A 55,799-nucleotide genomic window follows, 5' to 3' on the forward strand; every position below is an offset into this window, starting at 1 on the left:
GTCGGCGGCGATGCCGCCGGTGGCCAGGATGCCCCAGCGAATGGTGTCGGTCATGGGCCTATCCCACCTCGCTGACCTGCCACTCGTCCAGGGGCGGTGTCGCCGGACGGCGTGCCGTGGCGCGCGGAGCGGCGTTAGGCAGGGCATGTCCGATCATCGATGGTCCCCCATCGCCCGCCTGGTCCCGGCAGTGGGACTGCTGCTCGCGGCCTGTGCCGCGCAGCCGACCACCAGCGGCTCCCCGTCCGACCGCACCCCCGCGGTGGCACCGGCGGCCGTCCCGGCCGCGGAGTCGCCCGCCCCGGCCGACGGACCCACCATCAGCGCGGCAGGCCTGGCCGTGACGGCCGGAGGCTACTGGCTCGAATCGGTGGGCGAGCAGCCCACCGGCGCGGTCCGCTCGCTCGACTACCTCTTCCGGGTGCTGGCCCCCGACGGGAGCGCGGTCACCACCTTCCGCGGCGGTCCGGACACGGCCCGGGCCTACCTGGTCCGTTCGGACCTGACCGGGTTCCGCCGGGTCGTGCCGGCCGATCTCGGCGAAGGGGTGTGGAGCGCGCCGCTGGGCGAGGTGGACCCCGGCCGCTGGCGCGTATACCTGGCCTTCGCCCCGAGCAGCAGCCGGCTGCCCCCGGGCCGCTCCGCCGACCTGCTGCTGGGCCGTGCCCTGCAGGTGCCGGGCGCCTGGGAGACCAGCCCGCTCGACCCGCCGTCGGACACCGCCTCGGTCGACGGCTACACCCTCCGCCTCAGCGGCAGCCCGGCCGCGGGACGGCCGGTGGTGCTCCGGCTGGCCGTGGAAGCGCCGGCCGGCAGCGATCCGCTGCGGCCGCTGGACGGGGCTCCCGCGCAGCTGACCGCGGTCCACCCCGGCGACCTGGCGCTGGTCCCGTTCACGCCGCTGCCCGGACGGGGGATCGCCTTCCGCAGCACCTTCCCCGAGGCGGGCGACTGGCGCCTGTTCGTCCAGTTCCGGACGGCCCGTCAGGGCACCGCCGCTGCCGCCGCTGCCGGCACCGACGCCGCCGCCGGGTTCGACGACCACACCGCCGTCCTCACCGTGACGGTTCGGCCCTGACCAGTACCTCCACCGCGTGGGCGATCTGCTCCCGGGTCAGGTCCGCCCGGGCCGTCAGCCGCAGCCGCGACCAGCGGTCGGGGACGGACGGCGGCCGGAAGCAGCCGACCAGCACGCCCTGCTCGCGGCAGGCGGCGGCCCAGGCCAGCGCCTTCTCCGGAGCCGCGACCCGGACCGACACCACGGCGGCGTCGGGGACCGAGGCGTCCAGCCCGGCCGCCGTCAGCCGGTCGGACAGCTCGCGGCCCACCGCACGGGCCCGCTCGGCGCGTTCCGGCTGCTCCCGCAGCAGCCGCAGCGCGCCGAGCGCCGCGCCGACCGCCGCCGGCGCCAGGCCGGTGTCGAAGATGAAGGTCCGGGCCGACTGGACCAGGTGTTCGATCACCCGGCGCGGACCGAGCACCGCACCGCCCTGCGAGCCCAGCGACTTGGAGAGGGTGACCGTGGCGACCACGTCCGGGGCCCCGGCCAGACCGGCGGCGGCGAGCGCACCCGCGCCGCCCGGGCCGAGGACCCCCAGCCCGTGCGCGTCGTCCACCAGCAGCGCTGCGCCGTGGTCCCGGCAGGCGGCGGCATGGCCGGCCAGCGGGGCGGCGTCGCCGTCCACCGAGAAGACCGAGTCGCTGACGACCAGGGCCCGCGGCTCGGCCCTGGCCGCGAGTTCGGCCCGGACCGCGTCCGGCGAGCGGTGCGCGGCGCGGGCCACCCTGGCCCGGGACAGCCGGCAGCCGTCGATCAGCGAGGCGTGGTTCAGCGCGTCCGAGACGATGACGGTGTCGGCGTCGGTGAGCGCGGTGACCGCGGCGAGGTTGGCTGTGTAGCCGGAGGAGAACACCAGGGCCGCCTCGGCGCCGCAGAAGGCCGCGAGTTCGGCCTCCAACTCGGCGTGCAGCGCGGTGCTGCCGGTGACCAGGCGCGATCCGGTGGCGCCGCCGCCCCAGCGCAGTGCGGCGTCGGCGGCGGCCCGGGTGACCCGGGGGTGACGCACCAGGCCCAGGTAGTCGTTGCTGGCCAGGTCGAGCAGCGGCTCGTCGGCGGCGCGCGGCCGCAGCGTGCGAACCAGCCCGGCACTGCGGCGCCGGGCTGCGGCCTCGTCCAGCCAGTCGAAGGGGGCCGGGCGCTGTGGTTCCGGCGCCGACGGCAGGGCGTCCGGCAGCGTCTCCGGGCGGGGGGAGTCGACGGTCATCCGGAGCACGCCCCGCGCTGGGCCTGCTGCCACTCGCAGAGCGCGCACAGCGGAGCGCCGGGCGCGTCGGCCGGGTGCTCGCTGGGCTCGCCGCACAGCACGCAGTCGGCCACCGGCTGCCCGGCCGTCACCGCCACGAGGGCGGTGGGGGCGGCGGGCTCGCCGGTCGCGCAGTACCCGGCGGCGTCGCCGTCGGCGCGGGCATCGGGTTCGGTTTCACTGTCCACGGCGCCGATCCTACGCGGGGCCCTCGGACCGCCCAGGGGCGCTCGGGCCGCTCAGGGCGCCGTCGAACCCGAGCCGGTCTGGTCCGGCTCCCAGGCCAGCGCCTCGGCCAGGGCGTAGGAGAGGTACCAGGTGGGGGTCTGCAGGTCCGCGGTCAGCGGACTGCTGTCCTGGTAGGCGGTCTGGACGACGGTCACGGCCTGGCCGACGGCCGCGACATGGACCAGGGTGGCGCCGTTCGCCGGGTCCTGGGCCACCGGGGGCGCGGACGAGGCGGAGGCGGAGGCCGAGGGATGCGCCGACGCCGAGGCGGTGGCCGACTTGGAGTCGGGGGTCGACGACTGGCTCTGCGGCGCCTTGGAGGAGGACCCGGCACCCGCCGTCGGAGAGGCGCTGGGCTGCGCGACGGTCGCCGCCAGCCCCGCACCCGGCTGCCGGAACTGCAGCGCGGACTGCGCGGTCTGCCCGACCAGCAGGGCGCTCGCGGCCCGAGCGGCCGCCGCGCGGTCCGGGTAGTAGAGGACCGTCACCGAGGAGTACTCCACCGGCTTGCCGTCCCGTACGTAATCGGCCGTCAGATACCCGGTGCAGTGGGCGGTCGCGGCCGCCGGGGCGGATGCGGCGAAGGCCGGGCCGCAGGATCCCTTGGGCTGGTCGAGCACGGCGTAGCGGGTGCCCAGGTAGCCCTGCGGGCTGGTCGCCGTGGCCGGGTAGTCGACCTTCTTCGGCAGCAGGAAGTCGACCAGGTTGGCGTTGGCGTCGCTGCCCGAGGCGGCGGCCCCGCCCTGCTGCCCCGCGGAGTCCTGGGAGATCCCGTCGGCCGCCGCCTGCTGGTCCAGGTGCGAGGGACCCAGGTACTGCACCTCGGCCCAGGTGACCCCCGTCGCGGCCACCACCAGCACGCCGACCAGGGCCCACCGCCGGGGCTTGCGGCGCCGGTGCCGACGGGCCGACGACCGGGCCTGGGGCGTGCTCTGGTGTGCCCCCGGCTGCTCCCCCGTCGTGGTCATGCGGATGAGTGTATGGGGTCCCCCCGCGCGGTGATCAGGGGGTGCGGGGGACGGGTTGTTTTTCGCCCGCGACGCCGTGACTGTGTGGTTCTGTCACCTCGGGACCAATCCTCACGGCGATCTTCTGGCAGGTTCCGACGTGGCGGCGGGACCCTCCCGGGAGGCAGGATCACCACCATGGATCTGCTCGAAACCCTCGTCGCCAAGGGCCTGCGCCGCGAACTCCCGACCCGGGAGGAGGCCCTGGCCGTGCTCGCCACCCCGGACGAGGACCTGCTGGACGTGGTCGCCGCCGCCGGACGGGTGCGCCGCCAGTGGTTCGGCCGCCGGGTGAAGCTCAACTACCTGGTCAACCTGAAGAGCGGGCTGTGCCCGGAGGACTGCGGCTACTGCTCGCAACGGCTCGGGTCCAAGGCGGAGATCCTCAAGTACACCTGGCTGAAGCCGGACCAGGCCGCCGCGGCCGCCAAGGCCGGCCTGGCCGGCGGCGCCAAGCGGGTCTGCCTGGTCGCCAGCGGGCGCGGCCCGACCGACCGGGACGTGGAGCGGGTCGCCGACACCGTCTCGGCCATCAAGGCCGAGAACGACGAGGTCGAGATCTGCGCCTGTCTCGGCCTGCTCTCCGACGGCCAGGCCGAGCGGCTGCGCGACGCCGGGGTGCACGCCTACAACCACAACCTCAACACCTCCGAGGACACCTACACCGACATCTGCTCCACCCACACCTTCGCCGACCGGGTGGACACGGTGCAGCAGGCGCAGGCCGCCGGGCTGTCCGCCTGCTCGGGTCTGATCGCGGGCATGGGCGAGAGCGACGCCGACCTGGTGGACGTGGTGTTCGCGCTGCGCGAGCTGAGCCCCGACTCGGTACCGGTGAACTTCCTGATCCCGTTCGAGGGCACCCCGCTGGCGAAGGAGTGGAACCTCACCCCGCAGCGCTGCCTGCGGATCCTGGCCATGGTCCGCTTCGTCTGCCCGGACATCGAGGTCCGCCTCGCGGGCGGCCGCGAGGTGCACCTGCGCAGCCTGCAACCGCTGGCGCTGCACCTGGTCAACTCCATCTTCCTGGGCGACTACCTGACCAGCGAGGGGCAGGCCGGACAGACCGACCTGGACATGATCGCGGACGCCGGCTTCGTGGTGGAGGGCTCGGACGAGAAGACCCTGCTCCGCGACCGCGAGCCGGCCGCCGCCGAGCTCGCCGCCGACGGCGACCTGGTCGAGCAGCTCGCGGACCGCCGCCGGGACCTGGTCTCGGTGCGCCGCCGGGGCGCCGGCACCGACCTGCCCCCGAACGCGTGACCGGCTTCGACCCCGGCGACACCGAGCAGTTGCTCGCACTGGACCGCGCGCACGTCTGGCACCCCTACGGCGCGATGCCGGCCGCCGTCCCCCCGTTCGCGGTCGAGTCCGCACAGGGGGTGCGGCTGCGGATGGCGCAGCCGGTCGAGGGCCGGGACGAGTTGGTCGACGGCATGTCCTCGTGGTGGTCGGCGATCCACGGCTACCGGCACCCGGTGCTGGACCAGGCGGTCCGCGACCAGCTGGGCCGGATGAGCCATGTGATGTTCGGCGGCCTCACCCACGAGCCGGCGGTCCGGCTGGCCGCCCGGCTGGTGGAGATCACCCCGGAACCGCTGCGCCACGTCTTCCTGGCCGACTCCGGCTCGGTCGCGGTCGAGGTCGCCGCGAAGATGTGCCTGCAGTACTGGCGCTCGGTCGGCCGCCCGGCCAAGCAGCGGCTGCTGACCTGGCGCGGCGGCTACCACGGCGACACCTTCCACCCGATGTCGGTGTGCGACCCCGAGGGCGGGATGCACCAGCTCTGGACCGGGGTGCTGCCCCGTCAGATCTTCGCCGACGCACCCCCGGACGGCTTCGACGCCCCGCTGGACCCCGGTTACGCGGCCCGTCTCGACGAGCTGATCGGCCGGCACGCCGCCGAGACCGCCGCCGTGATCGTCGAGCCGGTGGTGCAGGGCGCGGGCGGGATGCGGTTCCACTCCCCCGCGCTGCTGCGGGAGTTGCGACGGCTCTGCGACCTGCACGGCGTGCTGCTGGTGTTCGACGAGATCGCGACCGGCTTCGGCCGCACCGGTGCGCTGTTCGCCGCCGACCACGCCGGGGTCTCCCCCGATGTGATGTGCGTGGGCAAGGCGCTGACCGGCGGCTATCTGACGCTGGCCGCGGCCCTGTGCACGACCGAGGTGGCCGCCGGCATCAGCGGCGGCGAGGTCCCGGTGCTCGCCCACGGCCCGACGTTCATGGGCAACCCGCTGGCCTGCGCGGTGGCGAACGCCTCGATCGAGCTGCTGCTGGGCCAGGACTGGGCGGTCGAGGTGAAGCGGATCGAGGCCGGTCTGCGGGCCGGTCTCGCCCCCGCCGCCGACCTCCCCGGCGTCAGCGACGTCCGGGTGCTGGGCGCCATCGGGGTGGTCCAGCTGGACCACGAGGTGGACGTGGCCGCGGCGACCCGCGCCGCCGCCCGCGAGGGCGTCTGGCTGCGCCCGTTCCGCGACCTCGTCTACACCATGCCGCCGTACGTGACCGGCGACGACGATCTGGCCGCGGTCTGCGCGGGGGTCGTCGCCGCCGCCGGGAAGGGCTGATCCGCGATGACCATCATGCTGGTGACCGGCACCGGGACCGAGATCGGCAAGACCGTGGTGACGGCGGCCGTCGCCTCGCTGGCGCTGGGTGCGGGCCGGCGGGTCGCGGTCCTCAAGCCCGCGCAGACCGGAGTGGCCCCGGACGAGTCCGGCGACGTCGACGAAGTCGTGCGCCTGGCGGGCGAACTGACCACCAGTGAGCTGGGCCGCTACCCGGAGCCGCTGGCCCCGGCCACCGCCGCCGCCCGCAGCGGTCTGCCGCCGGTGTCGCCGGAGCAGGTCGCCGAGGAGGCGGCCCGGCTGGCCCTGGACCACGACCTGGTCCTGGTCGAGGGGGCGGGCGGGCTGCTGGTCCGCTACGACGAGCAGGGCTCGACGCTGGCCGAGGTGCCGGCGGCACTGACCGCGCTGGGGCACGCCTGCTCGGTGCTGCTGGTGACCACGGCGGGTCTGGGCACGCTCAACACCACGGCGCTGACCGCGGAGGCGCTGCGGGCGCGTGGCGTCCCGCTGCTGGGACTGGTGATCGGCGCCTGGCCGGCCGAACCCGACCTGGCCGCCCGCTGCAATCTGGCCGACCTGCCGGTGGTGGCCGGCGCCCCGCTGCTGGGGGCGCTGCCGGCCGGATCGGCGGGCGACGGAGCGGACCGTGTCTCCCTCCGGACCACGGCCCGCTCCTGTCTCGCGCCCGCCCTCGGCGGGGTGTGGGAGGGGCCGTTGCCAGCCTCCCCCGTGCTCAGCCGGTGATCTTGTTGAAGATCTTCGAGTAGGCGTACTTGGTGGCCTTGTCGTAGCTGTCGACCTCCCAGAACGCCAGCTCCTGAACGCCCTTGGAGGCCGCGAAGGTCTCCAGGGTGGTCGCGTTGGCCTGGGTGAAGTTCTCGTTGTCGTCGTTCTGGCCGGCGATCGGGGTCAGGCCGATCTTGTTCCAGGTCGCCGACGCGCTGGTGCCGTAGAGCGAGGCCAACTGCTTCTCGGTGGCGGTGGCGCCCGACTCGGCGTCCTTGAGCGCGTTCTCGCCGTCGCCGAAGTCCATGGTCATGATGTTGACCAGGTTGACGTTGACGCCCTTGCTCTTGGCGTCCTTGAGCAGGGTGAGCGCGTTGGACTCCAGGCCGGTGGGGTCGACCGGGAGGGTGTAGTCCACCTGCACCGAGGGGTTGGACTTCTGCAGCGCGGCCAGGGCCTGGTCGCGGCGGGAGTTGGCCGCGGTGTTGTTCAGGTAGTCGCCCTCGATGTCGAAGTCCAGCCGGGTGATCCCGTAGGTGTTCACGACGTTGGCGTAGGCGGCGGTGAGGCTGCTGACGGAGGTGCAGGTCTGGGCTATCTCGCCGCCGGACGCACCGCCGAAGGAGACGATCACGTTGCCGCCGGACGACTTCAGCGAGTTGACCTGCGAGGTGAACGCGCCGAGCGAGGCGTCGCCGTCCTCCCACTTGGGCGTGCAGCCGGACTTGGGGATCAGGAAGGCCAGCGTGTAGTACTTGTCGCCGCTCGCCTTCAGGTCCGCCGCCATGTCCCCGGCGCTGCTGCTGGACAGCTCCAGGTACGGCGCGGAGTAGTGGGTGGGGAAGGAGCCCGAGGCGTGGGCCGGAAGGGCGCCGGCGAGCAGGGCCAGCACGGGGGCGAGGGCTGCGGTGGCGGCGAGGGCGACGGAGCGTGTGGGGGTCTTCGCCATGACGACCTTTCAGTTGCTTCAGTTGCTGGTCGGATTCTCGTTAGGAAGGTTTCCTAACTGCATGGGGAGGATCGTGGCCCTTTGCCAGGGCACTGTCAAGAGGTCGCGCCGAAGCGGCAGCTGACTGCGTGTAAGGGACACCTGTAGCCGACGGGTGTCCCGCAGGAGGATGCCGACTGTCAGTGGCCCCGCATAGGCTCCTCCCAGGCGCCGCACAACCGGCGGCGGACCGACTGGGGGTGGGTCAATGCCTGCGATCTCCGAGCCCGTGCCACCGGACCGGCAGCCGGAACCAGGGCCGCAACCGGGTCCGCTGCCGCCGGCCGCCCGGGCCGAGCAGCTGACCAAGGCCTACGGCGAGGGCGACACCCGGGTGGTGGCGCTGGACGCGGTGGACGTGGAGATCGGGCGCGGCCGCTTCACCGCCATCATGGGCCCCTCGGGTTCCGGCAAGTCCACGCTGATGCACTGCCTGGCCGGCCTGGACACGGTCAGCTCCGGCCGGATCTGGATCGGCGACACCGAGATCACCGCTCTCAACGAGAAGCAGCTGACCCGGCTGCGCCGCGACAACGTCGGCTTCGTCTTCCAGGCCTTCAACCTGCTGCCCACCCTGACCGCCGAGGAGAACATCACCCTGCCCGGCGACATCGCCGGGCGCCGAACCGACGGCGACTGGCTCAAACGCGTCATCGAGACCCTGGGCATCGGCGACCGGCTGCGGCACCGCCCGTCCGAACTGTCCGGCGGCCAGCAGCAGCGGGTCGCGGTGGCCCGCGCGCTGGCCTCCCGGCCGCAGATCATCTTCGCCGACGAGCCGACCGGCAACCTGGACTCGCGCAGCGGAGCCGAGGTCCTCGGCTTCCTGCGCGGCAGCGTGGACGAACTGGGCCAGACCGTGGTGATGGTCACCCACGACCCGGTCGCCGCCTCCTACGCCGACACCGTGCTGTTCCTGGCCGACGGCCGGATCGTCGAACAGCTGGTCGCGCCGACAGCGGACGCCGTGCTGGAGCGGATGGGCCGCCTGGACGACCGCGCCTCCGGGACCACCGAGAACCACCGACCGGGGGGACGGTGACCGCACCATGCTGAAGGCGACCCTGCGCGGCTTCCTGGCCCACAAGGGCCGGCTGGTCCTCTCGCTGCTGGCCGTCCTGCTCTCGGTGGCCTTCGTGGCCGGGACGCTGATGTTCACCGACACCATCAGCGGCACCTTCGACCGGTTGTTCCGCAGCACCTCCCCCGATGTCAGCGTCACCCCGCACAGCGAGGTGGGCAGCGGTCGGCAGGACCTCTCCGGCGCGGTGGCCACCGAGTCGGACGCGCTGGTGGCGAAGGTCGCCGCGGTCCCCGGGGTGGCCTCCGCCCGGCCAGGGGTCGGGGTGTCCAACATCGTTCTGGTGGACGCGGCCAACCACAACATCGGCTCGGTCGGCGGAGCGCCGACCATCGGCGTCAACTGGGTGCCCACGTCCCGCTCGGTGGTGGACCTGACCTCCGGCAGCGCCCCGGCCGGCGACGGCCAGGCCGTCATCGACGCCGACACGGCCCGCAAGCACCATCTGACGATCGGCCAGCAGCTGCGGGTGATCGCCGGCCCCGGCAGCTTCCCAATCCGGATCACCGGCATCGCGACCTTCAACACCACCAACCCCGGCGCCACCCTGGTCTTCCTGGACACCGCGACCGCCGAGCAGCGGCTGCTCGGCCGCACCGGGCTCGTCACCTCGGTGGACGTGACCGCGGCGAAGGGCGTCTCCGATGACGTGCTGAAGCAGCGGATCCTGCCGGTGGTCGGCGCCGGATACGACGTCAAGACCGCCGCCGAGACCGCCAAGGACTCGGCCCAGCAGCTGGGCACCTTCCTGTCGGTGATCAAGGACGCGCTGCTCGGCTTCGCCGGGATCGCGGTGCTGGTGGGCGTCTCGCTGATCCTCAACACCTTCTCGATGCTGGTGGCCCAGCGCACCAGGGAGCTCGGCCTGATGCGCGCGCTGGGGGCCAGCCGACGGCAGGTGAACCGCTCGGTGATGGTGGAGGCGGTGCTGCTCGGGGTGGTCGGCTCCACCCTGGGGCTGCTGGTCGGGGTGGGGCTGGCGCAGCTGCTGATCAAACTGATCGGCGGGGTCGGCATGGAGCTGAAGGGCAGTGAGATCGCCTTCCGCTGGCCCACCCCGGTGGCCGCCTACGCGGTGGGCGTGATCGTCACCGCGGTCTCCGCCTACCTCCCGGCCCGGCGCGCCGCCTCGGTGTCGCCGATGGCCGCGCTGCGCGAGGCCGACACCCCGGGCCGCGGCGCGCCGCTGCGGCGGCGGGCGCTGCTCGGCGGCACCGTGCTGTTCCTCGGCGCCCTGGCGCTGGCGGCAGCGGGCACCCTGCACGCGGCCGGGGCGGCGGCGGGCTACCTCGGCCTGGGCGTCCTGCTCAGCCTGATCGGCCTGATCATGACCGGCCCGCTGCTGGCCCGACCGGTGATCCGGGTACTGGGCGGCTGGTTCCCCCGCGCCTTCGGGTCCATCGGCTCGCTCAGCCAGCGCAACGCGCTCCGCAACCCGCGCCGGACCAGTGCCACCGCCTCGGCCCTGATGATCGGTCTGGCGCTGGTGGCGGCGCTGTCGGTGGTGGGCTCCTCGATGGGCGCCTCGTTCGACCAGCAGGTCGACAAGACCGTCGGCGCGGACCTCATCATCCAGAACGGCCAGGGCCAGCCCTTCCCGGCCGAGGTGGCCCGGTCCGTCCAAGCGGTCCCCGGGGTCGGCCTGCTGGTGCGCACCCAGGCCGTCCCGGTGACCGAGATCGCCGCCGACGGCAGCGCGACCAAGGTCTCCATGCTCGGCAGCACCGACGGGCTGGACCAGGTGGTCCACCTGTCGCTGCGCTCCGGCACCGTCGCCGCGGCCACCGCCCCGGGCGCGGTGATGATCGCCTCCAGCTACGCGGACGACCACCACCTCACCCTCGGCAGCACGCTGACGGTACTGTTCCCCGACGGCACCCGGGTCCCGCTCACCGTCGCGGCCATCGACAACGTCGACGACAGCCTCACCGGCATCGGCAAGAACCCGGTCACGGGCACCGCGACACTGCAGCGGTACGCCCCCGGGGTGCAGGACGACGGCGTGTTCGTCAATGTCGCCGCCGGCGCGAACAAGGCGCAGGTCAAGGCCGCGATCACGACGGCGATCGCCAAGGACCCGCAGGTCCAGGTCCGGGACCAGTCCGACTACAAGAAGCTGATCCGGCAGCAGATCGACATCCTGCTCAACCTGATCTACGGCCTGCTGGCGCTGGCGATCATCATCGCCGTGCTCGGCGTCGTCAACACCCTGGCCCTGTCCGTGGTCGAGCGGACCCGGGAGATCGGCCTGCTGCGCGCCATCGGCCTGTCCCGCCGTCAACTGCGCCGCATGGTGCGGCTGGAGTCGGTGGTCATCGCCCTGTTCGGCGCCGTCCTCGGCCTCGGCCTGGGCCTGGTCTGGGGGCTGGCGGCGCAGCACCTGCTCTCACTGAAGGGCATGCAGGCCCTCTCCATACCCTGGACCACGGTGATCGCCGTCGTCCTCGGCGCCGCCCTGGTCGGCCTGCTGGCCGCCCTTGGGCCGGCCCTGCGCGCCTCCCGGCTGAACGTCCTGGCCGCCATCGCCCACGAATGACGCCCACGAATGACCGAAGGGAGTACCGGGCTCAGAACTTCTTGACCCAGCGCCGCCACTGCGGCTCGGGCGCGTACCCGGCGGCCCGCCAGGCCCGCTGCCCGAGCTCGTTGCGCTCCAGCACCATCGCGTCACCGCGACGGCCGCCGAGCGCGGTGAAGCGCTGCTCGGCCGCCTCCAGCAGCGCGCCGCCGATCCCCTGACGGCGCGAACCGGGGTCCACCGCGAGCCGGTAGAGGTGGCAGCGCCAGCCGTCCCACCCGGCGATGACCGTCCCCACCATCCGGCCGTCCCGCTCGGCGATGATCACCGCCTCGGCGTCCCGGGCGATCAGACGGCCCACCCCGTCCTCGTCGTCGCTGATGCTCGTCCCCTCTGCGGCGGTCCTCCAGAACTCCAGCAGTGCGGTGACGTCGTCGGGGGTCGATGAACGGATGATCAGATCGGTCATGGCCAGAGACTCGCACACCGCACCGATCCCTCGCGAGCCGTTTCCCTGCCGCGTCAGCCCGCCCGACCTGGGAAGGTCAGCTTCAGCAGACTCAGGATCTGCTGACTGGAATCGGCGAGTGCGACCCCTTGCGGCCCACCCCTGACGCTCAGCAGGGTGCCCCCGCAGCCGCCCATCCGGTCGACCACCACGGCCGCCGGCGACGTGCCGTCGGTGTCGCCGTGCCCCTGGTAGAAGTCGAGGGTGAGCTCGGCTCCATCGTCGTTCGGGCAGTTGAACACCCCGACCGGCGCGGTGGGCAACGCGTTGACCAAAGCCACCGTCTTCGCCACCAGTGTGGGGTCGGTGACGGTCGCCAGGGTCCGCTGCCCGGGCAGCGCCTTGCTGGGGTTGGATCCCGGGGACGCGATCACCACGAGCCGGGTGACCTCGGCCGGGATCACGGCCGCAGCGGGATGCGCCGGACGCCAGGTGTCCTGGGCGTCGACCCGCAGCAATGTGCTCCCGTCGTGCACCGCCACCTGGACGTCCAACTCGCGCGACTGCAGCAGCGCGGTGGCCGGGCGGCCGAAGGTGACGAAAGGTATGGAATTCATCGTGCCCGTGCCGGTGCGGGTGGTACCCGGGGGAACATGGGACATGAACCAGCCGACGGCCTGGTCGAGCGTCCCCGAGTAGCTCCACCACCCGGTCGTGACCACATCGTTCTTGTCGCCGAAGGAGAACGGCGGGAGCAGGTTCGCGGATCCGGTGGGCGCGCCGGCCAACCGCCGTGCGCCGGGCGGTGCGACGAAGGCCTTGGCCATCGCCGACACGTCCGCCCGGGCCGTCTGCTGCGGCGACAGGGTGGCCGGTCGGGACGGGCCCACCGAGGTGGCGGGACGCGTGGACGGAGAGGCGGAGGCGGCGCCGGGGCCGGACTGTGAGGCGCACCCCGCGAGCAGTGCTGCGCCGGCTGCGAGGAGCGCCGTACGGATCACGGTTCGGACCATGACCATCACTGCACCTGACTCGGGAGGGTCAGCTTCAGCGCGGCCAGGATCTCCTGCTCCGACCCGACCAGGGCGACCTTCTGCGGCCCACCGCGCACACTCAACTCCGTGCTCCCGCATCCGGCGGCGCTGTCGACCGCCACGGCCACCGGTGTCGTGGCGGTCGCACCGCCACTGTCGCGGTAGAAACCGACGACGATCCCGCCGCTCGCGCCTCCCAGGCAGGGGATGCCCCACACCGGCGTGGGCAGGGCGTTGACCAGGGCCACCACCTTCGCCACCGGCCCGGGGTCGGTGACCGTCACCTGGGTCCACGACCCGGACGTGGCCGCGCTGTTCGCGGGCCCGGGAACACCGGCTGCCGCGCTCGACGACGCGGGGTCGGCGGTGACCACGATGCGGGTCACCCCGGACGGGATCACGGCCGCCGCCGGGTGCGCCGGCCGCCAGGTGTCCACGGCATCGATCCGCAGCAGCGTGCTCCCGTGGAAGGTGGCCAGATCGATCTCCAGCCGACGCTGGGACAGCAGCGCGGTCGCCCGCTGTCCGTAGAAGACCGAGTCGACCTGGGCGACGCCTCCGGCCGCTCCCTTGCGTCCCCTACCGCTGGACCCCGTCCCGACGGTGCCCCGGGGGACATGGGACGTCAACCAGTCGGCGGCCTGCTGCTGCGTCCCCGGATAGGTCCACCATCCGACGGCGGCCACCACCTTGCCCCCGACCGTCAACGCCGGGAACAGGCCCGCCGAGCCCGCCGGAGCACCCGCCAGCCGCCGCGCACCGGGCGGCGCCACGAAGGCGCCGAGCCGCGCGGCCACATCCGCCCGCGCGGTCTGCTGCGGCGACGCGACAGCCGCCCGGGACGGGGCCACCGAGAGCGACAGCCGCGAGGTATCGGAGGAAGTACCGGGAGCGCTCTGCGCGGCACACCCCAACAGCAGCGCTGCGCCGGCCGCAAGGAGCGCCATAAGGTTCGCAGTTCGAGTCATGGCCCTGTGACGCGGCAATCCCCTGTCCGGTTCCTCTTCCGCTTTCCGGCGGTTCCCACCCGGCTACCACGGCGCCGTGTCGGACCGGCTCGGTACGATGACCGGTGGGAGGTGCCAGGTGGCCGGAGTGCCGCTGCTCAGCGAGCTGATGCCGTGGTCGGTGGCCGGGCTGCGGGTGGGGCGGGGGTGGGTCAGGTCCGCGCATCCCGAGGTGCTGGCCGCGCGGTGGCGCAGGTTGGCCGAGGCCGATCCGGTGCAGCGGGCCGAGCTGTTCCGGCCGAGCCGGTCGCGGACGGTGGACAGTGCCGTCCCGCAGCTGCCCGGGCAGGCGACCTCGACCCGGCGGCTGTCCCAGGAGCCGGGCTCCGCGCCCGAGCCGGTACGGGTCCGGCACGGCGCGTTCGACCGGCAGTGGCTGCTGGCCGACCAGCGACTGCTGGACCAGCCCCGGCCCGAGCTGTGGCGGGTCGCGGACGGCCGGCAGCTCTTCGCCGCGGTCCAGCCCGTCCAGCCCGGCGACGTCGAGGACGGCCCCGCCGTCGCCTTCTCGTGCGAGCTGCCGGACGGCGCCCGGCCCAAGGGGGTCGGCCGGATCCATCCGCTCTACCGCCGCCCGGGCGGCCTGGAGCCGAACCTGACGCCTGGTCTGACCGCGCTGCTGAGACGGAAGTTGGGGGTCCAGGTCCGGCCCGAGGAGTTGCTCGCCTGGATCGCGGCGGTGACCGCGCACCCGCTCGGCCGCACCGGCGAGGACGTCCCTGTACCCCTCCCCGCCGACCCCGGCCTCTGGGCGGAGGGCCTGGACCTGGGCCGACGGGTGCTCTGGCTGCACACCTTCGGTGAACGCTCCACCGCAGGGCTCGGCCCGCTGCGGATGCCGGGCGGGCGCCGTCCCTTCGTCCGGGAGCGGGTGACCGGGCTGCCGGACGCCCTGGAGCACGACCCCGAGGACGAGTCCCTGCTGATCGGCACCGGTCGGCTCTCCCCGGTCGCCCGCAGCGCCTGGGGGTTCCGCGCCGCCGGCGAACCGGTGCTGACCCGCTGGTTCGCCGAACGCTGCGCCGACCCCGAGGCCCGGCCCGGCACCCTGGAGGCCCTGGCCCTGACCGGCTGGCCCCAGCAGTACACCGCCGACCTCGTCGACCTGGTCACCGTGCTGACCCTGCTGGCCGAACTGCGTCCGGCCCTGACCGACCTCACCGCCCGGGCCGCCGACGGCGGAGTCGGCACCGCCGACCTCACCGCCGCCGGAGTCCTCCCGGTCCGCGACCACTCCCGCCGCCCGGCCTCGGTCCTGCTCCACCACGAGGAAGGCCCGGACGGCCAGTTCGCCCTGCTGTGACTGCGGCTTGCACCTCCAGCGGCTGGAGGTCGCAGACTCTGGGGCATGGACGGCAGGCAGGGAGCAGCCGCGGTGCTGCTGACGATCGGTGAACTCGCCCGGCGCACCGGGCTTCCGGTGCGGACCATTCGGTACTGGTCCGAGGTCGGGGTGGTGCCCGAGGCGACGCGCAGTGCGGGTGGGCATCGGCTGTACGACGCGGCCGGGGTGGCCCGGCTGGAGTTGGTGGCCACGCTGCGCGAGCTCGGGTTCGGCCACGCCGAGGTGCGCCGGGTGCTGGACCGCGAGAGCACGGTGGCCGCAGTCGCGGCGACCCATGTCGCGGCGCTGGACACCCAGATCGCCACGCTGCGGCTGCGCCGCGCGGTGCTGTCCGCCATTGCCGCAGGAGATCGGGAGGAGCCAGGGAACATGGACCGCTTGAACCGTATGGCGCGGCTGTCGGCGCAGGAACGGCAGCAGATGATCGAGGACTTCGCCGCGCGGGCCTGCGCCGGCCTGGACGTCGGGCCGGAGCTCCGCGACCGGCTGCGCGGTGACGTCCACCGGCTGCCGGACGACCCGACGCAGGAGCAGCTGGAGGCCTGGCTGGAGCTGTCGGAGCTGGTGTCGGACCCGGGGTTCCAGCAGCTGACGCGTCGGGCCGTGCAGCAGAGTGCGACCACGAGGACCGAAGCTGAGCCGGGGGCACGGCGGGAGGCAGGGCCGCAGCCGGATCGGCACAGCCGGTTCGCGGAGAACCTGGAGCGGACCGTCGGCGCCGCGCTGCGGGAGGGCGTCGCGCCCGACTCGCCCCGGGCGGCTGCCGTCGTCGACCACCTGCTGGGGGCCGGCTCCGGACCCGAGCGCCGAGCGGCGGTACGGGCCCGGGTCGGGGGTGTCCTCGAAGCCGGCCTCGACGGGCGGCTGGAGCGCTACCGCCAGCTGCTGGCCGTGCTGCAGGACCAGCAGCCGCCCACCTCCCGCGCCGCCGTCTACACCTGGCTGGTCGAGGCGCTCGACTCCGCCGAGGCCGCGCCCCGGCGCTGACGCAGCCTCAGCCCGGCCGGACGGACCGGGTGGTGGGCGACGGGTGCGACGCCCGGACCCGCTCCACCTCCCGCGCCCGCTCCCGCGACCAGCCCGGCGACCACCCCGCCCGCCACCAGCAGGCTGCCCGCGAGCTGGCCGACCCCGGGGGTGCCCGTGCCGACCAGCGGCGCGGTCGCCGCGGCCGCCACCGGGATCACACCGGAGAAGAGACCGGCGCGTTCCGGGCCCAGCCGCTGGACGCCGGTGTACCAGGCCCAGAAGGCGAGGACGGTGACCGGCAGCGCCATCCAGGCCAGCGCCAGGGCCTGGGTCGCGGTCGGCAGCCGCAACACCGCCGGGCCCTGCAGCAGCAGTCCCAGCTGCAGGGCCTGGACCGAGCCCGCCGCGCAGGCGCAGCCGGACAGCAGCAGCGGGCCCAGCGGCGGGATCAGCGGTAGCGCGACCAGGCCGAAGGCGACCTCGCCCAGCAGGGCGAGCAGCGAGAAGCCCAGTCCGGCCGCGTCGGTGCGGCCGAAGCCCTGGACCACCGCCGCCCCGACGACGACCAGCAGTGCGGCCCCGGCGATCCGGGGCGAGGGACGGCGACGGTCCAGCAGCGGTGCCAGGACCGCGATCGCCAGCGGGGCGCAGCCGACCACCACCCCCGGCACGGCCGGCTCCGCGCTGCGCTCGGCGGTGAGGACGGCGAGGTTGAAGCCGACCATCCCGGTGGCGGCCAGCAGTGCCAGCCGCAGCCACAGCCGGAACGGAAGCGCCCTGGCCGGGGCGAGCCCGCGCGGTCCCCGGGCGGCGAGGGCGAGCAGGACCACGGCCGCGGCACCGTAGCGCAGGCCCTGGCCGCCGAGGCCCGGATAGCCGCCGAGCAGGCTCATCGCCACGAAGCTAGTGCCGACCAGGAAGGCGGCGCCACCGGCGAGCGCCGCACCGGACGCACCGGACGCGGCGGAGCGGGGGCGGGTACGGGGGCGGGTCGGTCGGTTCATACCGGCAGCTTCGTCCGCGCAGTGGTCCGAGTTAAGGTCCACTTCCATGCGGAGTTCCTGGACCACTTCGACCGGAGCCACCCCCACCGATCCGGCCACCGGCGAGCCCGCCGACTCCCCCGCCTGGGAGCTGCTGCTCCCGGCCGCCTCGGGCCCGCCGCGCGGTCGGGGGCGGGAGCTGGGCGCCGCGCTCCGGCAGTCGGTGCGCGAGGGACGGCTGGCGCCGGGGACCAGGCTGCCGTCCACCCGCGACCTGGCCCGGGACCTCGGGGTCTCCCGCGGCCTGGTCAGCGAGCTGTACGCACAGCTCACCGCCGAGGGCTATCTGACCAGCCGTCAGGGCTCGGGCACCTGGGTCGCCGCGCTCACCCGTACGCCCCCGTCGCCCGTCGCGCCGCGCCCAGGGCCGCCGACCACTCGGGTCACCGACTTCCGTCCCGGCCTGCCCGACCTCGCACTGTTCCCCCGGGCCGCCTGGTCCGCCGCGCACCGCAGCGCCCTGGCCGGACTGCCCGACGCGGCCCTGGACTACCCGCATCCGCAGGGCCTGCCGGAGCTGCGCGCCGCCCTGGCCGAGCTGCTGTCCCGCCGCCGCGGTGTGGTGGTCGCCCCCGAGGGGGTGCTGGTCTGTTCCGGGGTGGCCCAGGCGCTGACCCTGCTGGGACGGGTGCTGCGGGCCCGCGGCCACCGGGTGGTCGCCGTGGAGGACCCGGGCAGCCTGTCCCAGTACCCGCTGCTGTCCGCCGCCGGGCTGCGCCCGGTCCCGGTCCCGGTGGACGCGGAGGGGCTGGATCCGGGCGCGCTCGCCGCCAGCGGCGCCCGCGCGGCCGTCATCACCCCGGCGCACCACTTCCCCACCGGCGTGGTCCACTCCCCCGCGCGCCGGGCCGCGCTGCTCGACTGGGCGGCGGACCGCCGCGGCCTGCTGGTGGAGGACGACTACGACGGCGACTTCCGCTACGACCGGGCCCCGGTCGGCGCGCTCCAGGGCCTGGCACCGGACCTGGTGCTCTACACCGGCTCGGTGAGCAAGTCGCTGGCCCCGGGACTGCGGCTGGGCTGGATGGTGCCGCCGGCGGAGCTGCTGGACGAGCTGGTGGAGGCCAAGCGGGTCACCGACCTGGGCAACGCGGTGGCCGAACAGGCCGCCTTCGCCGCGTTCCTGCGCTCCGGGCGCTACGACCGGCAGCTGCGGCTGTGCCAGCGCCGCTACCGCGAACGCCGGGACGCCCTGATCGAGGCGCTGACCGCGGCCGTGCCCGGGGTCCGGATCAGCGGCGTCGCCGCCGGGCTGCACCTGATCGCCGAGTTCCCCTTCCCGGTCCCCGAGGCCGTCTGCGCCGCCGCCGGGGTCCGCCTGCGCCCGCTCAGCGACTACTGCGCCACCGCCCCGGCGGCCGACGCGGCGGACGCCGTCCCTTCGCCAGCCGCCGCCGCGCACGCCGCCCCCGCCCGCTTCGTCCTCGGTTACGCCCATCTGACGCCTTCCGAGATCCGGCGGGCGCTCGGCAGACTGGCCGAATCTTTTCGCAGTGTTGCCGTTTGATACCGAAGCCGTTCATGAGCTGCACAAATGCTCGCGGGCGCGCACACCGCCCGGATACGATCCGGCTACCCCCGGGCATCCAGGAGAGGGAAGGCGAAGAGTTGGCACAGCTCACCGGCGGCGACTCGTCGCTGCTGCGACGGATCAACTCCGCCGTGACCCTGCACGCCCTGCGCGGCGGCGACGCGCTGACCCTCACCCAGCTGGTGGGCGACACCGGCCTGTCCCGCCCCACCGTCGAGGGCGTCATCGAAGGCCTGATCGAGTCGGGACTGGTCGTCGAGGTGCACCCGGACCCGGACTCCCGCCGCGGTGACTCCACCCGCCAGCGCGGACGCCCGGCCCGCCACTTCCGCTTCCGTGCCGAGGCCGGGCACCTGCTCGGCATCGAGATCGGCACCCACGGCACCCGGGTCGCGCTCGCCGACCTCACCGGCCGGCTGATCGACTCCTACGCCCGCCCCATCGACGAGTCCACCGGCGCCACCGAACGCCTGGGCCTGGTCCGCGCCACCGTCGCCGAACTGCTGCGCCGCGCCAATGTCTCCCGGGACACCCTGTGGGCGGTCGGTGTCGGCACGCCCGGCGTGGTGGACGCCGAGGGCGTGGTGCGACTGGGCACCGCGCTGCCGGGCTGGACCGGTCTGGAGCTGGGCGCCCGGCTGCGCCGCTCGTTCCGCTGCCCGGTCCTGGTCGAGAACGACGCCAACCTCGCCGCCATCGGCGAGCACTGGAAGGGCGCGGCGGCCGGCATGGGCGACGTGGTCTTCGTGCTGGCCGGGCTCAGCCCCGGCGCCGGATCGCTGATCAACGGACGGCTGCACCGCGGCTTCGGCGGCGCGGCCGGCGAGATCGGCTCGCTGCACCTGCTGGGACGCGAGTCCAACCCGGCCCAGCTGCTCTCCGCGCCCAGCAAGCCGATCGACCCGCTGGACGAGGCCGCCGTGGCCCGCGTGCTGCGGCTGGCCGAACAGGGCGACCAGGTCGCCCTGGACGTCCGGGACCGCTTCCTGGCCCGGCTGGTGCGCGACGTGGCCGCGCTGGTGCTGGCCATCGACCCGGAGATCGTGGTCGTCGGCGGCTGGGCCGCCGGGCTCGACGGGGTGCTGGACCCGCTGCGCGAGCAGCTGACCCGGATGTGCCTGCGCCCGCCGGTGGTGCGGCTGTCGGCGCTCGGTGACGACGTGATCGCCACCGGCGCCCTGCGGCTGGCCCTCGAACACGCCGAGGAGCAGCTGTTCTCGGTGGATCAGGAGGCGGTGCGGACCTCGGCGGCCGGGGCGGCCGGGGTGACGTCGACGACGCCGGAGGCTCCGAAGGTCAGTCGGCACATGTCGGCGCGGTAGGTGGAGACGGCGACCGCCGCCGTACCGCCCTGCGCCTGGTAGCGGGTGGTCAGCACCAGTACCGGGGTGCCCGGCGGCCGCTCCAGCATCCTGGCCTGCTCCTCCTCGGCGACCCCCAGCTCGACCGAGCGCGACTCGCCGTCCAGCTCCAGCCGCTGGAGCTGGCGCAGCACCGAGCGGGCCCGGCTGGAGTCGGCGATGCTGGACTTCGCGAAGATGGCGGGGACGTGCGGCACCACGGCGTCGGGCACGTAGAGGGTCTCGGCGCCGATGGCCTGACCGTGCATCATCCGCAGCCGGCGGACGGCGTGCACCGGCTCGTCGGCCGGGATGCCCAGGGTGGTGGCGACGGCGGCCGGGGCCGGCGCGTACCCGGCGTCGACGATCCGCCAGCTGTCGCGCCCGGCGGTCTCGGCCACCGGGACGCCCATCCGCGGCGCGGCGACCAGCGTGCCGATGCCGCGGCGGCGCACCAGCCTGCCCTCCAGCTCCAGCTGGTCCAGCGCCTGGCGCAGGGTGGCCCTGGCCACGCCGAAACGCGCCGAGAGGTCCCGCTCGTTGGGCAGCACCTCGCCGGCCTGGAACTCCGAGTCGAGCGCCCGCACCAGGACGGTGCGCAGATGCCAGTACTTGGGTTCGGGCGCGTCGGCGACGGCAACCCCGTTCCCGCGCGCGGCCTGTGTGGTCCCCACCCTGTCCTCCGCCTGTGAGCCGGTGCCCGTATTTATGAGCCCTTATTTCTTAAAGGACCCTGCACTATGGCGACAGTAGGGGTTTCGCGGATCATTGGTCAAGACCAATGCAGAGGACGTCGCACACGGCAAGATACCGTGTCAAGCCGGTCATTCCGCTTCTCATCATCAGCGCGTGGTTGATCCTGAAGGCCGGCCGGCCGGGCAGCGCGAGCCGTCGCATCAGCGGCTTGCGGACCTCGACGTCCTCGTCGAACACGGCCACCGCCGCGCCGTCGCCCCTGCTGGTGACGGTCCAGCGGGTGCTTCCTTCCAGGTCCCCGGTGAGCCGCGCCTCCAGCACCCCGGCCGCCGGATCCTGCCGCGCCTCATGCGCGGTCACATGCAATTCATACGGGAGCAGCGACCGGAACCGCATCGCCCCGGTGTGCTCGTCGAGCTGCCGGACCTCGCGGATCTCCGGCCACCACACGGGATAGGTACGCGGATCGGACAGCACGTCGTACACCCGCCGCGGCGGCGCGGGCAGGTCCCAGACGGTGGTGAAGCGGTAGCGGTGCAGAGCGGGTCGAGAGGTCATGCACCGAAGTCTCGCGGCTGCGGGCGGCCCCGCGGAGGCGGCGTGCGGCGTCGGCGGTAGCGTGCAACCGAACCGTCTGCCGTCACCGTTCGTCGTCCGAACCTGATCCGTCCGGGAGCACCCCATGACCGAACCCGTAGCCCGACCGCTGATCGCCGCCGTCGCCGGACGCACCCCGGAGGTGGACGAGCAGGCGTTCGTCGCCCCGACCGGGACGGTGCTGGGCTCGGTGCGCCTGGCCGCCGGGTCCAGCGTCTGGTACGGGGCGGTGCTGCGCGGCGACTGCGAGACGATCACCCTCGGGGTGGACAGCAACATCCAGGACAACTGCTCGGTCCACGCCGACTTCGGCTTCCCGGCCACGGTCGGCGCCCGGGTCTCGGTGGGCCACAACGCCGTGCTGCACGGCTGCACCGTCGAGGACGACTGCCTGGTCGGCATGGGCGCCACCGTCCTCAACGGCGCGGTCGTCGGCGCGGGTTCGCTGGTCGCCGCGAACGCGCTGGTGCCGCAGGGGATGCGGATCCCGCCGGGCTCGCTGGTGGCCGGCGTCCCGGCGAAGGTCAGGCGCGAACTGACCGACGAGGAGCGCGCCCACATCCAGCTCAACGCCGAGTGGTACACCGCCCTCAGCGGTCAGCACCGCGAGGCGTTCGGCGGCTGAAGCCGAGCAGTGGACGGGGCGCGCCCGCGGTCAGGGCAGCAGCGCGGTGTCCTGGAGGGCCGGCAGCAGGTCGAGCACCAGGTACTCGAGGTAGTAGCGTCCCCACATCACGTGCCACAGCGAGAACCGTTCGCTGAACGGCTCGTGGCGGCGGTCGGCCAGCTTCTCCTCCAGGCTCCAGATCAGGCTGTCGAACTGCGCCTCGGTGAAGGGCAGCCCCAGCACGGCGGCGGCCTCCAGCACCTCCGCCTTGCTCAACGGCTGCAGCCGCTCCAGGAGTTCGGGCTGTTCCCCGAGCCGGCCGAGGAACTCGACGACGTTGTTCTCGCTCACTTCGCCTCCCCCGCACCCGGAGTCGCCAGTTGGGCGAGTTCCTCGGCCGTGTGTCGACTGATCAGGTGCCGCACCACGTAGTCCAGGTGCCGGCGTCCCCACATGGAGCGCCACAGGCTGCTGCTGCCGTCGAACGCCTCGTTGTCCTTCTTGATGATGACGTTCGCCTCCAACTGCCCGACCACGCTCTCGATGTCGGGCACGTTGAACGAGTAGCCCTCATTGCCGCTGTGGAAGATGAGCTGGGCGAGGCTGTAGCGGTCGTAGCGGGCCAGCCGCTGCGGGTCGTCCCCGACCTCCGAGAGGAACCGCAGGAAATCCGTTTGGGACATGGTGGCCTTCTCTCCTTCTTCTGCGTGTGCGCTTCTCTGGCACCCTCCAGCCAACGTCAGATGTCCGGCCGGCGGACCGACAGGCCGGTCGGGAACGGCACTTACCGGATTGAGCGGATGCATTGCGGCAAGTCGGCGGCGGATGGCCGGAGGCCCGGCGGGCCGGCGGGGACCCGCACCGGGCCGGACCGGACGCCGCGGCCGGCAGGACGTGCCGGAGCAAACGGAACGACCTGACGCAGTACCCGGCGATCCGGTTCCCCGCCCGCCCACCAGCTGCGCCGCGGCCGAGGATGGGGTGAAGTCTGCGGTGCCTCCTGCGCCGCGACCCGAGCCCCTGACCACCTGGCAGCCAGGCACGTCACGACGGTGCCGCGCGAACGGCTGGAAGGCGGCTGCCACCTGAGAACGGAGAGCCCCGATGGAGACTCATCCGCCGGAGACCGGCCACCGGGCCGGTGCCGTGCAGACCAGGCACCTGTCGCCGGGGCCCCCGCCCCCGGGAACGCGTACCTCGTGCGACCTCACCCCGGTGGTGTCCGGTCGCTGACGGCCGGTCACCACATTCACCGAAGGAGAGAGCATGTCCATCACCGAAGCACGCCCCCACCTCCGTACGGTCCGACCCGGTCAGCTCTTCATCGACGGCGCCTGGGCGGACGCGGCCGAGGGCCGCACCATCCCGAACCTCAATCCCGCCGACGGCACCGTGACCACCCAGGTGGCCGCGGCCGATCCGGCCGACATGCAGCGCGCGGTGCGAAGCGCCCGGCGCGCCTTCGACGAGGGACCCTGGCCGCGGATGTCCGCACACGAACGGGGTCGGGTGCTGCTGCGCGCCGCCGAGCTCATCGAACGCGACGCCCAGGAGATCGCCTTCCTGGAGACCATCGACATGGGCAAGCCGATCAGCGTCTCCTCCGGCATCGACCTGCCCTTCGTCACCCAGGCGTACCGGTACTTCGGCGGTCTCGCCGCCCATCTGGACGGGGCGACCCGGTCCACCGGCACCCCGACCTTCGCCTACACCCTGCACGAGCCGGTCGGTGTGGTCGGCGCGATCACGCCGTTCAACTTCCCGCTGATCCTCTCCACCAGCAAGCTCGCCCCCGCCCTGGCGGCCGGCAACACCGTGGTGCACAAGCCCGCCGAGCCGACGCCGCTGACCGCCCTGAAGATGGCCGCACTGCTGGCCGAGGCGGGCCTTCCCGAAGGCGTGCTGAACGTGGTGACCGGTCCCGGTCCCGAGCTGGGCCAGACCCTGGTGGACGACCCGGGCGTCGACAAGATCGCGTTCACCGGGTCGACCGCGGTCGGCCAGTCGATCATCCGCGCGGCGGCCGCGACCTTGAAGAAGGTCACCATGGAGCTGGGCGGCAAGTCCGCGAACATCCTCTTCGCCGACGCCGACCTGGACCGGGCCGTGGACGACGCCTTCTGGGCCGCCTTCTTCAACACCGGCCAGTACTGCATGGCCGGCACCCGACTGCTGGTGCAGCGTTCCGTCCTGGCCGAGGTGACCGAGCGCCTGGTCGCGCAGGCCGAGGCGGTCACCCCCGCCGACCCGCTGCTGGACACCACCTGGTTCGGGCCGATCGCCCACCAGGCCCAGTACGACAAGGTCGTCGAGTACGTCGGGATCGGCCAGGCCGAAGGCGCCCGCCTGGCCACCGGAGGCACCGCCTTCCACAACCCGGAGCAGCCCGACGGCCTCTACTGGCGGCCGACCATCTTCACCGACGCCACCCCCGACATGCGCATCTCCCAGGAGGAGATCTTCGGTCCGGTACTCACCGTCCTGCCGTTCGACACCGAGCAGGAGGCGGTCGCCCTGGCCAACAGCACCAAGTACGGTCTGGCCGCCGGTGTGCACACGCGCGACGCCAAGCGGGCCCACCGGGTCGCCGGGGCGCTGGCCGCGGGCACCTGCTGGGTCAACACCTACTCGCAGTTCGACCCCATGATGCCGATGGGCGGCTACAAGCACTCCGGCTACGGCCGCGAGTTCGGACCCGAGAGCATGCACAACTACACCCAGGTCAAGAGCGTCTGGATGGACTTGCGGGAGTAGCACGTGCGGATACCTTCCAACCCGCCGCCGCCCGCGCCGGTCTCCGAGAGGAGTCCGGCACGCGGTGCGGCCGAGCCCGCACCGCGCGGGCGCGCCGCGTTGCGGCCCATGGTGGCCCGCGACCCCGCCGAGGAGCACCGGGTCTCCACGCCGCTTGAATGCCTGTTCGATCTCTGCTTCGTCGTGGCCGTCTCCCAGGCGTCCACCCAGTGGCGCCACGCCCTGGCCGCCGGGCACCTGGGCACCGGACTGGCCGGCTACACCGCCGTGTTCTTCGCGATCTGGTGGGCCTGGATGCACTTCACCTGGTTCGCCTCCGTCTACGACAACGACGACCTGCTCTACCGGGCCACCACGCTGGTCCAGATCACCGGCAGCCTGATCCTGGCCGCCGGCATCCCGCTGGTGTTCGCGCACGGCGACTTCACCGTGCTGGCCGTCGGCTGGGGCATCCTGCGGCTGGGCCTGATCGCCCACTGGCTCCGGGCGGCCCGGGAGTACCCCGTGGGCCGCAGCATCGCGCTGCGCTACGCGGGCGGCCTGGCGCTGTGCTGGGCCGGTTGGATGCTGCTCCTGGTCGCCGGCAACCGGCTGTGGCCTGAGCTCGCACCGGTCATGGTGCTGGCCGAGCTGGCCGTCCCGCTGCTGGCCCGCCGCGCCGGGGCCAACCCCTGGCACCCCCGCCACATCGCCGAGCGCTTCGGCCTGTTCACGCTGATCGTGCTCGGCGAGTCGGTGCTCGCCTCCACGGGCGCGCTGCAGGCCGCGCTGGACGGCACCCGTTCCGGGGAGCTCGACGAGACGGCCGTCGGCGGACTGCTCACGCTGTTCTCCATGTGGTGGCTGTACTTCGCCCGTCCCGCACACCGCTTCCTGCACTCCAGCCGGATCGGGTTCGCCTGGGGGTACGGACACCTGCCCGTCTTCTCCGCGGCGGCGGCCGTGGGCGCCGGACTCGCTGCCAACGTCGACCGCACCACCGGGCACTCCGTGCTCAGCGCGCACCAGGCGGGTGCGGTCTTCACCGTCCCGGTCGCCCTGTTCGTCGCCGCCGTCTGGGTGCTGCAGCTCCGCCCGCACCACGCCGCCGCCGGCAGCCCGTTGTTCGCCCTCGCCGCCCCGGTCATCGCCGGGCTGGGGTTCACACCGCATCCCATCCTCGGCACGGGGATCGCGATGACCGCGCTGACGGGTCTGCTCGTAGTCACCACCGGGCCCGCCCCCGGGGCCGTCCTGATCGCGGAACCGGACGACGACGTGTCGGACTGACAGCCCCGGCGCCGGGGCGCCGGGGCCCGACCTGCCGAAGTACCCGCAGGAAATCCCGTGAATCGCGGTCGGCTCGTGCTCCGACCGGGCCCGGCCGTCCCCGCTGAACTAGACAGGAACTGACCCGCCATCACCCGTACCCAGTGAAAGGCACACCATGACCACCTTCGACTTCTTCGAACTGGGCGACTTCTCCCTCGCCGGCGGGGCGACCGTGCCCGACGCCAAGCTCGCCTACCGGACCCTGGGCACGCTGAACGCCGCCAAGGACAACGCCATCCTCTTCCCGACCTTCCTGGCCGCACCGCCGGAGGCACTGGACGTCTGGATCGGCGAGGGGCGCCCGCTGGACCCCACGAAGTACTTCATCATCCTCCCCGGCCACTTCGGGCTGTCCCCGAGCACCTCGCCGGAGAACACCGCGGCACCGTTCGAGCGCGGCGCCTTCCCCGCGGTGCACATCAGCGACGACGTGATCGCCCAGCACCGGCTGGTCACCGAGAAGTTCGGCATCAGTGAACTGCAGCTCATCCTGGGCTGGTCGGTCGGGTCCCTGCAGATCTGGGAGTGGGCCGTGCGCTTCGCGCCCATGGTCAAGCGGCTGGCCTCGATCGCGGGATCGCCGCGGCCCCGGCCCTGGACCAAGCTGTGGCTGCGCTACGCCGTCGAGGAGCAGATCACCAGCGACCCGGCCTGGCAGGGCGGGTTCTACCCGAGCATCGAGTCGGTCCAGGCCGGCCTGCGCCGGGTCGGCCGGGTCACCGCCATCACCGCACCGACCACGGGCTTCTACCGGGAGGGCGAGGAGCTGTGGCGGCCGCTCGGATTCAGCTCCGACGGCGACGTCGTCAGCCGTCTGTTCGAGGGCCTTTTCATCGGCCAGGACCCCAACGGCGTCATCGCCCAGGCGCGCAAGGCCGCGCTCGCCGACCCGGCCCACGGCGGGGAACTCGCCGACGCCCTGGGCGGCATCACCGCCAAGACCCTGGTCGCCGGCTTCACCGGCGACTTCCTCTTCCCCCCGGAGGAGAGCCGCCGCGCCGCCGCGCTGGTGCCCGGAGCGAAGTACCAGGAGATCCCCAGCTCCTACGGACACCTGGCCACCTTCGCGCTGTCCGAGCAGGACGTGAAGAACGTCGACCAGTTGCTGCGCGACCTCCTCTCCGACTGAGCGCCGTCCCCGTGCCCGCGCAGCAGACCCGAGGAGAGGAGACTCCACGATGACAGAACTGACCCGACGACACTTTCTGGGCACCTCCGCCGCAGGCGGAGCGCTGGCCCTGGCGGGCGCCGGCATCGCCAGCCCGGCGGCCGCGGCCGACTCCACCAGCACCACCGGCAGCGCCGTCGCGGTCCCGGGCGAGGTCACCGTGCAGCCGGGCGACCCCGGCTACGGCTACCTGACCACCCGTGGCCTGAACCGGCGCTTCACCGGCGCACCCGCCCGGATCAACCAGGTCTTCACCGCCGACCAGACCCGCCAGGCGGTCCAGCAGGCCGTCGACGCCGGGCAGCAGATCGCGGTCCGCAGCGGCGGCCACTGCCTGGACGCCCTGGTCGACAACCCCCAGGTGACGGCGCTCATCGACGTCTCCCAGCTGAACGCGATCGGCTACGACCCGGTCCACCAGGCGATATCGATCCAGGCCGGCGCCCAACTCGGCGTGGCGTACAAGCAGTTGTACCTCGCCTACGGGATGGTGGCCCCGACCGGCTCCTGCCCCACCGTCGGGGTGGCGGGATTCACCACGGGCGGCGGCTTCGGCCCGCTCTGCCGTGACCAGGGACTGGTCGTCGACCACCTCTACGGCGTCGAGGTGGTCACCGTCGACCGGAACGGACAGGCCCACCTGCAACTGGCCACCCGCAGCAGCACGGACCCCAACCGGGATCTGTGGTGGGCGCACACGGGCGGCGGCGGCGGAAGCTTCGGCGTCGTCACCCGCTTCCTGTTCCGCTCCCCGCAGGCCACCGGCGCCGGCCCGGCCGGCCTGCTGCCCACCCCGCCCAAGGCGGTGATCACCGCCACCGTGGTCTGGCCCTGGTCCGGCCTGACCGAGACGGCGTTCGAACGCCTGGTGGCCAACCACGGCGCCTGGCACGCCGCCAACAGCGCCCCGGGCACCCCCTACCGCACCCTCTACAGCGAGTTCGCGCTGACCTGCCGCAACGCCGGAGTCATCGCCCTGGTGGCTGAGATCGACGCCGGCGTGCCCGGCGCCCAGAACCTGATGAACTCCTATCTGGGCGCCGTCAGCCAGGGGGTGAGCGCCCCGAGCAGCACCTCGACGGCCACCATGAACTGGCTGACCGCCCGGATGGCCGGCCTCTACCCGGAGGCACCCGCCTCCGACAACCGCAGCAAGAGCAAGGGCTCCTACCTGCGCCGCCCCTTCACCGCCGACCAGGCGGGCACGCTCTACCAGTACCTGAGCGCTCCCCCTGCGAACGCCATCACCACCCTGGTGGTGTACGCCTACGGCGGCCAGGTCAACAGCGTCGCGCCCGCCGCCACGGCCGTGGCCCAGCGGGACTCGATCCTGAAGACCCTGCTGGTCACGGCGTGGGCCGACCCCGCGGACGACGACACCAACGTCGCCTGGACCCGGTCCTTCTACCAGGACCTGCACAGCGCCACCGGCGGGGTGCCGGTGCCCGCCACGGCGACGGACGGCTGCTACATCAACTTCCCCGACACCGACCTGGCCGATCCCGCACAGAACACCTCGGGGACGTCCTGGCAGACCCTCTACTTCAAGGACAACTACCCGCGCCTGCAGGCCGTCAAGGCCGGCTACGACCCGACCGACCAGTTCCACCACCCCCTCTCCGTCCGGCTGCCCAACGGGTAGCCGACGGCGGCAGCACGAACAGTGGCGCGAGCAGGACCCGATCACCGGGGTCCTGCTCGCGCCACTGTCGTCGTGCGTCAGGCGGATTCGGTCTGCGGCGACCGGCTGACGCGGGTGCCGTTCACCACGGTGTTGACCGTCTTGGCGAAGGCCCCCTCCTGGTCGTACACCTGCGACTTGCCCCGGCTGGCGAAGGTGTCCCCGTCCAGCTCCATGTGCTGGTCGATGAGGACGTGTCCGGGCAGGCCCGGACCCTCCTGGTACACCTCCTTCCCCACCCAGTGGACGCTGTTGCCCTCCGCACTCCAGGTGCCCGTCGCCCGGCTCACCGGCGTGGTGATGCCCAGCGTGCCGTCCGCGCTGAGGGACATCGTCGCGGTCGGGAACGACGTCCCGTCCACCGTCACCTCCGCCGACCAGGTCCCGACCGGCAGGTCCGTCGCCGTGCTCGTCTGATCCGACATACCCGTATCCCTTCTGGTGCTGCCAGCAACCGGGCCCGGGCCGCTGTCCAAGCCGGTCCGGGCCCGCCAACACCCTCACCGTAGGAGCATCGGTGGAGGCCACGGACCTGCCGTCCGATCCACCGCGGGACAATCCGGAAAGCCGGGCCACACAACGCCAACTCCGCGACCCGATCCGTCAATCGGCGCGATCCGCGCCTCAGGGGGACGCGGCGGTGACGAGGTGCGCGAAGACCACCACGTTGCCGAGGTAGCCGCTGGCCCGGGTGTAGCCGCCGCCGCAGGTGATCAGGCGCAGCTCGGGGTAGGGCGTGGGCCCGTAGACCTTGCGGTCCGGGAAGGACTTGCGCGAGTAGACGTCGATGCCGTCGACGCGGAAGGTCGCGGTGCGCCGGTCCCGGCGCAGGATGCTGACGGTGTCGCCGCGGTGCAGCGAGCCCAGGCCGTAGAAGACCGCGGGGCCGTGGGCGTTGTCGACGTGTCCGGCGATGATCGCGGCCCCGACCGTGCCCGGGGCGGCACCGCCGGTGTACCAGCCGGCCAGGTTGCGCTGCTCGTCGGGCGGTGGCAGCAGGTGGTGCTGCCGGTCCAGGTGCAACCCGGTCAGCGGGGCGTCCACCGAGATCGCCGGGATCCGGATCCGCAGCGGCGCCGAGGCCGGCAGCGGCGCCGCCGGCGGGGCGTCGGCCCAGTCGGGGTGGGCGGCGAGGGCCTCCGCCGAGGTGGGTTGCGGCGGGGCCCCGCCCAGCAGACCGTGGTAGATCAGCGCCACGCCGAGGAGCACCGCAGCGGCCAGTTTGGGGAACCCGGCCTTCCTCGCCCGTGGGGAGGCCGCCTCCGTGGAGGCAGCGGCCGGATCGTCAGGAGACCCCATCCGCGCCGCCGCGCCCGGCCCGCCGACGCCGCCACACCGCCGTCCCGCCGGCGCCGAGCACCAGCGCCGCGCCCGCGGCGATCTGGCCAGGGCTGGCCGAGTAGGTGCTGCCGCCGACCCCGGTCCGCACCGGACCGACGACGCCCTCGCGCTCCCGGCGCGGACGCTCGGTCTCGGTGCGGCCGACCGTCAGCGTGGTCACGAACCCCGAGGAGCGCGCATCGTCGGGCTGGCACGATCCGGCGACCGTGTAGCTGCCGGGCCGGACCGAGGTGCGGATGGTGGCGGCCGCGGAGAAGTGGCCCAGCGCACCGGCGACCGGGTGCAGCAGCACGGTGGAGCTGAAGGCCTGCGAGGAGACGCCCGAGGGCCGCGGGGTGTTGTAGGCGGTGCAGTCGACCTCGATCGACACGGTCTGCCCTGGCTCCAGCCGGGTCGGCGACAGGGTGATCGTCGCCGCGCTGCCGCCGCTGGAGGCGACCGCCATCGGGGCGCCCAGACCGACCGCGCAGACGACGGCCGCGCCTATGGCGGCCAACGGTTGCATTCGCATCATTTCGTACCTCCGCGCCGAGTGCGGACCACGGGCCCGAGGCCCGGGTGCGGGGGGACACACCAGGCGATCGACCGAGATCGTCACCGTGCGCGCACAGCGGCTAACCCACCGGTCACACTATTCACTCGTTCGGCAGCCGGGACGGCGGCCCCCCGTTACCGGCCCCGCTGCTAGAGCCAGCCCCGTTCACGGGCCAGCCGCACCGCGGTGTGGCGGTTGTCCGCGGACAGTTTGGCGGTGGCCGAGGAGAGGTAGTTGCGCACGGTGCCCGGGGAGAGCGAGGCCCGCCTGGCCACCTCGCCGATCGGGGCGCCGTCCGCGGCCAGCTCCAGCACCTCCGCCTCGCGCGCGGTCAGCGGCGAGTCGCCGGCGCTGATCGCATCGGCCGCCAGCTCCGGGTCCACATAGCGCCCGCCGGCGTGCACGCTGCGGATGATCACGGCCAGCCGCTGGGCCGACACCGTCTTCGGGACGAACCCGCGCACCCCGGCCGCCAGGGCCCGCTTGAGGTGTCCTGGCCTGCCGTGGCTGGTGACGATCATCGTCCGGCAGTCCGGCAGGACGGTGCGCAGTTCGGCGGCCACGGCCACCCCGTCCACCCCGCCGGGCATCTGCAGATCCAGCACCGCCACGTCCGGCCGGTGCGCCCGCGCCATCGCCAGTGCCTCGGCGCCGCTCGCCGCCTGCGCCACCACCAGCAGGTCGTCCTCGTAGGAGAGCAGCGCGGCGACCGCGCCCCGGATCAGGTGCTCGTCGTCGGCCAGCAGGATCCTGATCGGCCCGGTCATACGTCCGCTCCCCGCAGGGGGACCCGGGCGGTCAGCCGGAAGACGCCCGACCGCACCTCGGTCTCCAGGCTGCCGCCCAGCGCCGCCAGGCGTTCGGCCAGCCCCGCCAGGCCCGACCCGGATCCGGTACCGGTCGCGGCCTCCGTCCCGGGCACCCCGTCGTTGTCGACCGAGAGCACCGCCGCGGAACCGGCCGCCAGCCGGATGGTGCAGCTGCTCGCCTCGCTGTGGCGCAGCACATTGGTGACGGCCTCGCGCACCACCCAGCCCAGCGCGGCCTGGACCTGGACCGGCAGACCGCCCCCGGCGTCGCCGTGGGACCGCCCGTCGACACCGGCCGCGCGCAGCACCGACAGCGCTCCGGCCAGTTCGACCGCCAGGTCGGCGCCGCGGTAGCCGCGCACCACGTCGCGCACCTCGCGCTGGGACTCGCGGGCGATCCGCTGCACCTCGGTCATCTGTTCCACCGCCCCGGGATCGCCGTGCCGGGCCAGCTGTACCGCCAGCTCGCTCTTGAGCGCGATCACCGCCAGGTTCCGTCCCATCACATCGTGCAGATCGCGGCCGAACCGCAGGCGTTCCTCGGCGACGGCCAGCTGTGCCTGCGCCTCGCGGGCCGCGTCCAACTCCCACACCACACTGACCAGCCACAGTGAGCAGCCGCTGGTGAAGGCCCCGCAGGCGCCGACGACCAGTACCGCGAGAGCAAGCGTCACGCAGGCGGACGGCCCCAGGCCCAGCAGCACCGCGGCCAGGCCGGTACCGGCCACCGCGCCCAGCAGCCAGGACAGCATCGCTCGGAATCCCCGCACGCCCAGGACGGCCGCGCCCAGCCCGAAGCCGAGCAGCCCCACCGCGACAAGTGCCGTCTGGCTGCCGTCCGGCAGCGCCCCGGACCGGTGCACCAGCGCCACCGCCAGTGCCCCTCCCGCCGACAGCGCGACCACGACGGCGAGCAGCCGGACCGGACGCTCGCGCCGGGACAGGATCCAGTCGAGCCCGCGGCCCGACAGCAGCGCGCACAGCCCCGCGTGCACCAGCACCAGGGCGCTCAGTGCGCTCTTCACGCCGCCCGGCCCGTGCGCCTGGACCATCGGACCGAGCAGCGCGGACACCTCGATCAGCGCGAAGAGGTGGAACGAGGAGCGGGTGTAGAGCTCGATCCGCGCCGGATCGCTGCGCCGGTCCCACCAGCCCGTCAGCCGTGCCATCGACCCCTCCTCCCCGGTGGTCCGGACCCTAGCGGCGCGGTTCCCAGCGGAACCACCGGTGTACAGCAAACACGGCCAGCAGTGTCCAGGCCAGCGCCGCACCCAGGGCCAGGAGCGGTTCGGCCGGGTCCGCCGGGGTTCCGCCGAGCCAGCCGGTCCGCACCAGGTCCAGCACCGGGGTCAGCGGCAGCCAGCGGCACACCTCCCCGAGCGGGTGCGGCAACGACCGCAGCGGCAGCAGCAGCCCCGAGCCCAGGGCGGACACCGCCAGCAGCGGGGCGGTGGTGAGCTGGGCGAGCTCCACGCTGCGGGTGACCACGGTGGACGCGGCCGCCAGCGCGGCCATCAGCACCACGCCCAGCGCCACCCCGGCCAGCAGCAGTACCGGTCGGCGCGGCAGCGGCAGGTGCAGCAGCACCGTCCCGGCCGCCACCAGCGCCAGGCACTGGGCCACCGCCACGGCCGCGGCCGGCAGCGCGGTGCCGGCCAGGATCTCCGGATCGGTCGGCTCACCGGTGCGGAGCCGCTTCAGCACCAGGCTCTCCCGACGCGCCACGTAGGCGGCGACCAGGTTGTAGTAGACCGCGAACAGCAGGATGAAGCCGATGCCGCTGCTCACCAGCAGCCGGTCCGCGTCCACGCCCGCGCCCGATCCGTCGGCGGGGCCGCCCAGCGCCGGACTCCAGGCCGCGACCATCCCGGCCGGCAGCAGCAGGGCGGTGGCCAGCGCGGTGCGGTTGCGCAGCAGCAGCGTCGCCTCGGCCCGGCCCAGCGCTGCCAGCCTGTCCCGGGCCCGGGTCGCGGTCATCGTCCGGCTCCGTCAGCGGTGCCGGCGTCCGCGGTGCCGGCGATCGCCAGGAAGGCCTCCTCCAGCGACGCGGTCCGCGCCTCCAGGCGGTCCAGGGCGACCTTGCGTTCGTCCGCCCAGCGCAGCAGCACCGACAGCGAGTACTGGAGCCGGTCGGTGTGCAGCAGCACCCGGCCCCCGCGCTCCTCGTGGGCCAGCACCGCGAGTTCCGGCAGCGGCGGCAGGTCGCCCAGGTGCCAGCCGGTCGGCAGCCCGAAAACGATCCGGGCCGGGCGCGCACCGGTCACCTCCGCGGTGGTGCCGCAGGCCACCACTCGGCCCCGGTGCAGCACGGCCAGCCGATCGGCGAGCGCCTCGGCCTCCTCCAGGTAGTGCGTGGTCAGCAGCACGGTGGTGCCGGCGGCCCGCAACTGGCGCAGCAACTCCCAGGTGTCGTAACGCCCCTGGGTGTCCAGCCCGGTGGTCGGCTCGTCCAGGAACAGCGCCTCGGGGCGCCCCAGCAGCGCCAGTGCCAGGTCCAGCCGGCGCCGTTCACCTCCCGACAGCTGTCCGACCCGGACACCGCCGCGCCGCGCCAGCCCCAGCTGTTCCAGCACCTCGTGCCCGGGGCGGGCGCCGCTGACGCAGCCGGCCCACATCCGGACGGTCTGTGCCACCGTCAGGTCCGGCGCGAAGCCGCCCTCCTGGAGCATCACCCCGGTCCTGGGACGCACCCGGGCCCGCTCTCCGTGCGGATCGAGGCCGAGCACCCGCACCGCGCCTCCGCTGGGCCGGGCCAGGCCCTCCAGCAGCTCCATCACCGAGGTCTTCCCGGCCCCGTTGGTCCCCAGCAGCGCGAACAGCTCGCCCCGGGCCACCTCGAACGACACCCCGCGCACCGCCTCGAACCCGTCCCCGTAGCGGCGGCGCACCCCGACGGCCTCGATCACCTTCTCCGCACTGTCCATACGTCCAGCCTCGGGCCCCGCAGCCGCACCGGGGCGGGCGGACCGTCATCGGAACGGATGACAAACGTCACTGCCGGAAGACCGTCCGGGCGGCCGGGGACGACCGGAGCGGTGCGCGCCGGGTAGACGGGGGACCTTCGGCGCGCACCAGGTGTCCGGTCGGCGCGGGGCGGTCCTGGGCGGCCGCGAACCGCCTCTCGCCCGGCGCCGGCCCCGGCACCGCCTATGTGCGCGGGTGAGCCCCGGGACCGTGGACACCAACTACACAACTAGATATATTACTTCGTGTCAAGTGGTCAGTAATGAACGGCCCCGGCAGATCGGCCGGAGCCCCGGCGGAAGGGTCCCTGATGACAGGACTCGACAGCACCACGCGCCTGTTACTCGCACTGGCCGTCCTGCTGGGGCTGAGCCGGCTGTCCGGCCTGGCGGCGGCCCGGCTGGGTCAGCCCCCGGTGGTCGGGGAGATCCTGGCCGGGGTCGCCCTCGGCCCCTCGCTGCTGGGCCACGCGCTGCCCGCGCTGCACCATGCGCTCTTCGGCCCCGACGTCATGCCGTCGGTCAACGGCCTGTCGCAGGTGGGCCTGGCGCTCTACGCCTTCGAGATCGGCAACGAGCTGACCGCACCCAGCCGCGGCAGACCGGCCACCGCCCGCCCGCTGCTGTGGATCACCACCGCCTCGCTGCTCGCACCGGCCCTGGCCGCCCTGGCGCTGGGGCCGTACCTGTACGGCGACCACCTGGGCGGACCGCACGGCGGCAGCGCCGCCCTGACCGTCTTCCTGGCCTGCGCGCTGGGGGTGACCGCGGTGCCGGTGCTGGCCCGGCTGCTGCAGGACCGCGGCATGGCCGGCACCACCGTCGGACGGCTGAGCCTGGCCGCCGCATCCGTGGGCGACGGGGTCTGCTGGTGCCTGCTGGCGCTGGCCCTGCATCTGACCGGCCTGATCGGGACGGGGCGGACCGTCGCCGGGGTGGCCGGCGCCGTCGTCGCGGTGCTGGTGATCCACCGCCGCCACAGCCGTCCGGCCGGGCGGACGGAGGGCCGGAGGTGGGGGCTGGCCCCGATGCTGGCCCTGCTCTGCCTGGCGGCCGGCACCTCCTCGGCGCTGGGGCTGCACCCGCTGCTCGGCGGACTGCTGCTCGGCGCCGCCTGGCCCTCCACCGGACGGAGCGCGGAGATCCTGCGGCGGATCCGCCCGATGGCGGCCGCGCTGCTGCCCTGCTTCTTCCTGGGGATGGGCCAGCAGATCGACGTGACCTCCGCGTTCGGCGGAGCCGGCTTCGTCCCGCTGGTGCTGCTGCTGCTCGCCGCCGCGGTGGTCACCAAGCTGGCCGCCGTCACCGGTGCCGGGCTGGCCTTCCACTCGTCGCTGCGCGATGCGACCCGACTCGGCGTGCTGATGAACGCCAAGGGGCTCACCGAGATCGTCGTGCTGTCCATCGGCTACCAGGACGGCCTGATCGGCAGGACCCTGTTCGAGGCGCTGATCGTGGTCGCCCTGGTCACCACGGTGCTGACCGGCCCTGCACTCGCGCTGCTGGACCGGCCGGCGACCGACGGCCCGCGACCGCGCCCGGCTCGCGACCCGGCACCGGTCGGGTCCGAACGGACCGGCGGGGCTACTTTCTGACGGCGTAGTAGACCGGCATCCGGAAACTGTCCATCGCCACGTCCGAGACCGCCGCCGAGTAGCCCGCGGCGCTGTTCTCGTACCACAGCGGGATCACCGGCATGTCGGCCACCAGTTGCTTCTCGGCCTGCTGGTAGAGCCGGTCGGTGGCAGCGGTGCCGGACGCGGCGTTGGCCCGGTCGACCAGACTGTCGTAGCCGCTGTTGCGGTAGCCCGAGTCGTTGGACCCGCCGCCACTCGTGAAGGACGGCTGCAGGAAGTCCTGGGCGAGCGGGTAGTCCTCGTCCCAGGAGTCGCGGAAGGGCCCGGTCATCCTCCGGGCGGTCACCTGGTCCCGCAGCTCGGCGAAGGTCCCGACCGGCTTCCCCGTGCAGGCCCGGTCGTCGCCCAGCACGTTGTTGATGCTGTTGCAGACCGCGTCCACCCAGGGCTGGTTGCCGCCGTCGGCGTTGTAGCTGATGGTGATCGAGCCGCCGGGCAGGCCCCCGCCCGCCGCGATCAGCTGCCTGGCCCGGACCGGGTCGTAGGTGCAGTAGCTGCCGCACAGCCCCGGGTCGTAACCGCTCACGCCCGGCGCGGTCCAGTCGGTGGCGGGCGTCATCGTTCCGTGCAGGATCTTGTCGATGATCAGCGGCCGGTCGATCGCCATCGAGATGCCCTGCCGGACCTCGGCGGAACCGGCCGTGTCCCAGCCCTTGGCGTAGAGCGGGAAGGCCAGCCGTGACAGACTCGCTGACGGTGTGTCAATATACCGTCCGTGCAGGTCCTTCGAGACGTTGTCGAGCTCCCCGAGCGGCAGCGTGTCGTCGATGTCCAGCCTGCCGGAGAGCAGGTCCGCGTAGGCGGCATTGGGATCGGTGTAGGCCTTGAAGTCGATCCCGTCGTTCTGCGGCTTCTGCAGGCCCTTGTACCCGGCGTACGGCGTCAGCACGACCTCCTGCTTGGGGGTGTAGGAGGCGATCCGGTAGGGCCCGTCACCGACCGGGTGCTTCTCCCAGGCGGAGGGGTCCTTGAAGAACGACGCAGGCAGCGGATCGAAGATGAACTCGCCCAGGGTCTGCGGCCAGGTGGAGAACTTCTGGGTGAGCGCCACGGTGAAGGTGGTGGAGTCGACCACCTTCAGCCCCGACAGGGTGGTCGCCGTCGGCCGGCCCGAGGCCGGCGCGACGGCCGCATACCCCTGGATGTACCCGAAGTAGCCGCTGTTGATCTGGCGATTGGTCGCCAGCGCGGTGTAGTTCCAGGCGTCCACGTACGATGCGGCCGTCACCGGTGATCCGTCACTGAACGTCCAGTCCGGCTTCAACCTGATGGTGAAGTGCTGCTGGTCGGTGGTACTGATCGAGGCGGCATTCTCGTAGACCGGGGCAGAGGTCCTGGGGTCGTAGGTCAGCAGGCCGGTCAGAATGCTGTCGACAACCTTGATCCCGTAGGAATCATAGGTGTCCCCCGGAACGAAGGGGTTCTGCGGAACCCCCCAGGCGGCGATGACCATCCTGCTGGGCGATGATTCGGTACAACTCGCACATGCCGCCACGATCAGGGATAAGGCGGCCCCGACAGCAGCTGCCCTCGGACGCTTCCTCCGGAACAATGAGATCTCCCCCAGGACCGGAAAGCGGAATAACTACATCCTATTCCGAGCGAGGCCGCCATCGCCCCCGCATCCGGCCGAAAAACCTGCTGCTCAGGGCGGTTGGCCAGCTAGGCCCACCTTACGTGCCAGGAACCTGACAGCGCCAGGGCAGATTTTCGTCGGGGTCGCCGCCGGACCGGAAGGAGCATTCCGGTCCGGCGGCGACCGGTGCGTTTTCAGAAACTCGACAGGTCGCCTCCGGTCCCTCCGCGGAACAGCCGCAGAAAGGACCGATGGGGAATACGGATTCCGCTCGATCCGCAGCCCGCCACGAGCACTCAGCAGCATCCCCCGCCATTGGCCTGGCGCATGTGCGAGAGGGGGGACGGCGTGGATCCGGGTGCCGTGGATCCGGAGAGGACTGCCGCGTGCACGGCTAGCGAGGCCGCGAGGATCAAGCCGGTGACGACTGCGACTACGACGCAGAGGAACCTCATCATGATCTACCTTCGACGGCTGGAGTCGTACTGATTGACAAACACAGTCAATAATATTTGACAAGCGTAGTCAAGTGCCACTTTTCTGTCATCGGTGAGAAAAAGCGGAACGTCGCTGGGCATCTGACTCGATCAGGGAGAGATGCCCATCCGTCCGCATGACTTGCCTGGCCCCGCTCAGTCATGTATGCAGTGGTTGTGAACGGGCATACCTCTTACGTACGCCCCTCAGCTCGCTGCCAGGAGGTCTTCACCGTGTCTGAAGAGCAACCGCAGGCCGCTGACGCCTCTGCGATCGGACGTCGTCTGCGCGAACTGCGCCTCGCCAGGGGCCTGCTCCAGCAGGACCTGGCGACCCCCGAGATCTCCACGAGCTACGTGTCCCTGATCGAGGGGGGCAAGCGGCGTCCCTCGCCGTCGGTACTGGAGGCCCTCGCCGAGCGCCTCGGATCCTCCGTGGAGTACCTGCGCACAGGCAGGGACGAGGTGGAACTCACCAACCTCCGCCTCGAAGTGGGCTTCGCCGAGATGGCCCTGCGCAACGGGTCGCAGCAGGAGGCACTGCAGAGCTTCAACCACGTGCTCACCCGTTCCGTCGTCCTGGGGCCGGAACTCCTGCTGCGCGCGCGCATCGGACAGGCCAGCGCGCTGGAGAAGCTGGACCACCTGGAGGCGGCACTCTCGATCCTGCACGAGATCGCCGAGGATCCCTCCGTGGTCCCCGGTTCGACACAGTGGGCCGAAGTGACCGTCGCCCTGTGCCGCTGCTACCGGCGCACCGGGGACTTCAGCATGAGCGTGGACATCGGCGAGCGGGCGATGCGCCGCCTGGACGCGCTCGCCCTGGATGTGACGGACGACCACATCATGCTCGGCGTGGACCTGGCCGGCTCCTACGCCCAGCGCGGCGACTACACCCGGGGCCAGCTACTCATCGACAGGCTCCTGTCCCAGGCCGAGGAGACCGGCTCGCGGACGGCCCGCGGGATGGTCTACTGGAACGCCAGCCTGATCGCCGAGTCCCGCGGCCAGCGCCCGGAAGCCATCGCACTGGTGGAGCGCGCCCTGGGCCTGATGGCCGAGGGGGACAACCCCAGGCACCTCGCCCGATTGAAGATCCTCTGCGCCGGAATGCTGATGCGCTCGGAGAACGGCGACGTGGACCGTGCCCACACCCTGTTCGAGCAGGCCAGGGAAGCACTGACCGATCTGGGCGGCAACTACGACCACGGCGACAGCGTGTCCGGGCTGGCCCTGGTCGCCCTGCGCCGGGGCCGGCCCGAGGAGGCCGTGGAGCTGGCGCAACAGGCACTGGAAATCTTCGGCGACCAGGTCAGCGACCTCACCGCCGAGACGCTCGTCTTCCTGGGCGAGGCCCAACTCCTCTCGGGGCGGACCGCCGCGGGGGAGACGACCCTGCAGACGGCGTTCCACCAGCTGCGCCAACTGCCCCGGTCGCGGTGGACCACCAAGCTCCACCGCGATCTGGGGGACGTGTGGCACCGCCAGGGATACACCGACGAAGCCCTGCTGGCCTACCAGCACGGTCTGACGTCCGCCGGCGCCGACCCCATGCCCGCACCCGCGAGGAGCACTCGCACCGTGGCGTCCCGCTCGACGAAGTGAGACCCGGGCAACGGCCGGATCGGGACCCTGCACCGCCCACGCGTAGTCCCCCTGCAGGACACGCCTGACTTGGCATGTACGCTACAAATCGTCCGTGCCAACCCGGCCGTCACCCCGGCCCGGTCCGACATCGCCTGACAGGCCATCAGCCCTGGGCGGCGTGCCATCGCAACCTCACACAGTGGGGCCTTTCCGAACCGAACTCCCGCCCCGGGGCGTTGACGGCAAACGGGGCATTCTGGCGCCAAAGGTCATTGGCATGTACACTAACAAAAGAGTGGCTTCCACTCATAACGGCAGGAAGCCCCCAGCGCTGGATCGGACTTATGACTGAGGGATCGAATCGCACCCCGGACAGCCTCGGGCAGCGTCTGCGGCTGCTGCGCCAGCGGCGGGGGTTGAGCCAGCAGGACCTCGTGACCCCGGACATCTCCGCCAGCTACATCTCCCTGATCGAGTCCAACAAGCGGGTCCCCTCGGAGGGGGTCCTGCAGGCCCTGGCCGAGAAGGTCGGCACCTCGGTGGGCTACCTGCGGACCGGTCAGGAGGACGACCAGGCCAAGGAGTTGGCGCTCAAGATCGCCTTCGGGGACATGGCACTCCGCAGGGGCGACGACGGCGAGGCGCTGCAGGCCTACAGCGAGGCCCTCGCCGCCACGCCGCGTCTCGACGCCGCCACCGCCCGCAGGGCCCGGATCGGCCAGGCGCTGGCACTGGAGCGGCTGGGCCGGCTGGAGGCCGCCATAGCCCTGCTGTCGCCGCTGTTCGAGGACCCCGCGACGGTGCTGGCCTCGGCCGAGTGGAGCCGGCTGGCGCTGGCGCTGTGCCGCTGCTACCGGGACACCGGGGACTACGTGCTGAGCGTGGAGATCGGTGAGCGGGCGATGCGCGAGCTGGAGCGCCTCGGGCTGGGATCGACCGACGACCACCTGCAGTTGGGGGCGGTGCTGGTCGACTGCTACCGGATCCGCGGCGACCTGACCCGGGCCCATCTGCTCGCCCTCCGGCTCATCAGCGACGACGAGCACCCCGGCTCCCAGGTCGCCCGCGGCGGCGTCTACTGGAAGGCCGCACTGGTCGCCCGCTCCCGGCACCGGCCGGACGAGGCGCTGATCCTGGCCGAGCGCGCGCTGGCGCTGCTCTCCGAGACGGACAGCGCCCGCAACCAGGCCCTGCTGAAGGAGACCTGCGGTGAACTGATGCTGGAGTCGGACCGGGTGGACGTCGACCACGCCAAGGAGTTGATCCAGCAGGCGCTGGACGTGCTGGTCTCCATCGGCACCACCCACGACCAGGCCAGGGGCGAGATCGGCCTGGCCAAGGCCTCGCTGCGGCTCGCCGAACCGGCCCGGGCCGCCGAGCACGCCAGCAGGGCCATCGGGCTGCTCAGCAACCAGCCGCCCTACCAGGCCGCGGAGGCGCGGACGGTGCTGGCCGAGGCCCTGTTCGCCCAGGGCGAGGGCACGCATGCGCAGGACACCCTGCGTACCGCCGAGCGGCAACTCGCCCTGCTGCCGGCCAGCCGGCTGTCCGCCGAGGTCTGGCGCCGCATCGGGGACCTCTGGCAGCACCACGGCCACGCTCCGCAGGCCATCGCCGCGTACCAGTACGCGCTGACGCAGATGGGGATCCCGGCGGCACTGGGGGTGACCGCACACGCCGTCCAGCGCTCGGACCGCACCGGGGCGGGGAGCCACACCCAGGCGTCGCGGACGCGGACCCGGCCCGAGGCCTAGCGGGTCGGCTGACGCAAGGTGCCCGGCTGGTCGCGCAGTTCCCCCGCGCCCCTGCTCAGGGACGCGGGGAACTGCGCGACCAGCCGGGCACGCGCCGCTGCCGAGGACCCGTCAGAGCCCGTGCACCAGCCGCCGGATGGCGGACAGCGGGATCGGCAGCCAGTCAGGGCGGTGCTGGGCCTCGTAGACGGCCTCGTACACCGCCTTGTCCGCCTCGAAGGCCCGCAGCGGGACCGGGTGGCACAGCGGGTCCGTTCCCCCCGCGGCGGCGTACCCGGTGCTGAAGGCGCGGCGGTTGCGGACCGCCCACGCGTTGGCCCGGCGCGAGCGCCGCAGCCGTTCGGAGGCCTCGGCCGGAGTCTGCGCACGGTCTACCGGGACCGGTGAGACCAGGGACAGCGCCTGCCGGGCCGCGTAGTCGAAGGACCGGAGCATCCCCGCGACATCGCGCAACGGGGGCTGCGGCAGCGCGCGTTCGGCCACCGGCCGGGCCGGCTCGCCCTCGAAGTCGATGACCGTCCAGCCACCCGCCGAGGTACGCAGCACCTGGCCCAGGTGCAGGTCGCCGTGGATCCGCTGGGCCTGGATGCCCCGCCCACGCGCGGCCACCAGCACGTACTCGTCGTACAGCCGGCCGATCCGCCCCGCGTAGACCTCCAGGCGCGGGACCGCCTCCACCGCCTCCTTCAACCGGCGACGCATCGCGTCGGTCTGATCGAGCACCAGGTCCGGCTTGAGCCAACTCGTCGGCAGGGTGGACGCGAGGGCCTGGTGGACCCGGGCGACCGCCTCCCCCAGCGCCCGGGCGTCCTCGACGAAGCCCCCCGCGGCGGGGACGCTGCGGCACACCCCGGTGATGCAGTCGGCAGCCTGACGGACCGCCAGGTCCCAGCCGTCGCCGTCCGAGGGGAGGAACTCCTCGACGATGCCGAGGACGAAGCCCTCCCCGGAGCGGCCCTCGGTGTGCAGCCAGCCGGCCAGGTCGGGGGTGTGCGCGCTGCCTGCCGCCGTGAGCGCGCCGAGCACCTCGACCTCGGGGTGGACCCCGCGCTCGGGCTGCCTGAACCACTTGATCAGGAACTGGTTGCCGTAGACCACGGTGCTGTTGCTCTGCTCCACGTTCATGGCCCGGGCCGGCAGCCCCAGCGGGACGGCGGTGATGCCGGTCGGGGTGTACTGCAGCGCGGGCGCGGAGGCGCCCTCGGTGGTGACCCGCAGCAGCGCCCCCATCAGCTCGGGGTCCGCCGTGCCCTCGAAGATCCACCAGCCGTCCCAGGGACCGCCGGTGGCCCGGCCGACGGCGGCGTCGACCAGGTGGCGCGGCAGGGTCCGGCGCAGCCCGATCAGCAACTGGTAGACCCGGTCCGGGGTGCCGGAGTGCTGCGCGGCGACCAGCGAGTGCAGCAGCACCGCGTCGTCCCCGTCGACCAGCACCGACTCGTTGAAGGGGTGCAGCCCGTCCAGGCAGCGGCCCTCCTGGGTGAACCAGCGGCGGGTGACCAGCCAGGGGGTGAGCGCGGGGAGCAGCGGTCCCAGGATCCGGCTGGCCTGGAGGGCCTGACCGTGCTCTGCGGCAAGGCAGGATTCGCAGACGGCGACAGGCATGTCAGGACTCCTGGTGGACCGTGAGGATGTGGGCCGGCTGCCGGGCGGGGTCCAGCCGGACGTAGTTGTCGACGCCCCAGCGGTAGCGCTCCCCGCTGAGCCGGTCCTGGACCTCGAACCGGCTGTCCGGGGCCAGCCCGAGCTCGGCCAGGTCCAGGGTCACCGTGGCGTGGTGGGTGTGGTGCGGGTCCAGGTTGACCACCACCAGCACGGTGTCCTCGCCGTGGCGCTTGGAGTAGGCGAGCACCTGGTCGTTGTCGGTGTGGTGGAACCGCAGGTTGCGCAGCAGCTGCAGCGCGCGGTGCTCGCGGCGCAGCGTGTTCAGCGTGGTCAGCAGCGGCGCCAGCGAGTCCGGACGGGCCCAGTCCCGGGGCCGCAGCTGGAACTTCTCCGAGTCCAGGAAGTCCTCGGTGCCGGGTGCGGCCGCGGCGTTCTCGGACAGCTCGTAGCCCGAGTAGACGCCCATGCTGGGGCTGAGCGTCGCGGCCAGGATCGCCCGGATCGCGAAGGCGGGCCGGCCGCCCTCCTGGAGGTAGGCGTGCAGGATGTCCGGGGTGCTGGGGAAGAGGTTGGGCCGCAGATAGGACGCGGTCTCCCCGGACAGCTCGGTCAGGTACTCGGTGAGCTCCTGCTTGCCGGTGCGCCAGGTGAAGTAGGTGTACGACTGGTGGAAGCCGACCTTGCTGAGCGTGCGCATCATGGACGGGCGGGTGAAGGCCTCGGCCAGGAACAGCACGTCGGGGTCGGTGCGGGCGATCTCACCGAGCACCTTCTCCCAGAAGACCACCGGCTTGGTGTGCGGGTTGTCGACCCGGAAGATCCGCACCCCGTGCGCCATCCAGTACCGCAGCAGCCGCAGCGTCTCGGCGACCAGGCCCTCGAAATCCTGGTCGAAGTTGATCGGGAAGATGTCCTGGTACTTCTTGGGCGGGTTCTCCGCATAGGCGATGGTGCCGTCCGCGCGGCGGGTGAACCACTCCGGGTGCTTCTCCACCCACGGGTGGTCCGGGGAGCACTGCAGCGCGAAGTCCAGCGCCACCTCCATGCCCAGCCCGGCAGCCCGGGCCACGAAGGCGTCGAAGTCCTCGATGGTGCCGAGATCGGGGTGGACCGCGTCGTGGCCGCCCTCGGGCGAGCCGATCGCCCACGGCGAGCCGACATCCCCGGGACCGGCCTCCAGGCTGTTGTTGGCGCCCTTGCGGTAGGCGCGGCCGATCGGGTGGATCGGCGGCAGGTAGACCACGTCGAAGCCCATCGCCGCCACCGCCGGCAGCCGCTCGGCCGCCGTACGCAGCGTGCCCGAGACCGGTGCGCGGCGACCACTGGGGTCCACCACCGCGCCCTCGGAACGGGGGAAGAACTCGTACCAGGAGCCGTACAGCGCCCGCTCCCGGTCCACCTGCAGCGCAGCAGGTCGGGAGGCGGACACCAGTTCGCGCAACGGATAGCGCGTCAGGATCCGGGTCAGCTCCACGTCCAGCGCGGTGCGCAGCCGGACCAGCGGCGAGAGCTCGTTCAGCCGCAGGGTCTGCGCGGCCCCTTCGACCAGCAGCCGTTGGGCCCGCTGCGGCACGCCCCGGGCGGCGCGCAGCAGCAACCGGGCGCCCTCCTCCAGGACCAGCGCGGTGTCGATACCGGCCGGGATCTTGATCTCGGCGTGCTGCCGCCAGGTGGCCAGCGGGTCGCTCCAGGCCTCCACCGAGTAGGTCCAGCGGCCGGGCGCGGTGGCGACCACCTCGGCGCCCCAGCGGTCCTGGTCCTCGTCCAGCAGACGCATCGGGGTCCACGGGCCGCTGCGGCCCAACGGGTCACGCAGCACCACATTGGCGCCCACCGCGCCGTCGCCCTCGCGGAAGACGGTGGCCGTGACCTCGAACGGTTCGCCCACCACGGACTTGGCCGGACGGGCGCCCCGCTCCACGGAGGGGCTGACGTCAAGCACCGGGATCCGGCCGACGGGCGGTGTTCGGGACTGGAGCTGGGACTGCGGCAGCGCGGGGGGCTGCGGTTGGGAGGGTCGGGCGGCGGTGTGGCGCTGGGCCGTCGCCGGCGGGGTGGAGCTGTCGGGTCGGGTTGACGGGGCCTTGGGCACGAGCGCTGGTCTCCTTCCGCAGGAGGACCAGCGCGTCTCCGTGCTGCCGTCGCCCTGCAGTCAAGGTGGGAACCCCTGATACGGGGTCAGGCCGGCTGCCGGACGGGCGAGCCGCTGCGCTGTACGAGTTCGTCGATGATGGTCCGGGCGAAGAGGTGGCAGTGGTTGCCGGTCCGGGCGGTGATCAGGTCGCCGTCGACGACGACGTCCTCGTTCACATAGATGCCGCCCATGTTCTTCAGGTCGCCGAGCAGGTTGTTGTGGACCACCGCCCGGCGGCCCCGGATCACCTGGGGGATGGGGGCGGCCAGCCACATGCCGTGGCAGATGATGCCCTTGACGATGGCCGGGTCGGCGAAGGCCCGGCGCAGCAGCGCCGTGGCCGGCGGCAGCACGGCCGGGTCCTCGGTGTAGCGGAGCCGGTCCGCGACGATGCCGGAGGGCACGATGACGACCGAGTAGTCCTTGAGGGCGTAGTCGTCGAGTTCCTCGAAGGACTCCTCCACCGTGAACGGCATCCGGTGCTCGTGGCCGGTGAAGGTGATCTCCTTGTTGCCCCACAACCGGGTCAGGAAGTGGACCTCGGCGCCCTCCTCGACGAAGCGCCGCTGGTAGTAGAGGATCTCCGGTTCGTAGAAGTCGCTCTCCATGAGCACGGCGATCTTCTGGCCGTGAAGACGAACGGTCACAGCGTCCAACTCCTCTCAGGAGGCCCGTGCGATGACGAGGTCGATCAGGAAGGGGCCGGGGTGGGCGAGCGCCTGGGCGATGGCCGGGGCGACCTCGTCCGCCTTCTCGACCCGCACCGCGGGCACGCCCAGCGACCGGGAGAGGGACGCGAAGTCGATCTCCGGCCGGGACAGGTCGAACATCTCCGGGAAGGCGTGGTGACTGATCTCCTGCGCCGTCCAGTACTGCTCGATATTGGCGTCCAGCAGCCGGTAGCGGCCGTTGTTGCAGATCACGAACTTGGCGGCGATGTCGTAGCGGGCCGCCGTCCACAGCGCCTGGACGGTGTACATGCTGCCGCCGTCGCCGGTGAAGCCGACGACGGTGCTCTCCGGGTGGGCGATCTTGGCGCCGATGGCGCCGGGGATGCCGACGCCGAGCGAGCCTCCCCGGGTGGTCTGCACCTGGCCGGGCCGGTTGGCCGGCAGGTGGCGGAAGAGCTCGGGCGAGGAGGTGAGCGCCTCGTCGAAGAGGATGCAGTCCTCGGGCAGCTGCTTGGCCAGCTCCAGGGCGAACGCGGCAGCGGTCAGCGGCTGGGTCGCCGCGTCGGCCTCGTCCTCGGCCCGTACCTGGGCCTGGGCCGCGGCCTTCTGCTCGCCCCACACCCGGAGCCGCTCGGCGGCCTGCTCGCGGTGTACCTCGGACATCCGGCTCTCCAGTGCCGTGGCCAGCCGGCCCAGGGTCTGCCTGGGGTCGGCCACCAGGCCGAGGTCGACCGGGAAGTTCTTGGCGATGGCGCCGCTGTCCAGGTCGACGTGGACCACCCGGGCGTCGTCCGCGAAGACGCCCTGGAGCAGCGGGTACACCTCGGGCAGCACATAGGTGCCGCAGATCAGCACCGCGTCCGCGGCGGCGGTCACCTTGCCGCTGACCTCGCCGAACATGTGGCCGAGCTGGCCGTGGTAGGCGGGGTGGTCCGCGGGCAGGTTGACCTCGGCCCAGTCGGCGCCCCAGACCTCGGCGCCCCAGACCTCGGCCAGCTCGGCCAGCTCCCGGTGGGCACCGGAGAAGTGGACGCCGTCCCCGGCGATGATCAGCGGGTGGCGGGCGTCGGCCAGCAGTCCGGCGGCGTGCTCGATGGCGGCCGGCTCGGGCAGGCTGGAGGTGCTGGGGTAGGAGGTGGGCACCACCGGCTCATCGGTCAAGCTGTCCATCACGTCGGCCGGCAGCACCACCAGCACCGGTCCGTAAGGCGCGGTGCCGGCGGTCTTGAAGGCCCGCCGCAGCACCCGCAGGGTGGAGCGGGGGTCGACCACCCGGGTCGCCCACTTGGTCACCGGCTTGGCCATGCCGATCAGGTCGGCCGCCATCTGGGCGTCCATGCTGTCGTAGGCCAGGCCGGACTCCCCCACCACCACGACCAGCGGGGCGTGGCCGCGCATGGCCTGGTAGAGCATGCCGATGCCGTTGCCCAGGCCGACACCGGAGTGCAACTGCACCAGGGTCGGCTTGCGGGTGGCCCGTGCGTAGCCGTCCGCGATGCCGACGACCACGGCCTCCTGCAGGGCCAGTACGTACTCCAGTTCGGGGAAGCCGCGCAGCTCGTCTAGGAAGCCCTGCTCCACGGTGCCCGGATTGCCGAACATGTGCGTGACGCCGTCGGCCCTGAACTGCTCGAGCATCGCCACGCGTGCGGGCCTGCTGGTCATGGTGGTGTACCTCTCTGCGAGGGCTGTCTGCGAACAGCGGTGTCCGGTCCGACCGGGGTCGGACCGGGGTGGAGGGGCGGCCGCCCGGGGCGTGGGGGGCAGCCGGGCGGCCGCCCGGGGGTTGATGCGGTGGCCGGGTCCGCGTCAGGTGCGGAAGCCCCACCGCCGCAACCCCTGTTCGAGGACCTCGACGACCTTCTGGCCGGTGAGGTACGAGTCGGGGGTGGAGCGCCCGGTGATGAACGGGTAGTCCACGATCACCGAGGTCTCCCGGCCGAAGTTGCCGTGGTACGCGCCCCTGGGGCCGGTGGCGTCACGCAGGATGTACTCCAGCGGGTACGGCGGCGGGCCGATCACGAAGTCGGTGCCCATGAAGCCGGTGCCGTCCTTGTAGTCGTACTCGATGCAGTGGCCGGTGACGTGCTTGTTGCGGATGATGCTGGTGCGGTTGTCCTGCTCGCGGGCGAAGGCCAGGCAGGCCACGCCGTAGCACTCGGCCGCGATCGGCAGGTCGAGGCCGTAGAAGGCCAGGATCAGGTCGTGCACCCGCCAGTTGTTGGCCAGGTCCACGATCGGGCCGCTGCCGCCCACGATCAGCAGGGCGTCGTAGCGCTCGGCGATCTGCCCCTGGATGTGGTCGCGCCGGGCGTTGTAGGCCTCCCAGGCGCGCAGGAAGTCCGGCTGGCTGCGGTACGGCCGGTCGGGCAGCCAGGAGGACAGGTCCAGCGGGTTGTCCAACCGGTCGGACGTGTCCAGGGCCCGGACCTTGGCGGCGGTCTCGGCGCTGGTGACGGAGCGTCCCAGCGGCGGGTCGATGTAGTCCGGGTCCATGCTCGGCGGCAGTGCCACCGGCCGCTTGCCGGTCGGGGTGGCGAAGCTGACGTCGTAGCCGGCCGCGTCGAAGGTCTCCAGCGGGCCGATCAGCTCCTCCCCCCAGTATCCGTACTCGGACAGGACGATCAGGATGCGACGTGTCATCGGACGGTCTCCTTCAGTCTCAACTCGTGGGCCGCTACTGGTCGGCAGAGCCGATCACCCAGTGCTCGCGCACGGCCATCCGGTGGATGTAGCGGGGGTCGACGAACGACTCCAGGTCCTCGAACGCGGCCTGGAACGCCTCGCCGCGGGACGCCAGCTCCAGCGCCTCCAGGCTGTCGAAGGTGAGCTGGTAGGCGGCGTCGAGGACGGCCTCGCCGATGGCGTAGGCACCGTCGCGGTTGTGGTTCTGCAGGTAGCGGCGCAGACCGGGGATCCGCAGCACCGTCTGCGCGTGCTCGCCCAGGCTGCGCTTGCGGAAGTCCTCCAGGTCCGCCCCCGGCGACCGCTTCACCAGCACCACCAGCTTGACGGCCTGGTCCGGGACCGGCTCGGCGCGCAGCACGTGGGCGTCGGTGTCCAGCACCACGGTGCGCCAGAACGCGGCCCAGTTGGGCTCGTCGCGCCGGGCGCCGTCCAGGAACTCGGGGGTCTGCAGCGAAGCCAGCTGCTCCTCCTCGTTCTCCAGCCAGATCTCGGCGATACCGCTCCACAGCGGATCGGCCGGCTCGGGGCCGAACGGGATCCTGGTGTCGATCAGGTACCGCTTGATCTGCGGGATCCTGCTGGCGAACTGCGGGGCGTGGGTCTCCAGCCAGTACTGCTGGAACTCCTGCTCGGACATGCCGGGCTTGGGGTGGGCGAAGATCAACTGGTGGATCATGGGGTCTCCAACGCTCAGGTCAGGTCATCGGGTGCTTGCGCAGGAACAGCTGGGCGCCGCGGGCCACGGCCAGCGGGTTCATGCTCTGCATGCCGTGGGTGGCGTTGGGCACCGCCAGGCGCTCCGCCTGCGGCAGCCACGACATCAGGAAGCGCTGGGTCTCGCGGAAGCCGGGCATCGCCGCCTCGCTGTCCATCCCCATCGCCGCCAGGATCGGCATCTCCGGCTTGTGCTGCACCAGCTCGTCCGCCTTGGACATGACGAAGCCCCAGTTGACGACGGCGGGGAAGTCCACCAGGAAGGTGGTGTCCACGCAGTTCGCCACCCGGTCCCAGACGTCCAGCGGGCCGGTCATCTCGACGCAGCCGAGGAAGCTGGGGCCGCAGACCGACTCCATGTAGGAGAAGGCCGCCCCGAGCTTGTCGCCGGCCTGGAACAGCTCCATCGCGGTCATGTAGGCGTCGATGTTGGCCTGCACCGCGTCCGGGGCCTCCCGGGGCAGGTAGGGCTCCAGCAGGATCGCCGAGTGGGCCCGCTCCGGGTGCGAGAGCAGGAACTGGAAGGCGATCACGCCGCCGAAGGAGAAGCCCATGATGTGGGCCTTCTCGATGCCCAGGTGGTCCAGCAGTTCGGCCGCGTGGTCGGCGCCCTGCTCGATGCTGAGCGAGTCGCCCTCCAGGGTGCTGCCGTTGTAGCCGGCCCGGTAGTAGCTGATGAACTGGTACTCGTCGAACAGCTCCGGGTGGAACTGCAGCGGGGTGATCAGGCTGTCCGCCACGTTGGTGCCGTGGATGCAGAGCACGGGCTCACCCTTGCCGACCACGGTGTAGCGCAGTTCGGCGCCGGTCACCTTCACCGTCCGGTCGTGCTCGATGTTCCACTCGCGGCCCAGGTAGAGCGTCTCGGTCTCCATGCCGGTCCTCTCTTCGGTTCGGGGAAGCTGGTCGGGGAGGCCGGGTGCCTCAGGGCAGCAGGCCGGTGTCCTGCAGAGCCGGCATCAGGTCCTTGACCAGGTACTCCAGGTAGCTCTGACCCCACATCAGGTGCCACAGCGTGAACTTCTCACTGAACGGCTCCCCGCGCCGGTCGGCCAGCCGCGCCTCCAGCGACCAGATGCCGGTGTCGAACTCCTGCTCGGTGAAGCCCAGTCCGAGGCCCTCGGCCGCGGCCAGCACCTCGTCCTTGCCCTGGATGGCCAGGACCGAGAGCAGCGCCGGATTCTCGTCCAGCTCGCGCAGGAAGGCGAAGATGTCGGCCGTACTCTCGGATTCCCCCCGGATCGACGACTGGTGCACGGGGGCGCGGGGTGTGGCAGTCACCGGTGGTCCTCCTGACCGATCGAAATGTGTGTCACATCCATGTGTAGCCAAGGGAGTTGGCCGCAGGCCCGGACCCGGGACGGGGCCTGCGCACTGCTGGGACTGACCGGCAGTACTTCGGCAAGTCAGTCCGGGCCGGAGGCGCGTGGACGGGGAAGCAGCACCGCCCAGCACCCCGGCGGAGTGTGCCGGGGTGCCGGGCGGTGCTGGGCGGTGGGGTGTGTCGTCGGCCTCGTGCGGGTCAGTGGGCCCCGACCGGGACCGGGGCCGCCGTGCTCCCGGCCGCGTCGTGGGTGGCCAGGCAGCAGGGTCCGGGGGTGTGCTGGACCACGGGCTCGTGCGCGCCGACCCGCCCGCTGCGGTGGTGCCGCGAGACGAAGGGCAGGCTGCCCAGGGCGACCACGATCAGGGCCGCGACCACGGCGGTGAACACATTGGTGGTGGTGTGCAGCCCGGCGTGCGGCACCGCGATGCCGGCCCCGATCGCGGGCAGCGACATGGCCAGGTAGGCGACCACGTAGACGGCGGCCAGCAGCTCGCCGCGGTGCACCGGGTCGGCCAGGGCCGCCATGGAGCGGAAGGCGCCCATGAAGGCCGTGCCCCAGCCCAGGCCGAGGACCACGGTGCCGGTGAAGAACAACCCGGCCGAGTGCTGGGACAGGGCCAGGGTGTCCAGTCCGAGGCCCGCCAGCAGCAGCAGCCCGCCGAGCGCGATCGGGCGCAGCCCGGACAGCCGGCCGAGGGCCAGCTGGGCCACCGTGCCGCCGCCGGCCAGCGCGGTGACCACCAGGCCGCCGAGCACATGGCTGTTGCTGTGCAGCATCTGCGCCACCAGGGACGGGCCCAGCGAGAGGAACAGGCCGCCGACGGACCACACCGCCACGATGCTCAGCGCCACCAGGGCGAAGGGGCGGCGGGCCTCCTTGGGGATCGAGATCCGCCGGAGCACGATCCGGAAGCCGCTGCCCGCGCTGGGCGCGGTCTCCGGCAGGAAGAGCAGCGCCACGCCGAGTGCGACGAAGAGCACCAGTTCGATGATGTAGGACAGCTTGGTGGGCAGCGGCGCGTACTGCACCAGCAGACCCGAGCCCAGGGCGCCCAGGGCCATGCCGAAGGTGGGCGCGACCGTGTTGATCAGCATGCCCCGGGCCGGGGCGCTGCGCGGCGACAGCTCGATCAGCGCCGCGCCCAGGGTTCCGGTGGCGATACCCGCGCCGATGCCCTGGACCGCACGCGCGACCAGCAGCACCCACACGTTGCCGGCCACGATGAACAGCACCATGGCGAGGGCCATCAGCAGCAGCGAGAGCACCAGCACCGGACGGCGGCCCGCGGTGTCGGACAGGGAGCCGAAGAGCAGCATGCTCCCCAGCACGAACAGGGCGTAGACCCCGAACACCACGGTGATCATCGCTGCCGAGAAGTGCCAGCGCTGCTGGTAGATCACGTACATGGGTGACGGGACCGTCGAGGCGACCAGCAGGAGCACCGACACCAGGCCGACGAGCCAGAACGCGCCGCCGCGCGGCATGCCCCTGCTCCGGCCGGTGTCCGCAGGCACAGCGGGTGCCTGGGCCCCGGGAATGTTGGTGGAAACCACGATGATTTCTCCTTCGCGCTTTTTGGGGCAGTCTGTCCAGGACACCGGGCGGGGCCGGGCTGTGCCGCCCTCCGCGGTGACCGGCTGCCGGGTACGTCGGGTACGGACTGGTACTACGTCAGGTCGGGCCGGTGGAACCGGTGTTCAGGCCGTCCGCAGGTCCTCCTTGATGAACTGCGCGACCCGCTCCCCGATCATGAGCACGCTGGTGTGCGGGTTGGCGGAGACCAGGGACGGCATGACCGACGCATCGGCCACCCGCAGCCCCTCGACCCCGTGCACCTTCAGCCGCGGGTCCACCACGGCGTGGCTGTCGGCCCCCATCCGGCAGGAGCCGGCGAAGTGGTAGTAGGAGCCGGTGTTGGCCAGCACCCAGTCGCGCAGCTCGGCGCGGGTGGTGACCTGCGGGCCGGGGGCGACCTCGGTGATGCCCCAGTCGTCGGTGAACGCCTTGGTCCGGTAGATCTCCCGGGCGATCTCCACCATGGTGGTGGTCCGCTCCAGGTCGACCGGCTCGCCGTAGTAGTTGGCGCTGATCCGCGGGTGCAGCGTCGGGTCGGCCCCGGCCAGCCGCACCTCGCCGCGGGACAGCGGCCGGACCAGGCCCGGCAGGCTCAGCACCACGTGCGGGTCCACCAGCTCCTGGACCGGCGCCACCGGCTGACCGGTCTGCACCCGGCGGATCACGTTGGCGAAGAACTGGTCGCCGAACGGCGCCCGGTGCACCAGGCAGATCTCCAGGTCCGGGACGGCCAGCCGGGGCTCGGAGTTGCAGAACAGCGCCACCTCGGTGACCTGCCCCAACGGGTCGGGCCCGGGCTTGTCCATGTAGCCGATCGGGCCGATGACCAGCGGGTGGTCCTGGAAGTTGCGGCCCACCCCGGGCAGGCTGCCGCGGACCGCGATGCCCGCCTCGGCCAGCCACTCCGGGTCGCCCAGGCCGGAGAGCATCAGCAGCTTGGGCGACTGGATCGCCCCCGCGCTGACGACGACCTCGGCGGAGGCGTGCACGGTCTCGGTACGGCCGTCGCGCAGGTACTCCACCCCGGTGCAGCGGTCGCCGCTGAACAGCAGCCGTGCAGCCAGCGCCCCGGTGCGGGTGGTCAGGTTGGGCCGGGCCAGGGCCGGCTGCAGGTAGCCGGTGTACGCGCCGTTGCGGGCGCCGTCCCTGATGTCCACGTGGTGCCAACCGGCGCCCAGGTCACGCGCGTTGAAGTCGGCCACCTGCGGATAGCCCAGCTCCGCGCAGGCCTTGAGGAAGGACTGCGAGACCGGGCTGCCGGTGTCCTTGGCGTTGACCACCTGGATCGGTCCGGTGTGACCGGCCCGCGGGTTGGTGGCGTCCTGCTGGCTCTCCAGCCGCTGCAGGTACGGCAGCACCTCCTGGGCGGACCAGCCGGCCGCGCCCTGGTAGGCCCAGGAGTCGTAGTCGGCGTCCCGGCCCCGGGTGTGGATCATGTGGTAGATGTTCGAGGTGCCGCCCAGGCCGCGGCCTGCGGCCGAGTAGACCTGGGTGCCGCCGAGGCCGGGCTGGGGCTCGCTCATGTAGGCCCAGTCCAGGTCGGTGAGCAGCACCTCGTTCCAGCGGTGCGGGCTGGTCACCGCGTCGGTGATCTGCGCCGTACCGGCTTCCAGCAGCAGCACGGTGGCGTCGGACAGTTCGCTCAGTCTGGAGGCGATCACGGAGCCGGCGGCTCCTGCGCCGATGACGACGAAGTCGAAGGTCTCGGGCATGGTTCGGTTCCTCACTCGGCAGTGGTAGGACCGGAGTTCAGTGCGGTACGGCCGGGGCGACCAGATCGGCCGCCTTCTCGCCGATCATGATCGCGGTGGCGTTGGTGTTCCCCCGGGTGATGGTCGGCATGATCGATGCGTCCACGACCCGCAGTCCGTCCACCCCGCGCACCCGCAGTGCCGGGTCGACCACGCAGTCCTCGTGGACGCCCATCCGGCAGGTGCCGACCGGATGCCAGACGGTGGAGGCGTAGGCGCGGACGTACGCCTCCAGCTCACTGCGCCCGGCCTCCACCCCGGGGGCGAGTTCGCGCCCGCGGAACGGGGCGAAGGCCGGCCGGCCGGCCAGTTCGCGGGCCAGTTCCAGGCCGCGGACCAGGACCTCGAGATCGGCCGGGTGCTCCAGGTAGTGCGGGTCGACCACCGGGAGGTCCTCCGGTCGGGCCGAGGCCAGCGTCACCGAGCCGCGGCTGCGCGGCTGGACCACGATCGGGGCGAAGGTGAACCCGGGCCCGTCGGTCTTGAAGCGGTCGTCGACGAACTGCACCGGGCCGAAGAAGTACTGCAGGTCCGGGTCGTCCGCCCCGGAGTCCCGCCCGGTGGCGGTCACCAGGCCGGCCTCGGCGAGCAGTTGCGGGAAGGGGAGGTCCACCAGGCTCTCGAAGGCGATGCCGACCAGCAGGTGGTCCTGCAGGTTGCGGCCCACCCCGGGCAGGTCGACCAGGGTCTCGATGCCGTGCCCGCGCAGTTCCTCGGCCGGGCCGATCCCGGACAGCAGCAGCAGCCGGGGGGTGGCCAGCGCGCCCGCGGCCAGCACCACCTCGCTGCCGGCCAGCGCCTGACGGACCACGCCCTGGTGCAGGTAGCTCACCCCGACCGCCCTGCCGCCCTGCAGCAGCACCTGCTGGACCCGGGCGTCGGTGCGCACGGTCAGCCGCGGGTCGGCCAGCACCGGGGCGAGGTAGGCCACCGCGGTGCTGCAGCGCTGGTCGTCCTTGGTCCGGGTGGACTGGTAGTAGAAGGCGGTGTCCTCCTGCCGGCCGGCGTTGTAGTCGCCCTCGTCGGCGGCCAGCCCGGTCTCCAGCGCGGCCGCGACGAACGCCCGGGCCACCGGCGAGGGGTCCTCGTAGCCGACCACACTGAGCGGGCCGTCCGCGCCCCGGTACCCGTCGCCGCCGGCGCCCGCCTCCGCGAACGTCTCGGCCCGGGTGAAGTACGGCAGCACGTCGCGGTAGCCCCAGCCGGGGTTGCCCCTGGCCTGCCAGCCGTCGAAGTCCCTGCGGTTGCCGCGGACGTACATCATCGCGTTGACCGAGCTGCCGCCGCCCAGCAGCCGGCCCTGCGGCAGCGGTATCCGCCTTCCGTCCAGGCCGGGTTGAGGTGTCGTCAGATACGGCCAGGTGTAGTCCTCCTGGTCCCACATGGAGACCATCGAGGGGATGTCGGTGCGGTGCACCACCGCGCGGTCGTCGGGACCGCCGGCCTCCAGCAGCAGCACCCTGGCCCCGGTCCGCTCGATCAGGCGCCGGGCGAGGACGCAGCCGGCGCTTCCTGCGCCGACGATGACGTAGTCGTGCTCTTCCTGCCGGTCCATCGGTTTCCTCCCTGGTCGGACTGGAGCTGTTGCAGGGCGTGGAAGCCCCGGGCTGCGGACACGAGGGTGACGTGGTGGTGCCAGCCGGGGAACGAACGCCCTTCGAAGTCGCCCAGGCCGTAGTCCTGGTGCAGCCGGTCGCAGC

The 55,799-nt window shown here is 72.7% G+C and carries 51 protein-coding genes (2 of these 51 running past the window's edge); 18 read left to right on the top strand and 33 right to left on the bottom strand.

Features of this window, described 5'->3' with window-relative positions; genetic code table 11:
- A protein-coding gene (locus ABUW04_RS21935; RefSeq protein WP_380566324.1) for a Gfo/Idh/MocA family protein crosses the window boundary here: on the bottom strand, nucleotides 1–54 show its start. The gene continues 939 nt to the left of window position 1, outside the view; the window shows 54 of its 993 coding nt (coding positions 1–54); the start codon lies at nucleotides 52–54; its stop codon lies off the left edge, out of view.
- 91 nt (nucleotides 55–145) lie between these two features.
- On the opposite strand from ABUW04_RS21935, the gene ABUW04_RS21940 reads away from it, so the two are divergent.
- Entirely contained in the window at nucleotides 146–1,078 is a 933-nt protein-coding gene (locus ABUW04_RS21940; protein ID WP_380566325.1) for a hypothetical protein, read from the top strand.
- On the opposite strand, the gene ABUW04_RS21945 is transcribed toward ABUW04_RS21940, so the two are convergent.
- The 3 genes from ABUW04_RS21945 to ABUW04_RS21955 are packed head-to-tail and all read right to left on the bottom strand — an operon-like array spanning nucleotide 1,056 to nucleotide 3,499.
- Nucleotides 1,056–2,264, bottom strand: a complete 1,209-nt coding sequence (locus ABUW04_RS21945) for an 8-amino-7-oxononanoate synthase (RefSeq protein WP_380566326.1) — start codon at nucleotides 2,262–2,264, stop codon at nucleotides 1,056–1,058. The genes ABUW04_RS21940 and ABUW04_RS21945 overlap by 23 nt on opposite strands.
- The gene (locus ABUW04_RS21950; RefSeq protein ID WP_380566327.1) at nucleotides 2,261–2,491 is read right to left on the bottom strand and encodes a hypothetical protein; all 231 of its coding nucleotides are present in this window, start codon (nucleotides 2,489–2,491) and stop codon (nucleotides 2,261–2,263) included. The genes ABUW04_RS21945 and ABUW04_RS21950 overlap by 4 nt, the downstream gene beginning before the upstream one ends.
- A 51-nt stretch (nucleotides 2,492–2,542) precedes the next feature.
- A complete protein-coding gene (locus ABUW04_RS21955) occupies nucleotides 2,543–3,499 on the bottom strand; it encodes a hypothetical protein (protein ID WP_157624026.1) in 957 nt (318 codons plus the stop codon).
- Nucleotides 3,500–3,676: 177 nt separating this feature from the next.
- Between ABUW04_RS21955 and bioB the strand changes: the two genes are divergently transcribed.
- From bioB to bioD, 3 genes are all read left to right on the top strand, one after another.
- On the top strand, nucleotides 3,677–4,801 hold the full coding sequence (gene bioB / locus ABUW04_RS21960) for a biotin synthase BioB (protein WP_380566328.1): 1,125 nt from the start codon (nucleotides 3,677–3,679) through the stop codon (nucleotides 4,799–4,801).
- 74 nt (nucleotides 4,802–4,875) lie between these two features.
- Entirely contained in the window at nucleotides 4,876–6,108 is a 1,233-nt protein-coding gene (locus ABUW04_RS21965) for an adenosylmethionine--8-amino-7-oxononanoate transaminase (RefSeq protein WP_380566372.1), read from the top strand.
- A 6-nt stretch (nucleotides 6,109–6,114) separates the two neighbouring features.
- On the top strand, nucleotides 6,115–6,855 hold the full coding sequence (gene bioD / locus ABUW04_RS21970) for a dethiobiotin synthase (RefSeq protein WP_380566329.1): 741 nt from the start codon (nucleotides 6,115–6,117) through the stop codon (nucleotides 6,853–6,855).
- Here bioD and ABUW04_RS21975 read toward each other — a convergent pair.
- On the bottom strand, nucleotides 6,845–7,786 hold the full coding sequence (locus ABUW04_RS21975) for a chitinase (RefSeq protein ID WP_380566330.1): 942 nt from the start codon (nucleotides 7,784–7,786) through the stop codon (nucleotides 6,845–6,847). The two genes, bioD and ABUW04_RS21975, sit on opposite strands and share 11 nt — an antisense overlap.
- Before the next feature lie 247 nt (nucleotides 7,787–8,033).
- Between ABUW04_RS21975 and ABUW04_RS21980 the strand changes: the two genes are divergently transcribed.
- Together ABUW04_RS21980 and ABUW04_RS21985 are read left to right on the top strand one after the other, a co-directional pair.
- Nucleotides 8,034–8,867, top strand: a complete 834-nt coding sequence (locus ABUW04_RS21980) for an ABC transporter ATP-binding protein (RefSeq protein WP_380566331.1) — start codon at nucleotides 8,034–8,036, stop codon at nucleotides 8,865–8,867.
- Between the two features lie 7 nt (nucleotides 8,868–8,874).
- Entirely contained in the window at nucleotides 8,875–11,442 is a 2,568-nt protein-coding gene (locus tag ABUW04_RS21985; RefSeq protein ID WP_380566332.1) for an ABC transporter permease, read from the top strand.
- A gap of 31 nt (nucleotides 11,443–11,473) precedes the next feature.
- Here ABUW04_RS21985 and ABUW04_RS21990 read toward each other — a convergent pair whose 3' ends face one another.
- The 3 genes from ABUW04_RS21990 to ABUW04_RS22000 are packed head-to-tail and all read right to left on the bottom strand — an operon-like array spanning nucleotide 11,474 to nucleotide 13,853.
- Nucleotides 11,474–11,893, bottom strand: a complete 420-nt coding sequence (locus ABUW04_RS21990) for a GNAT family N-acetyltransferase (protein ID WP_030262128.1) — start codon at nucleotides 11,891–11,893, stop codon at nucleotides 11,474–11,476.
- Nucleotides 11,894–11,946: 53 nt separating this feature from the next.
- Entirely contained in the window at nucleotides 11,947–12,885 is a 939-nt protein-coding gene (locus ABUW04_RS21995) for a hypothetical protein (RefSeq protein WP_380566333.1), read from the bottom strand.
- A gap of 5 nt (nucleotides 12,886–12,890) precedes the next feature.
- Entirely contained in the window at nucleotides 12,891–13,853 is a 963-nt protein-coding gene (locus tag ABUW04_RS22000) for a hypothetical protein (protein WP_380566334.1), read from the bottom strand.
- A 139-nt stretch (nucleotides 13,854–13,992) separates the two neighbouring features.
- On the opposite strand from ABUW04_RS22000, the gene ABUW04_RS22005 reads away from it, so the two are divergent.
- Together ABUW04_RS22005 and ABUW04_RS22010 are read left to right on the top strand one after the other, a co-directional pair.
- The gene (locus ABUW04_RS22005) at nucleotides 13,993–15,216 is read left to right on the top strand and encodes a type ISP restriction/modification enzyme (protein ID WP_380566335.1); all 1,224 of its coding nucleotides are present in this window, start codon (nucleotides 13,993–13,995) and stop codon (nucleotides 15,214–15,216) included.
- Nucleotides 15,217–15,261: 45 nt separating this feature from the next.
- Nucleotides 15,262–16,245: a MerR family transcriptional regulator gene (locus ABUW04_RS22010; RefSeq protein WP_380566337.1), complete on the top strand. Its 984-nt coding sequence runs from the start codon at nucleotides 15,262–15,264 to the stop codon at nucleotides 16,243–16,245.
- Here ABUW04_RS22010 and ABUW04_RS22015 read toward each other — a convergent pair.
- Nucleotides 16,191–17,231: an EamA family transporter gene (locus ABUW04_RS22015; protein ID WP_380566339.1), complete on the bottom strand. Its 1,041-nt coding sequence runs from the start codon at nucleotides 17,229–17,231 to the stop codon at nucleotides 16,191–16,193. The two genes, ABUW04_RS22010 and ABUW04_RS22015, sit on opposite strands and share 55 nt — an antisense overlap.
- Nucleotides 17,232–17,277: 46 nt before the next feature.
- On the opposite strand from ABUW04_RS22015, the gene pdxR reads away from it, so the two are divergent.
- Entirely contained in the window at nucleotides 17,278–18,777 is a 1,500-nt protein-coding gene (gene pdxR, locus ABUW04_RS22020; RefSeq protein WP_380566340.1) for a MocR-like pyridoxine biosynthesis transcription factor PdxR, read from the top strand.
- Between the two features lie 101 nt (nucleotides 18,778–18,878).
- Nucleotides 18,879–20,123: an ROK family transcriptional regulator gene (locus ABUW04_RS22025; protein WP_084715304.1), complete on the top strand. Its 1,245-nt coding sequence runs from the start codon at nucleotides 18,879–18,881 to the stop codon at nucleotides 20,121–20,123.
- On the opposite strand, the gene ABUW04_RS22030 is transcribed toward ABUW04_RS22025, so the two are convergent.
- Together ABUW04_RS22030 and ABUW04_RS22035 are read right to left on the bottom strand one after the other, a co-directional pair.
- Entirely contained in the window at nucleotides 20,027–20,815 is a 789-nt protein-coding gene (locus tag ABUW04_RS22030; protein WP_380566341.1) for a GntR family transcriptional regulator, read from the bottom strand. The genes ABUW04_RS22025 and ABUW04_RS22030 overlap by 97 nt on opposite strands.
- Before the next feature lie 91 nt (nucleotides 20,816–20,906).
- Complete coding sequence (locus tag ABUW04_RS22035; RefSeq protein ID WP_030262157.1) at nucleotides 20,907–21,395, bottom strand: SRPBCC family protein; 489 nt, start codon at nucleotides 21,393–21,395, stop codon at nucleotides 20,907–20,909.
- 124 nt (nucleotides 21,396–21,519) lie between these two features.
- Between ABUW04_RS22035 and ABUW04_RS22040 the strand changes: the two genes are divergently transcribed.
- Entirely contained in the window at nucleotides 21,520–22,059 is a 540-nt protein-coding gene (locus tag ABUW04_RS22040; protein ID WP_030262160.1) for a gamma carbonic anhydrase family protein, read from the top strand.
- A gap of 30 nt (nucleotides 22,060–22,089) precedes the next feature.
- Here the strand turns inward: ABUW04_RS22040 and ABUW04_RS22045 are convergent, their stop codons facing one another.
- Nucleotides 22,090–22,392 carry a Nif11-like leader peptide family natural product precursor gene (locus ABUW04_RS22045; protein ID WP_037597317.1) on the bottom strand — a complete coding sequence of 101 codons (303 nt, stop codon included), beginning with the start codon at nucleotides 22,390–22,392 and terminating at the stop codon, nucleotides 22,090–22,092.
- On the bottom strand, nucleotides 22,389–22,724 hold the full coding sequence (locus ABUW04_RS22050) for a hypothetical protein (protein ID WP_030262166.1): 336 nt from the start codon (nucleotides 22,722–22,724) through the stop codon (nucleotides 22,389–22,391). Before ABUW04_RS22050 ends, ABUW04_RS22045 begins: the two co-directional genes overlap by 4 nt.
- 583 nt (nucleotides 22,725–23,307) lie before the next feature.
- Here ABUW04_RS22050 and ABUW04_RS22055 point away from each other — a divergent pair.
- The 4 genes from ABUW04_RS22055 to ABUW04_RS22070 all read left to right on the top strand — a co-directional run bounded on the left by ABUW04_RS22055 (nucleotide 23,308) and on the right by ABUW04_RS22070 (nucleotide 28,916).
- Entirely contained in the window at nucleotides 23,308–24,795 is a 1,488-nt protein-coding gene (locus tag ABUW04_RS22055; RefSeq protein WP_380566342.1) for an aldehyde dehydrogenase family protein, read from the top strand.
- A gap of 3 nt (nucleotides 24,796–24,798) precedes the next feature.
- Complete coding sequence (locus ABUW04_RS22060; protein WP_380566343.1) at nucleotides 24,799–26,064, top strand: low temperature requirement protein A; 1,266 nt, start codon at nucleotides 24,799–24,801, stop codon at nucleotides 26,062–26,064.
- A gap of 157 nt (nucleotides 26,065–26,221) precedes the next feature.
- Complete coding sequence (locus ABUW04_RS22065) at nucleotides 26,222–27,235, top strand: alpha/beta fold hydrolase (RefSeq protein WP_380566344.1); 1,014 nt, start codon at nucleotides 26,222–26,224, stop codon at nucleotides 27,233–27,235.
- Between the two features lie 49 nt (nucleotides 27,236–27,284).
- Entirely contained in the window at nucleotides 27,285–28,916 is a 1,632-nt protein-coding gene (locus ABUW04_RS22070; RefSeq protein ID WP_380566345.1) for an FAD-dependent oxidoreductase, read from the top strand.
- A 77-nt stretch (nucleotides 28,917–28,993) separates the two neighbouring features.
- Here the strand turns inward: ABUW04_RS22070 and ABUW04_RS22075 are convergent, their stop codons facing one another.
- From ABUW04_RS22075 to ABUW04_RS22105, 7 genes are all read right to left on the bottom strand, one after another.
- Nucleotides 28,994–29,380 (bottom strand): hypothetical protein, encoded by a 387-nt coding sequence (locus ABUW04_RS22075; protein ID WP_157624029.1) that lies wholly within the window; start codon nucleotides 29,378–29,380, stop codon nucleotides 28,994–28,996.
- 199 nt (nucleotides 29,381–29,579) lie between these two features.
- Nucleotides 29,580–30,254: a class F sortase gene (locus tag ABUW04_RS22080; RefSeq protein ID WP_051726286.1), complete on the bottom strand. Its 675-nt coding sequence runs from the start codon at nucleotides 30,252–30,254 to the stop codon at nucleotides 29,580–29,582.
- The gene (locus tag ABUW04_RS22085; protein ID WP_380566346.1) at nucleotides 30,241–30,810 is read right to left on the bottom strand and encodes a hypothetical protein; all 570 of its coding nucleotides are present in this window, start codon (nucleotides 30,808–30,810) and stop codon (nucleotides 30,241–30,243) included. The genes ABUW04_RS22080 and ABUW04_RS22085 overlap by 14 nt, the downstream gene beginning before the upstream one ends.
- A gap of 170 nt (nucleotides 30,811–30,980) precedes the next feature.
- Entirely contained in the window at nucleotides 30,981–31,598 is a 618-nt protein-coding gene (locus ABUW04_RS22090) for a response regulator (protein WP_380566347.1), read from the bottom strand.
- Nucleotides 31,595–32,809: a sensor histidine kinase gene (locus ABUW04_RS22095; protein WP_380566348.1), complete on the bottom strand. Its 1,215-nt coding sequence runs from the start codon at nucleotides 32,807–32,809 to the stop codon at nucleotides 31,595–31,597. The genes ABUW04_RS22090 and ABUW04_RS22095 overlap by 4 nt, the downstream gene beginning before the upstream one ends.
- Before the next feature lie 28 nt (nucleotides 32,810–32,837).
- Nucleotides 32,838–33,617, bottom strand: coding sequence for an ABC transporter permease (locus ABUW04_RS22100; protein ID WP_380566349.1), 780 nt, complete (start codon nucleotides 33,615–33,617; stop codon nucleotides 32,838–32,840).
- Nucleotides 33,614–34,564 (bottom strand): ABC transporter ATP-binding protein, encoded by a 951-nt coding sequence (locus ABUW04_RS22105; RefSeq protein WP_380566350.1) that lies wholly within the window; start codon nucleotides 34,562–34,564, stop codon nucleotides 33,614–33,616. The genes ABUW04_RS22100 and ABUW04_RS22105 overlap by 4 nt, the downstream gene beginning before the upstream one ends.
- A 350-nt stretch (nucleotides 34,565–34,914) precedes the next feature.
- Between ABUW04_RS22105 and ABUW04_RS22110 the strand changes: the two genes are divergently transcribed.
- Nucleotides 34,915–36,198: a cation:proton antiporter gene (locus ABUW04_RS22110; RefSeq protein WP_380566351.1), complete on the top strand. Its 1,284-nt coding sequence runs from the start codon at nucleotides 34,915–34,917 to the stop codon at nucleotides 36,196–36,198.
- On the opposite strand, the gene ABUW04_RS22115 is transcribed toward ABUW04_RS22110, so the two are convergent.
- Nucleotides 36,188–37,693 carry a peptide ABC transporter substrate-binding protein gene (locus ABUW04_RS22115; protein ID WP_380566352.1) on the bottom strand — a complete coding sequence of 502 codons (1,506 nt, stop codon included), beginning with the start codon at nucleotides 37,691–37,693 and terminating at the stop codon, nucleotides 36,188–36,190. The genes ABUW04_RS22110 and ABUW04_RS22115 overlap by 11 nt on opposite strands.
- Before the next feature lie 833 nt (nucleotides 37,694–38,526).
- On the opposite strand from ABUW04_RS22115, the gene ABUW04_RS22120 reads away from it, so the two are divergent.
- Both ABUW04_RS22120 and ABUW04_RS22125 read left to right on the top strand, forming a co-directional pair.
- On the top strand, nucleotides 38,527–39,897 hold the full coding sequence (locus ABUW04_RS22120; protein WP_380566353.1) for a tetratricopeptide repeat protein: 1,371 nt from the start codon (nucleotides 38,527–38,529) through the stop codon (nucleotides 39,895–39,897).
- A gap of 326 nt (nucleotides 39,898–40,223) precedes the next feature.
- Nucleotides 40,224–41,633 (top strand): tetratricopeptide repeat protein, encoded by a 1,410-nt coding sequence (locus ABUW04_RS22125; RefSeq protein WP_063757662.1) that lies wholly within the window; start codon nucleotides 40,224–40,226, stop codon nucleotides 41,631–41,633.
- A 111-nt stretch (nucleotides 41,634–41,744) separates the two neighbouring features.
- Here ABUW04_RS22125 and ABUW04_RS22130 read toward each other — a convergent pair whose 3' ends face one another.
- From ABUW04_RS22130 to ABUW04_RS22185, 12 genes are all read right to left on the bottom strand, one after another.
- On the bottom strand, nucleotides 41,745–43,238 hold the full coding sequence (locus tag ABUW04_RS22130) for a maltokinase N-terminal cap-like domain-containing protein (protein ID WP_380566354.1): 1,494 nt from the start codon (nucleotides 43,236–43,238) through the stop codon (nucleotides 41,745–41,747).
- A 1-nt stretch (nucleotide 43,239) separates the two neighbouring features.
- Nucleotides 43,240–45,330, bottom strand: a complete 2,091-nt coding sequence (locus tag ABUW04_RS22135; protein ID WP_380566355.1) for an alpha-1,4-glucan--maltose-1-phosphate maltosyltransferase — start codon at nucleotides 45,328–45,330, stop codon at nucleotides 43,240–43,242.
- Between the two features lie 86 nt (nucleotides 45,331–45,416).
- On the bottom strand, nucleotides 45,417–46,019 hold the full coding sequence (locus ABUW04_RS22140) for a DJ-1/PfpI family protein (RefSeq protein WP_380566356.1): 603 nt from the start codon (nucleotides 46,017–46,019) through the stop codon (nucleotides 45,417–45,419).
- Nucleotides 46,020–46,034: 15 nt separating this feature from the next.
- A complete protein-coding gene (locus ABUW04_RS22145; protein ID WP_380566357.1) occupies nucleotides 46,035–47,708 on the bottom strand; it encodes a thiamine pyrophosphate-binding protein in 1,674 nt (557 codons plus the stop codon).
- Nucleotides 47,709–47,852: 144 nt separating this feature from the next.
- The gene (locus ABUW04_RS22150) at nucleotides 47,853–48,686 is read right to left on the bottom strand and encodes a type 1 glutamine amidotransferase domain-containing protein (protein WP_030262225.1); all 834 of its coding nucleotides are present in this window, start codon (nucleotides 48,684–48,686) and stop codon (nucleotides 47,853–47,855) included.
- Between the two features lie 34 nt (nucleotides 48,687–48,720).
- Nucleotides 48,721–49,407 (bottom strand): EthD domain-containing protein, encoded by a 687-nt coding sequence (locus tag ABUW04_RS22155; protein ID WP_030262227.1) that lies wholly within the window; start codon nucleotides 49,405–49,407, stop codon nucleotides 48,721–48,723.
- A gap of 19 nt (nucleotides 49,408–49,426) precedes the next feature.
- Nucleotides 49,427–50,320, bottom strand: coding sequence for an alpha/beta fold hydrolase (locus ABUW04_RS22160; protein WP_380566358.1), 894 nt, complete (start codon nucleotides 50,318–50,320; stop codon nucleotides 49,427–49,429).
- 49 nt (nucleotides 50,321–50,369) lie between these two features.
- Complete coding sequence (locus ABUW04_RS22165; protein ID WP_157624031.1) at nucleotides 50,370–50,726, bottom strand: Nif11-like leader peptide family natural product precursor; 357 nt, start codon at nucleotides 50,724–50,726, stop codon at nucleotides 50,370–50,372.
- Nucleotides 50,727–50,967: 241 nt separating this feature from the next.
- Complete coding sequence (locus ABUW04_RS22170) at nucleotides 50,968–52,326, bottom strand: MFS transporter (protein ID WP_380566359.1); 1,359 nt, start codon at nucleotides 52,324–52,326, stop codon at nucleotides 50,968–50,970.
- Nucleotides 52,327–52,470: 144 nt separating this feature from the next.
- Complete coding sequence (locus tag ABUW04_RS22175) at nucleotides 52,471–54,060, bottom strand: GMC family oxidoreductase (protein WP_030262238.1); 1,590 nt, start codon at nucleotides 54,058–54,060, stop codon at nucleotides 52,471–52,473.
- Nucleotides 54,061–54,097: 37 nt separating this feature from the next.
- Nucleotides 54,098–55,654, bottom strand: a complete 1,557-nt coding sequence (locus ABUW04_RS22180; RefSeq protein WP_380566360.1) for a GMC family oxidoreductase — start codon at nucleotides 55,652–55,654, stop codon at nucleotides 54,098–54,100.
- On the bottom strand, nucleotides 55,579–55,799 hold the 3' end of the coding sequence (locus tag ABUW04_RS22185) for an IS701 family transposase (protein WP_063757663.1). 1,042 nt of this gene lie beyond the right edge of the window; the window shows 221 of its 1,263 coding nt (coding positions 1,043–1,263); its start codon lies off the right edge, out of view; its stop codon occupies nucleotides 55,579–55,581. The genes ABUW04_RS22180 and ABUW04_RS22185 overlap by 76 nt, the downstream gene beginning before the upstream one ends.

This window comes from Streptacidiphilus jeojiensis, from assembly GCF_042510965.1.
Taxonomy (GTDB): domain Bacteria; phylum Actinomycetota; class Actinomycetes; order Streptomycetales; family Streptomycetaceae; genus Streptacidiphilus; species Streptacidiphilus jeojiensis.

What these genes read in the sequence shown, in the direction of transcription:
- ABUW04_RS22160 (WP_380566358.1), bottom strand. Translation starts at nt 50,320, where the DNA reads ATGGAGACCGAGACGCTCTACCTGGGCCGCGAGTGGAACATCGAGCAC.
- ABUW04_RS22040 (WP_030262160.1), top strand. Translation starts at nt 21,520, where the DNA reads ATGACCGAACCCGTAGCCCGACCGCTGATCGCCGCCGTCGCCGGACGC.
- ABUW04_RS21945 (WP_380566326.1), bottom strand. Translation starts at nt 2,264, where the DNA reads ATGACCGTCGACTCCCCCCGCCCGGAGACGCTGCCGGACGCCCTGCCG.
- ABUW04_RS21965 (WP_380566372.1), top strand. Translation starts at nt 4,876, where the DNA reads ATGCCGGCCGCCGTCCCCCCGTTCGCGGTCGAGTCCGCACAGGGGGTG.
- ABUW04_RS22010 (WP_380566337.1), top strand. Translation starts at nt 15,262, where the DNA reads ATGGACGGCAGGCAGGGAGCAGCCGCGGTGCTGCTGACGATCGGTGAA.
- ABUW04_RS22145 (WP_380566357.1), bottom strand. Translation starts at nt 47,708, where the DNA reads ATGACCAGCAGGCCCGCACGCGTGGCGATGCTCGAGCAGTTCAGGGCC.
- ABUW04_RS22080 (WP_051726286.1), bottom strand. Translation starts at nt 30,254, where the DNA reads ATGGGGTCTCCTGACGATCCGGCCGCTGCCTCCACGGAGGCGGCCTCC.
- ABUW04_RS22150 (WP_030262225.1), bottom strand. Translation starts at nt 48,686, where the DNA reads ATGACACGTCGCATCCTGATCGTCCTGTCCGAGTACGGATACTGGGGG.
- ABUW04_RS22100 (WP_380566349.1), bottom strand. Translation starts at nt 33,617, where the DNA reads ATGACCGCGACCCGGGCCCGGGACAGGCTGGCAGCGCTGGGCCGGGCC.
- ABUW04_RS22070 (WP_380566345.1), top strand. Translation starts at nt 27,285, where the DNA reads ATGACAGAACTGACCCGACGACACTTTCTGGGCACCTCCGCCGCAGGC.
- ABUW04_RS22055 (WP_380566342.1), top strand. Translation starts at nt 23,308, where the DNA reads ATGTCCATCACCGAAGCACGCCCCCACCTCCGTACGGTCCGACCCGGT.
- ABUW04_RS21955 (WP_157624026.1), bottom strand. Translation starts at nt 3,499, where the DNA reads ATGACCACGACGGGGGAGCAGCCGGGGGCACACCAGAGCACGCCCCAG.
- ABUW04_RS22130 (WP_380566354.1), bottom strand. Translation starts at nt 43,238, where the DNA reads ATGCCTGTCGCCGTCTGCGAATCCTGCCTTGCCGCAGAGCACGGTCAG.
- bioD (WP_380566329.1), top strand. Translation starts at nt 6,115, where the DNA reads ATGACCATCATGCTGGTGACCGGCACCGGGACCGAGATCGGCAAGACC.
- ABUW04_RS22125 (WP_063757662.1), top strand. Translation starts at nt 40,224, where the DNA reads ATGACTGAGGGATCGAATCGCACCCCGGACAGCCTCGGGCAGCGTCTG.
- ABUW04_RS22095 (WP_380566348.1), bottom strand. Translation starts at nt 32,809, where the DNA reads ATGGCACGGCTGACGGGCTGGTGGGACCGGCGCAGCGATCCGGCGCGG.
- ABUW04_RS22035 (WP_030262157.1), bottom strand. Translation starts at nt 21,395, where the DNA reads ATGACCTCTCGACCCGCTCTGCACCGCTACCGCTTCACCACCGTCTGG.
- ABUW04_RS22180 (WP_380566360.1), bottom strand. Translation starts at nt 55,654, where the DNA reads ATGGACCGGCAGGAAGAGCACGACTACGTCATCGTCGGCGCAGGAAGC.
- ABUW04_RS21985 (WP_380566332.1), top strand. Translation starts at nt 8,875, where the DNA reads ATGCTGAAGGCGACCCTGCGCGGCTTCCTGGCCCACAAGGGCCGGCTG.
- ABUW04_RS22115 (WP_380566352.1), bottom strand. Translation starts at nt 37,693, where the DNA reads ATGGTCATCGCCGCCTGGGGGGTTCCGCAGAACCCCTTCGTTCCGGGG.
- ABUW04_RS22155 (WP_030262227.1), bottom strand. Translation starts at nt 49,407, where the DNA reads ATGATCCACCAGTTGATCTTCGCCCACCCCAAGCCCGGCATGTCCGAG.
- ABUW04_RS22175 (WP_030262238.1), bottom strand. Translation starts at nt 54,060, where the DNA reads ATGCCCGAGACCTTCGACTTCGTCGTCATCGGCGCAGGAGCCGCCGGC.
- ABUW04_RS21940 (WP_380566325.1), top strand. Translation starts at nt 146, where the DNA reads ATGTCCGATCATCGATGGTCCCCCATCGCCCGCCTGGTCCCGGCAGTG.
- ABUW04_RS22000 (WP_380566334.1), bottom strand. Translation starts at nt 13,853, where the DNA reads ATGGCGCTCCTTGCGGCCGGCGCAGCGCTGCTGTTGGGGTGTGCCGCG.
- ABUW04_RS22065 (WP_380566344.1), top strand. Translation starts at nt 26,222, where the DNA reads ATGACCACCTTCGACTTCTTCGAACTGGGCGACTTCTCCCTCGCCGGC.
- ABUW04_RS21980 (WP_380566331.1), top strand. Translation starts at nt 8,034, where the DNA reads ATGCCTGCGATCTCCGAGCCCGTGCCACCGGACCGGCAGCCGGAACCA.
- ABUW04_RS22075 (WP_157624029.1), bottom strand. Translation starts at nt 29,380, where the DNA reads ATGTCGGATCAGACGAGCACGGCGACGGACCTGCCGGTCGGGACCTGG.
- ABUW04_RS22085 (WP_380566346.1), bottom strand. Translation starts at nt 30,810, where the DNA reads ATGATGCGAATGCAACCGTTGGCCGCCATAGGCGCGGCCGTCGTCTGC.
- ABUW04_RS21990 (WP_030262128.1), bottom strand. Translation starts at nt 11,893, where the DNA reads ATGACCGATCTGATCATCCGTTCATCGACCCCCGACGACGTCACCGCA.
- ABUW04_RS22110 (WP_380566351.1), top strand. Translation starts at nt 34,915, where the DNA reads ATGACAGGACTCGACAGCACCACGCGCCTGTTACTCGCACTGGCCGTC.
- ABUW04_RS21995 (WP_380566333.1), bottom strand. Translation starts at nt 12,885, where the DNA reads ATGGTCCGAACCGTGATCCGTACGGCGCTCCTCGCAGCCGGCGCAGCA.
- ABUW04_RS21975 (WP_380566330.1), bottom strand. Translation starts at nt 7,786, where the DNA reads ATGGCGAAGACCCCCACACGCTCCGTCGCCCTCGCCGCCACCGCAGCC.
- ABUW04_RS22015 (WP_380566339.1), bottom strand. Translation starts at nt 17,231, where the DNA reads ATGAACCGACCGACCCGCCCCCGTACCCGCCCCCGCTCCGCCGCGTCC.
- ABUW04_RS22050 (WP_030262166.1), bottom strand. Translation starts at nt 22,724, where the DNA reads ATGTCCCAAACGGATTTCCTGCGGTTCCTCTCGGAGGTCGGGGACGAC.
- ABUW04_RS22090 (WP_380566347.1), bottom strand. Translation starts at nt 31,598, where the DNA reads ATGACCGGGCCGATCAGGATCCTGCTGGCCGACGACGAGCACCTGATC.
- pdxR (WP_380566340.1), top strand. Translation starts at nt 17,278, where the DNA reads ATGCGGAGTTCCTGGACCACTTCGACCGGAGCCACCCCCACCGATCCG.
- ABUW04_RS22105 (WP_380566350.1), bottom strand. Translation starts at nt 34,564, where the DNA reads ATGGACAGTGCGGAGAAGGTGATCGAGGCCGTCGGGGTGCGCCGCCGC.
- bioB (WP_380566328.1), top strand. Translation starts at nt 3,677, where the DNA reads ATGGATCTGCTCGAAACCCTCGTCGCCAAGGGCCTGCGCCGCGAACTC.